The organism is Amnibacterium sp., from assembly GCF_025463795.1.
In the GTDB taxonomy this organism is placed as follows: Bacteria; Actinomycetota; Actinomycetes; order Actinomycetales; family Microbacteriaceae; genus Amnibacterium.
In genome coordinates, this window is record NZ_JAODBE010000120.1 from 1 (window position 1) to 50,104 (window position 50,104).

Sequence of the window (50,104 nt, forward strand, 5' to 3'; positions counted from 1 at the left end):
CGCGGCGCCCGGCAGCGCGACCAGGTCGTCGAGCGCCGCCCCTTCGAGCCCCTCGGCCGGCAGCGACCGGATGAGGCGCCCCGACGCCACCGCCCCGCCCGCGGCCTGATCGAGCACCGCCGCCGTCAGCGTCGCCGCGACCTCCTCCAGCGCTCCGGCACCTGGGGCACGACCGGTCGCGGACGCGAGTCCGGTGACCGCGGCCACCGCGTCCGTCACCCCCTGCCGCCGTGCCGCGCCGAGCTCCTTCAGCCGCCCGGCGTCCAGCTCCTCCTGCGCCCGGCGCAGCTCCGCGCCGGTCGCGAGCAGGCCGTGCACCACGTCGGGGCGCTCCCGCACGAGCCGGTTCAGGAGGGACGCGGCGACGGTCGGCTTCGGGAGCCGCCCGACGGCCGCCGCAGACGCGCGGTCGCCCGCCTTCCTCAGCGCGGTGACGCGGCCGGTGCGGGCGGCCGTGAACTCCTCCGCCGGGACCGCGTAGAGGTCCGCGGCCGCCGCAGCGACGGCGTCCTCCTGCCGGTCGTCCGCCACGCCTCCTCCTGCCCCGGTTCCCTGAGCATCCGCCGCCGGATGCTTGGCATTCGATAACAGATCGGGTTCGACGCGCCCGTCGGACACGGGACGGTCAGACCCACTTCGTACCATGCTGGGATGCCCGGCTCCGCTCCTCGTCGTATCGGAACCGCCTTCTCCGCATTCCTCGGGATGATCGCCGTCGCCGTGATCGCCGGTGTGATGGTGGCCGTGGCGGTCACGCCCGCCATCGCGCTCACCGGCACCACCGCCAAGAACGGCATCGGTCTGTTCGAGGACCTGCCCACCGACCTGAAGATCGCGCCGCTCGACCAGAAGACGAAGATCTACGCGAAGTCCGGTGGCAAGGAGGTGCTCCTCGCGTCCTTCTACACGCAGGACCGCGAGGTGATCCCCTGGAGCGACATCACCACCACGGTGAAGAACGCCACGCTGGCCGCCGAGGACGTGCGGTTCTACACGCACGGCGGTGTCGACCCGACCGGCATCATCCGCGCGACCGTCGCCGACCTCCTGGGCAAGAACGTGCAGGGCGCCTCCACGATCACGCAGCAGTACGTCAAGAACGTCTGCGTGCAGGAGGCCGAGCAGCTGCACACGACGGCCGCGGTGGACAAGGCCTACAACGTCTGCGTCGACCCGTCCGTCGGCCGCAAGCTGCGCGAGGCGCGCCTCGCGATCGCCCTGGAGAAGAAGTACTCGAAGAACCAGATCCTGCTCGGGTACCTGAACATCGCGCCGTTCGGCGGCCGCGTGTACGGCATCCAGTCGGCCGCGCAGTACTACTACGGCGTGAACGCGAACAAGCTCACCGCCGCGCAGGCCGCGAGCCTGCTCGCGATGGTGAACAACCCCAACGTGCTGCGGATCGACCAGAAGGCGAACATCGCCCCGAACAGCACCCGCCGCGACTACATCCTGGCCAACGAGCTGAGCCACAAGCTCATCACGCAGGCGCAGTACGACGCCGCCGTCAAGACGCCGGTGAAGCCGAACATCACGCAGCCGAAGACGGGCTGCCAGTCCGCCGGCGTCGCCGGGTACTTCTGCGACTACGTGGTCAACTCCGTGCTGAACGACACGGCGTTCGGCAAGGACTACAACACCCGCTACGCGAACCTGCAGTCGGCCGGCTGGAAGATCTACACGACGCTGAACCTGGACCTCGAGAAGAAGGCCCAGTCGGTGATGAACACGTACATCCCGAAGCACTCGACCGTGTTCAACGTCGGATCGTCGGCCATCTCGGTGGAGGTCGGCACGGGGCGGATCATCACGATGGTCCAGAACAAGAACTACGACAACAGCCAGGGCGTCGACAACACGGCGGTCAACTTCAACACCGACTACGCCTACGGCGGCTCCAGCGGGATCCAGCCCGGGTCGACGTACAAGCTCTTCACCCTCCTCGACTGGCTGAAGTCGGGTCACACCCTGAACGCCTCGGTGAACTCGGACCAGCGCACCATCCCGGCGTCCGACTTCACGCTCTGCGGCTCGCCGGACGACCAGGACGGCCCCTGGTCGGTCGGCAACGACGCAGGCGCCTCCGAGAACGGTCTCCACTCGGTCACCCAGGCCACCGCGCTCTCCATCAACGGGGCCTTCGCGACCATGGGGGAGCAGCTCGACCTCTGCGACATCCGCTCCATGGCGAAGTCCTTCGACGTGCACCCCGCGAAGGGCGGCACGCTCGAGGCGAACCCGTCGTCGATCATCGGCACCAACTACGTCGCGCCGCTCTCGATGGCGACGGCGTACGCGGGCATCGCGAACAACGGCACGACCTGCACGCCGGTGGCCATCGACAAGGTGGTGAAGGCGGACGGCAGCGTCCTGTCGGTGCCGAAGACGTCCTGCCGGCAGTCCGTGGACCCGCAGGTCGCCATCGCCGCCGCGTACGCGCTGCGCGCGGTGATGACCGGCGGCACCGCCGCCGGCGACAACACCCCCGACGGCATCTACGAGTTCGGCAAGACCGGCACCACCGACGGCAACGCGAACACCTGGATGATCGGCACGACGTCGAAGGTCACGACCGCGGTCTGGGTGGGCAACATCTCCGGCTCCCAGGACCTCCGGGCGACGAACCTCGGCTACTGCCCGGCCGGGTACTCCTCCCAGGCCGCCGTGCAGCGGCACTGCCTCTGGAAGGGCATCCAGACCGCCGTGAACAAGGTCTACGGCGGGGCCACGAGCTGGCCGCAGCCCGCGTCGCAGTACCTCTACGGCGGCACGGCGACGACCACGACGCCCTCCACCGCGACCGGCACCGTGCCGAACGTGCAGGGCATGTCGAAGTCGGCGGCGGAGGCGGCCCTCGTCTCGGCCGGCTACGCCTGGGCGATCGGCGCGCCCGTCTCCTCGAGCCTTCCCGCGGGCGAGATCGCCTCGACCTCGCCCGCCATCGGCTCCTCCGCGCCGCAGCACACCGAGGTGACGATCTTCCCCAGCTCCGGCTGACCTCGTTCACGGCATCCCCATCCTCGGGTTCTACGGTGGACGGGTGAGCTCCTCCCTGCCCTCCCGCCTCCTCGGCCGCACCGGCCGCTCCGTGTCGACCGTCGGACTCGGCACCTGGCAGCTCGGCGGCGACTGGGGCGACGTCTCCGAACCCGACGCGCGCGCCGTGCTCGACGCGAGCGTCGAGGCCGGCGTCACCCTCTTCGACACGGCCGACGTGTACGGGGACGGCCGCAGCGAGCGGATCATCGGCGCGTTCCGCGCCGCCGACCCGTCGGTGCCGCTCACGGTCGCGACCAAGACGGGCCGGCGCGTCGACCAGACCCCCGAGGCGTACACCCTCGAGCATCTCCGGGAGTGGACGGACCGGTCGAGGAGGAACCTCGGCCAGGACACCCTCGACCTCGTGCAGCTGCACTGCCCGCCGACCGCGGTCTACGAGGACGACCGGGTCTACGACGCCCTGGACACCCTCGTCGCCGACGGCGCGATCGCGGCGTACGGCGTGAGCGTCGAGGAGGCGGCCCAGGCCCTGACCGCGATCGCGCGTCCGCACGTCGCGAGCGTGCAGATCATCCTGAACGCGTTCCGGCTCAAGCCCCTCGACGAGGTGCTGCCGGCCGCGGAGGCGGCGGGGGTCGGCATCCTCGCCCGCGTGCCCCTCGCGTCGGGCCTGCTGTCCGGCAAGTACGACGAGCACACGACCTTCTCCGCCGACGACCACCGCAGCTACAACCGGCACGGTGAGGCCTTCGACCAGGGCGAGACCTTCTCCGGTGTCGACTACGAGGCCGGCGTGAAGGCGGCGGCGGCGTTCACCGCGCTCGTGCGGGAGCACGGCCCGGCGGACGCCACACCCGCCCAGGTCGCCATCGCCTGGGTCGCGCAGCTCCCCGGCGTCACGAGCGTGATCCCGGGCGCCAGGAACCCGGAGCAGGCGCGATCGAACGCGGCGGCGGCGACGCTGCCCCCGCTGTCCGACGCCTTCCGCGCCGGGGTGCGGGACCTCTACGACAGCCGCTTGCGCGCCGCGATCCACGGCCGCTGGTGACGGTCAGCTCCGCGGCTCGCGGAGCGTCACGCGGATCCCGTCCCGCAGCGGCTCGACGGCCACCGCCCTGAGGTCGGGCGCGACGAGGTCGGCGTCGAGGAGTGCGCGATCCACCGTCCCCTCCACCGCGAGCGTCGTCGCCCCCGCGGCACGTCCCGCCGCGACGCCCGCCGGTGCGTCCTCGACGACGAGGCAGTCGACCGGATCCACGCCGAGACGACGGGCCGCCTCGAGGAAAGGATCGGGCGCCGGCTTGCCGACGGCGGTGTCGCTCGCGGTGACCAGGACCGGCGGCTCGAGCCCCACGGCGGCGAGCCGCGCGTACGCCAGCGGGCGGCTGCACGAGGTCACGATCGCCCAGGCGTCCCGCGGGAGCGCGTCGAGCAGCTCCCGCGCGCCCGGCAGCACGACGATGCCCTCGGTGTCGGCCATCTCCAGCGCCTCGATCGACGCGAAGGCGGCGTCCACCTGGTCGGCCGGCACGTGGCCCGCGACGATCTCCCGCGCGGGGCGGCCGTGCTCGTGGCTGGCGAAGACGTCGCCGACGCCCCACTGCTCGCCCCACCGCGCCCAGGACCGGGCGACGGCGGGCGTCGAGCCGATCAGCGTCCCGTCCAGGTCGAAGAGCACGGCACGGACGATCGGCATCCTGGCAGCCTAGCCACGGGAATTCGGGCGCCGTCCCGACTGCTGTGCCTCGCATGACGACGATCGCCATCACCGGTGCCACCGGCCACGTCGGCGGCCGTGCCGCCCGCATCCTCGGCTCCCAGGTCACCCGCCTGCTCGTGCGGGACCCCGCCCGCGCCCCCCGCATCGACGGCGGACCCGAGGTCGCTCGCATCGACTACGACGACCGCGACGGCGCGCTCGCGGCCCTCGCCGGCATCGACGTGCTGCTCATGGTGTCCGGCGCCGAGTCGGAGCACCGCCGCGCGCAGCACCGGCGCTTCATCACGGCCGCCACGGACGCGGGCGTGCGCCACATCGTCTACACGAGCTTCGACGGCGCCGCGCCGAACGCCGTCTTCACCCTCGGCCGGGACCACTGGGACGCCGAGCAGGCCATCCGCGAGTCCGGCATGGCGTTCACGTTCCTGCGCGACAACTTCTACAGCGACTTCTTCCCGATGTTCGCCGACGAGCAGGGCGTGATCCGGGGACCGGCGGGCGACGGCGCGGCCGCGGCGGTCGCCCGCGCCGACGTCGGCGACGTGGCAGCGCTGGTCCTCGCGGACCCCGCCGCGCACGAGGGGGCCGCGTACACGCTGACCGGACCCGAGGCGTTCACGTTCGCCGAGGCGGCGGAGCGGATGACGCGGGCGCTCGGCCGGCCGTTCCGGTACGAGGAGCAGACCGTCGCGGAGGCGTACGAGAGCCGGCGGGCGTTCACCGATCTCGAGTGGCAGCTCGACGCGTGGGTGTCGACGTACACCGCGATCGCGGACGGCGCCATGGACGCGCTGAGCGACCACGTGGAGCGCCTGACCGGTCGTCCGGCCCGGACGCTCGAGGAGGCGCTCGCCTCCGCCTAGGCCGAGGCGTCCGGAAAGGCTCCGTCGGCCGACACGGTGGAGGGGCTCGCGCTGTCGGCGGACGCACCGTTCCCGCCCGAGCCCGGACCGCCGGAGTCGGTGTCGGTCGGCGTCGGTGAGGTCGAGCCCGGCGCGCTCGTGCTGCCGCTCGGAGCCGGATCCGACGACGGCGGCGCAGAGGGCGTCGCCGGCGCACTGCTGCTCGTCGTCGGGTCGGGGGAGCCGCTCGCCGAGCTGCTCGGTGTCGCGGTCGGCGTGGGACTGCTCGGCGTCGACGAGGACCGGCGCGGCGTCGGGCTGGGGCTCGCGTGCGGCGTGGTGGCGACCACCCCGCCGCCCGTCGCCACCCGGACGGGCGCGCTCGACGACGAGCTGCGGGCGGGGGCAGGTGAGCTCGCGGAGACCCCGTCCTTCGCGCCCGCGTCGCCGGCGGCCACGGCGCCGGACGGCGCGTTCAGCAGTCCCGCGCTCGAGGAGATCAGGATCCCCGCGACCGCGGCGGCCAAGGCGGACGCGCCGACCGCGAGCACGGTGGGGAAGCGCGACCGGGACCCGGGAGCCCGCTCGCCCACGGGCACGAGCTGCGGCCGCGGTCCCGTGTCGAGCGACGGGGCGCTGAGCGGGATCCCGGTCCCCGGGGTCCAGGACCGCTCATGCGGCAGCGTCTCGTCCTCGCCGCGCTCGAGCACCGACGGAAGGTCGGCTCGCGGCACCTCGACGGTGTGCGTGGCGTCGGGCACGGTGATGGCCCCGGCCAGCTGCTCGTGGAGCGCCTCAGCCACCTCGGCGGCCCGAGGCCGGTCACCGGGGTCGAGTGCGGTCATCCGCGACAGCAGGTCCGCGAGCCCGGGGGAGGCGTCCGCGGGAAGCGCGGGCGGGCGGGTCAGCCGCGCCACGGCCGCCTCGGCGGCGGGGCCGGGGAAGGCACGCCGGCCCGTCAGCGACTCGAGGAGCACGAGGCCGAGGGAGTAGATGTCGCTCGCGGGCCGGAGCCGCGTGCCGCGCACCTGCTCGGGGCTGAGGTAGGCGGCGGTGCCGAGGATCGAGTCCGGCGCGGTCAGCGCCGCGCCGTCGACCATCTGCGCGATGCCGAAGTCCGTGAGCTTCGCGGTGACGCCGGACATGCCGTGCTGGCCCGCGCCCGCGCTGACCAGGATGTTGCCCGGCTTCACGTCCCGGTGCACGACGCCCTTGCTGTGCAGCAGCTCGAGCGCGCTGGCGACGTCGGCGACGATGCGGCGGGCGAAGTCGGCCGACAGCGGCCCCCGTGCCCGTTTCAGCAGCGCGCCGAGGTCGTCGCCGACGACGAGCTCCATGACGAGGTAGGTGCCGAACCGCCCGTCGTCGTTCGACGCGTCGAGCACCGACACGATCGACGGGTGATCGACGCCGGCGAGCAGCCGCATCTCCTGCGCAGTGCGCCGGGGGTCCATCGCATCGGCGAAGCCGCCGCGGAAGACCTTGACGGCCACCTTGCGCGAGAGGCGCAGGTCCCGGCCCTTGTAGACGGTCGCCATGCCGCCGCGGCCGAGCTCCTCGAGGATCTCGTACCGGCCGCCGAGCACATCGCCGGGCGCGGGCTCGTCGTTCCCGCTCGTCGATCCCACCCGGCCATTCTTCCGTACCGCGCCTTCCCGCTGACCGGGAGCGGCGACCGGATCCGCCCGTTGACGGCGTGTCGGATCAGGTCGTGGGCTGCTGCTGGGTGATGCAGTGCAGGCCTCCGCCACGGGCGAAGACCGGGCGGGCGTCCACACCGACGACGCGGCGGCCGGGGTAGGCGTCCGCCAGGGTCGCGGCCGCTCGGGCGTCCGCCTCAGGCTCCCCGAAGCGGCAGGCGATCACGCCGCCGTTCACGACGACGTGGTTGACGTAGGACCAGTCGACCCAGCCGTCCCCGTCTGTCAGCGTGGCGGGCGCGGGCAGCGGCACGATCTCGAACGGCCGGCCGGCGGCGTCCACGGCGGATTCGAGGACGGCACGCAGCTCGGCGGAGACGGCGGCGTCCGGGTGGCCGGGATCCCGCTGGTCGTGGAGCAGCACCCGGCCGGGCGACGGGATCGTGGCGAGGATGTCGACGTGCCCTCGGGTGCCGAACCGCCCGTAGTCGCGCGTCAGGCCCCGCGGCAGCCACACCGCGGCGGTGCTGCCGATGGTGCGGGCGAGCTCGGCCTCCACGCGCGCCTCGTCGGCGTACGGGTTGCGGCGCGGATCGAGCTGCACCGTGCGGGTCAGCAGCACCGTGCCCTCGCCGTCGACGTGGATCGCGCCTCCCTCGTTCACGAGCAGGGACGGCACGAGCTCCGCGCCCGCCGCCTCGGCGACCCGGCGGCCGACGTGCCGCTCACGGTCCCAGCTCGTCCAGTCGTCGTTGGCGCCCCAGCCGTTGAAGATCCAGTCCACCGCGCCGAGCCGGCCGTCGTCGCCGAGCACGAAGGTCGGGCCGCTGTCGCGCAGCCAGTACTCGTCGAGCGGGACGTCGAGCACGTCGACGTCCGCGGAGAGGTGCCGTCGCGCGTCGTCGCGCGTCTCCGGATCCACGAGCATCGTCACCGGCTCGAACTCGAGCACCGCGTGGGCGACCGCCGCCCAGGCGCGCCGCGCCTCCTCGGCGTCCTCGCCGTCGCCGAGGGTCGCGTTCGGCCGCGGGAACGACATCCAGAGCCGCTCGTGCGGCGCCGTCTCCGCGGGCATCCGCCAGCTCACGCGACGGATCCGAACGTCGGGATCGTGTCGAAGCCGTGCCGTTCCGCGTCGACGGCCTCGCCGAGCGCGGCGTAGCTGTCGGGGCGCCGGGTGAGCAGGAACGGGAACAGCGCCAGCCACTCGCGCCGCTGTGCGAGGTCGACGTCGGCGACGAGCACCGCGGACGCGTCGCGCGGCGCCTCGGCGAGCACCCGCCCGAACGGATCCGAGATGAAGGACGAGCCGTAGAAGGTGATCGCCCCCTCGCTGCCGTACCGGTTCGGCACGACCATGAACAGGCCGCTCGTGATGCCGTTCGCGACGATCACCTGGCGCCAGAGCGGCTGCGTGTCGAAGGCCGGGAAGTCGGGCTCGGAGCCGATCGCGGTCGGGTAGGCGAGCACCTCGGCGCCGGCGAGCCCGTAGAGGCGGGCGACCTCGGGGAACCACTCGTCCCAGCACGTGGGCAGGCCGAGGCGGATGCCGAGCCCGGCCGGCTCGTGCACGGGGTAGGCGTCGGTCGCGTCGCCCGGCCGGAAGTAGGTGTCCTCGTAGTAGCCCGAGGTGATCGGGATGTGCGTCTTGCGGGTGCGCCCCGCGAGCGTGCCGTCGGGCGCGACGAGGATCGCGGTGTTGTAGCCGCGGGGGTCGTCGGGCCGGTCGTCGTCGGCGGGCCGCTCGAAGAGGGAGGCGTGCATGAAGACGCCGTGCCGGCGGGCCTGGTCGGCCGCGAACGCGAAGGTCGGCCCGGCGAGGAGCGGCTCGGCGGCCTCCTTCGCGATCCCGGCGGCCGGGGTGTCGGCCGGATAGCGGGAGAGCGTCAGTTCGGGCAGGAACACCGCCGTCGCCCCGGCCTCCGCCGCCGTGGCGACGCCGTCCGTCAGCTCGGCGAGCAGGGCGTCGCGGTCCTCCTGCCAGCGGTGCTGCACGAGCGCGACCCTGATCGGCGGGGGGACGTCCGTCGTGGTGCGGAGCGGGGATCCGAGAGCGGGCGCGACGACGAGCTGCACGGCTCCATCCTGGCGGACGGCCGGCAGCAGGGCGGATCGCCGAAACGCCCACGAGCGCCGTGCGGCGCGCCGAGCGGGTCTGCCACCGTGTCGCCATGGCGGGTCGACGGAGGCGGAAGGGCGGCGACCCCTCGGGGCTGCACGCGCTCCTGATCGCCGTCGGCCTCGCCGCGATCGCGATCGTGCTGCTCTCCCTGCCGTCCCAGGAGTCGGCGGCCCTCCCGCGAGCCGTCGCGCGACCGGCCGCGCCCGCGCCGGTCGTCGGCGGCGACGCCTCCTGGCCGAACTGCCGGCGCGCGGTGACGGCGCACGCGGTGCCGCACCCGGCCTTCGCCGTCGTGGGGGTGAACGACGGGGAGCCCGGCACGACGAGCGGCTGCCTCGCCAAGACGATGGCCTGGGCCGCGACGGCGACCGGCGGACCCGGGTCGCTCGGCTACTACGTCATGGCGGCCGACCCGTGGCAGCCCGCCGAGCGGCGCTGGACGAAGCCGCTCTGGCCGCACTCCGCCGTGGTCGCGGCGCGGCGGGTCCGCATCCCGGCCACGTTCGGCACCGGCTGCGCCGGAAGCCGGACCAGCCGCGCGTGCGCCTACGTGTTCGGCTGGGCGACCGCACGGCGGGATGCCGCCATCCCCGGTGTCACGGATCCGTCCGGGCACCGCTGGTGGATCGACGTCGAGACCGTCCGCGACTTCTCGGCCGACCGGCGATTCAACGAGGCGATCATCGAGGGGATGGCCGCCTACTTCACGGCGCCGGCCGCGGAGGGCGGCCTCGGCACGTCGACCGGCCTGTACTCGAACCTCTACTACTGGGGCGCCATCGTCGGGGACCTGCGACCCGGGAGTCCCCTCGACCGGCTGGACGAGTGGTACCCCATCGGCCCCGGGACCGCCGCCGATGCCGCCCGCGCCGGCCGCGACCTCGCGCCGTTCACCCCGGGCGGGCGGATCACGATCGTGCAGGCCGTCGCGGGCGGGGTCGACGTCGACGTCGCCGTGCGCTGACCGCCGGTCCGTAGCCTGTGGACCATGCAGGCACCGCCGTCCTTCGACCTCTCCGGCCGCACGGCCCTCGTGACCGGTGCCGGCGGTCCCACCGGCATCGGCTTCGCCACCGCCCGGCTGCTCGGGCTCCTCGGCGCCACCGTCGTGCTCACCGCCACCACGGACCGCGTCGAGGAGCGCGCCGCCGAGCTGGCGGCCGAGGGGATCTCCGCCACGGGCCTGATCGCCCGGCTCGAGCACGAGGCCGGCGTCGAGGCCCTGGTCGCCGCGCTCGGGTCCGTGCGTCCGACCGTGCTCGTGAACAACGCCGGCATGGTCGCGGTCGGGGAGGCGATGTCGTCCGGCGACGTGACCGGCGATCCGGCCGCCTGGAGCGCGGCGCTCGCGCAGAACCTGACGAGCGCGTTCCTCGTGACCCGGGCGCTCGTGCCCGGCATGCGGCGCGCGGGCTGGGGGCGGATCGTGAACATCTCGAGCGTCACCGGCCCGGTGATGGCGAGCCGCGCCGACGTCGGCTACGCCGCTGCGAAGGCCGGCATGGTCGGGCTCACCCGCGCGGTCGCCGTCGACGAGGCGGCGCGCGGCATCACCGCGAACGCGGTCGCGCCCGGCTGGATCGCCACCGGATCCCAGCTGCCGGAGGAGGCGGCGGAGGGGCACCGGGTGCCGGTGCGCCGCAGCGGGACGCCGGACGAGGTCGCCTCCGCCGTCGCCTGGCTCTGCACGCCCGGCGCCGCCTACACGACCGGCCAGGTGGTCGTCGTGGACGGCGGCAACAGCGTCGCCGAGCAACGCCTCGGCTGAGCGGCCGCCGAGTACCCGTTGACCGCCTCCGGCGCGGCGGCGGATGATGCGCACGGAGGCGTTTCATGGCAGAAGCAGCGGAGTCCCGGCAGCTCGTCGAACCGGTGATCGTGGTGGGGGTGCTGCCCGACCAGCCCCTGTGGGTGATGCAGGTCGCCGGGGAGTTCGCGCGCACCTTCCGGGCGCGGCTCGTCTGCGTCACCGTCGACGCGACTCGGTACGTGCTGCAGGACCTGCCGGACGGCACCCTCATCTCCGCGCCCATCGATCCGGAGGCCGGCGGCGACGAGCCGGTGTTCCCGCCGGAGCGGCTCGACGAGATCGAGGCGCTGCTCACGCCGATGGGCGTGCGCTGGTCGATGCGCGAGCTCGTCGGGGAGGCGGCGACGTCCCTCATGACGGTGGCCGACGAGGAGAACGCCCTCATGATCGTCGTCGGCACCCGCCAGAACGGCTTCGGCGGGGCCATGCGGCGCTTCTTCGGCGGCTCCGTCGCGGTGCGCCTCAGCCACCGCCAGTACCGGCCCGTCGTGGTCGTGCCGATCGAGCCGTCGCCGGACGACCGGCGGATGCCGTGGGACGCGGACGATGTGGTCGACCATCCCCGCGGCCGTCACGACGGAGGCGCACAGCCCCCGGCCCCGGTCGCCTAAACTGGGCGGCCGCCTCCCCGCACCGGGGATCGGCAGGGGACGGGGGCGGATCATCTACTCCGAGGCGGCCGTCCAGCACTTCGTGGGTCGCGCCGTCTTCGTCAGAGCCGACGCCTACCAGCGCCAGGGCCGCGTCGCCGACGCCCGCTGGAGCAACGACCGCACGATCCTCACCGGCCACGTCCGCGGTGCCGCCCGGCTGCCGTACTCGGCCAGGGTGCGCATGCGGATCGCCGAGCACGGCCCGGAGCCCATCACCGGGCTCTGCAACTGCCCGGTGGGGGAGCGGTGCAAGCACGTCGGTGCGCTCCTGCTCGAAGCGGTGCGGACGCCCGCGCAGACCGCGAGGCAGGGCGTCGGCGCCCCGTGGCGTCGGGCCCTCGACCCGATCCTCGAGGGGCTCGATCCGCGCGGCGGCACCGCGCCGCTCGGCCTCTGGTTCGAGCTGCAGCCCGGCAGGCCGAACGGCCCGCGCCGTCCCGTCGCCCCGGTCGTCGCCGTGCGCCCCGTGCAGCTCGGAGCCGGCGGGCGCTGGCGCCGCACCGGCATCTCCTGGCGCGACTTCGCTCAGGTGACGGCGCTGCACGATTACGACGACGACCAGGCGCGGCTCCTCCGCGAGCTCCACCTGCTGCTCACGGACGGCGCCGCGCCGCTCGCCACCGGCACCTGGCTCGGCCTCGACCGGGCGCGCAGCACCCGCCTCTGGACCCTCCTCGACGACGCGCAGCACCTCGGACTCGGGCTCGTCACGGGCGGCACGGCGCAGACGCCGCTGCTGCTCGCCGCCCAGCCGGCGGTCCCGGCGATCGACGTCGGCCGTGACGACGAGGGTCTCGTGCTGAAGCCGCTCGTCACCGACGGCGACCCCGCCTCCGCGCCGCCCGTGCCCCAGCCGTTCGTGCTCGTCGGCGAGCCGGCGACGGGGCTCGCGACCTGGCAGCAGGAACCCGGCACCGCGCTGCCCGAGGCCACGGTCGGGCTGGCGCGCTTCGCCGAGCCCGTCGCGCCGCAGGCGCGCGCCTTCCTCACCCTCGACGACCCGATCCGCGTGCCGCTCCAGGAGGAGGGCGCCTTCCTCACCGAGCACTACCGTCGCCTCGCCACCCTGCTGCCCGTCGTCTCCCGGGACGGCACGTTCGCGCCGCCCGCGCTGCCCGTGCCGCAGCTCGGGCTCACCCTGCGATTCGCCGCGACCAAGCCCGTCGAGGGCACCTGGTGGTGGCGCTACCGGGTGCCGGGCGAGGACGTGCAGGTCGAGCGCTCGCCGTTCGATCCGGACGGCGGCCACACGTTCCGCGACGCCTCCGCGGAACGCCGTCTGCTCGAGCACGTCGCTGCGGCCGGCGTCACGCCGGAGTCGGCGCCGGAGCTCTTCGTACCGGGCTCCTCACGGCTGAAGGCCGGGTTCGGCTTCGCCGGCACGGCGGCGATCGACTTCGCGCGCGACGTGCTGCCGCGCATCCGGGCGATCGACGCCCTGCTGCTCGAGGAGAAGGGTGCCCCCGTCGACTACCGGCCGGCGGAGCAGGCGCCCGTCGTCACCATCGAGACGCGCGAACGGGCCGGCGATCGCGACTGGTTCGACCTCGACATCGCGGTGCGGGTCGGCGACGACTCGGTCCCGATCGCCGACGTCATCCGCGCGCTCGCCCGCGGCGACGACTACATGGTGCTGCCGGGCGGCGTGTACTTCCCCCTCGACTCCGACGCGTTCGCCCGGCTCCGCGACCTGCTCGCCGAGGCGCGCGAGCTCGCCGACGACGGGGGCGGGGGGATGCGCATCTCCCGCTTCCAGGGCTCCCTGTGGGAGGAGCTCGCCGAGCTCGGGATCGTGCAGCGGCAGGCGGAGTCGTGGCGTCGCGCGGTCGCGGGCCTCGCGGGCAGCGCGGAAGGCCGGCTGCCGCCGCAGGCGCTGCCGGAGCACTTCCCGGCCGTGCTGCGCCCCTACCAGCAGACCGGCTACGACTGGCTCTCGTTCCTCTACGACAGCGCGCTCGGCGGCGTGCTCGCCGACGACATGGGCCTCGGCAAGACGGTGCAGTCGCTCGCCCTCGTCGCGCGGGCCGTCGCCGACCGGCGGCTTCCCGGCGGTGAGACCGGCCGGCCGCGATTCCTCGTGATCGCCCCGACGAGCGTGGTCCCGAACTGGACGGCCGAGGCGGCGCGCTTCGTGCCCGACGTCCGCGTCGCCGCCGTCTCGGAGACGACGCGGCGCAGCGGCCGCACCATCGTCGAGACCGTCGGCGACGCCGACCTCGTGGTCACCTCGTACGCGCTCTTCCGCCTCGAGGCCGAGGCGTACCGGAGCGTGGCCTGGGCGGGGATGCTCCTCGACGAGGCGCAGTTCGTGAAGAACCGGAACGCGGCCACCCACGCGGCGGTGCGCAGCCTCGACGTGCCGTTCAAGCTGGCGATCACGGGCACGCCGATGGAGAACTCCCTGATGGACCTGTGGAGCATCTTCTCGATCGTCGCCCCCGGTCTGTTCCCCTCGCCGACGGGGTTCGCGGACGCCTACCAGAAGCCGATCGAGCGCGAGGGCGACCCGGAGCGGCTCGCGCAGCTGCGGCGACGCATCCGTCCCCTCATGCTGCGGCGCACGAAGAAGGCCGTGGCGGCCGACCTGCCCGAGAAGGTCGAGCAGGTGCTCGAGGTCGAGCTGCATCCGGAGCAGCGGGCCGTCTACGACCGCCTGCTCGCCCGGGAGCGGCAGCGGGTCCTCGGGCTCATCGACGAGTTCGGCCGCAACCGGTTCGCGATCTTCCGGGCGCTCACCACGCTCCGGCAGGCGGCGCTCGACGCCGCCCTCGTCGACCCGGAGCTCGACGACGTGCCGTCCACCAAGCTCGACCTGCTCGAGGAGCTGCTCGGCGATGCGCTCGACGAGGGCCACCGGGTGCTCGTCTTCAGCCAGTTCACCCGGCTGCTCGGCCGGGTGCGGAGACGGCTCGACGCGGCCGACATCGGGTACGCCTACCTCGACGGATCCACGGTGCGCCGCGACGAGGCGATCCAGCGGTTCCGGGGCGGTGACGCCGACGTGTTCCTCGTGTCGCTGAAGGCCGGCGGGTTCGGGCTCAACCTCGCGGAAGCGGACTACTGCATCCTGCTCGATCCGTGGTGGAACCCCGCCGCCGAGGAGCAAGCGATCGACCGCGCCCACCGCATCGGCCAGACCAGGTCCGTGCACGTCTACCGGCTCGTCGCGAAGGACACGATCGAGCAGAAGGTCATGGCGCTGAAGGCGGCGAAGGCCGAGCTGTTCGACGCCGTGATGGAGGACGCGGAGGGCCCGGCCGGCGCCGCGATCACCGCGGAGGACGTACGGGAGCTGCTCGGCTGACGCGCTTCTCCGAACGGAGTCGCCGCCTCCGTCGACCGCCCCCCGGCGGTCGGTGGGGCCCGCTGTACCCTCCACGGAAGGAGGTCCAGTGCCGATCGCAGTGCCGAGCGCCGTCGCCCCGTGGGACGCGTCCCTCACCGGCGCCGAGCACTCGCTCGTGCTGTACGGCATCCTCGTCGCGGGACTCGCCCTCGGTGCGGCGCTCGTTCGGATGGGGGCGACCTGGCGGGACGTGACGCCTCGCTATCGAGCGGCGACCCTCGCCGGTACCCAGGTGATCGGGGTCGCGTTCGCGTCGTACGTCGTCATCGCCGTGCTCTTCCTGCTCGGCTACGACCGTGCCGGCGGGATGTGGCGGCCGAACGACGGCGCGGCGGCCGCCTGGTCCGTCCGGTTCATGGACTGGTCGGTCAGCGTGCCGCTGCTCGTCGTCGAGCTGATCGCGGTGAGCGCACTCGCCGGGCCCGTCGCCCGCCGGCTCCGCTTCCTCGGGGCCGGCGCCGCGTTCCTCATGATCCTGCTCGGCTACCTCGGGGGCGTGGTGATCGACGGCGGCACGAACACGACCGCCCTCGCGATCTGGGGTTCGATCGCGTCCGTGTTCTTCGCGGCGCTCTACGTGGTGCTGATCTTCACCGCGGTGCGCACGGTGCCGTCGCTCACGCCGTCGGCGCGCAGCCCGTACCGGTCGGCGATGCTCGTGCTGCTGCTCGTCCTGTTCGTCTATCCGATCGTCTTCGGCCTGCAGGGCCAGGTGTGGGGCGGTGGTTGGACGACGATCGAGCAGCTGGCGTTCTGCGCCGCGGATCTCGTCGCCAAGGTCGGCTTCGGCACGCTCCTGAACCGTGTCGCCCGGATCCGCAGCGCGGCCGACGTCGCCGCGGGGGACGACACCCACCCGGAGTCGATCTGGGTCGATCAGCGGAAGCTGTCGGACGGTGTCGCGCCGGCGGTCCGTCTCGCGGAGTACGGCGAGCGGTTCGACCGCTGACCGGCACTCGGCCGGCGCACCGCTGCGGGCGCGTGTGCACGAGGCACGGGCTGCGCCGCGACCCCCACGGAGCGCATCCGCACCTCGGCCTCATCATCGATCCCACGGAGTGCCTCGGCGATCTGCCGCTCGAGCCGGAGGACACGGGAATGGAGCGTCTCATCGTCCGGCAGCCGGAGGAGGAAGTACTCCGCCACGGTGCCGCGGCGGCCGCGCCGGAGCCGGATCTCGCCGTGGAAGCCGCGGCCGATCTCCGAGCGGGAGGCGAGCTCGATGACGTCGTCGGCCGACGAGACCACGTAGATCTCGCCGTACCCGACCTGGTCCCTCCCCACCGCGATGGTGAGTGAACGGGTGAGGCGGATCATCACCTGCTCCTCACCGGTGCGCACGTCGGCACTGATGCGCGGTGACAGGGGATCCGCCTCGAGGGCGGACGCGTTCTTCAGCCGGGGACGCAGGAGAAGCACCACCCCGACGAGCACGGCCGCGGCGAGCAGGAGTGTCGGCAGCACCAGCAAACCCATCACCTCCGCGCGATCCCGGCCCCTCGGGGCCGTCCTGCATCCGCTTCAGCGCACCATCCTGGCGCGCTCGCCTGATGATGCGCCGATTGCGCACCGACGTACCGTTCCCGTGTCACGGCCGGGACGTCGCCGGTCAGCGGATGTGCTTGCGCTGCAGGAAGTAGGAGCGGTTGTCCCGCTGCACCTGGGCGAGGGGCACCCCGGGGCGGGGCTTCGTGTGCTCGCTCCAGGCGGTGCCGTTCCACCACCGCAGGCGGCGGGGCTCGTCGGAATCGGGGTACCAGCCGGGCTGCTGGGCGACGTCGGACGTCATGGGGGTCTCCGTGGGGGCGGAAGGGGCGGCGCGATCGCCGGGGAGCGGTCGTGCCTCGGGTGAGGCCATGCTGACCGGCCGGCCACGCCCCGCGCGATCCCCAGTCCGGGGGCCTAGCGTTGACGCGGACGACGCGTCGTGAGGGGGATCGGGTGGAGCGACACGGGCGGGGCACGGCGCTGCTCGTGGCCGGCACGTTCTTCATGGAGAACCTGGACGGCACGATCCTCACCACCGCCGTGCCGAGCATCGCCCGCTCGTTCGGGGACAGCGCGGCTGCGATCGGCACCGCGATCACCGCCTACCTCGTGACCCTCGCCGTGCTCATCCCGCTGTCCGGCTGGCTGACGGAGCGGTTCGGCGCCCGGCGGGTGCTGCTCACCGCGATCGTCGTCTTCACGCTCGCGTCCGCCTTGTGCGCCGCCGCCCCCGGCCTGCCGGCGCTCATCGGCGCGCGCGTGCTGCAGGGCGTCGGCGGGGCGCTGATGGTGCCGGTGGGGCGGCTCGTCGTGCTGCGGGAGACGGCGAAGGCGGATCTCGTCCGCGTCGTCGCCCTGCTCACCTGGCCGGCGCTCGCCGCCCCGGTGATCGCGCCGCTGCTCGGCGGCCTGCTCGCCTCGACCCTCGGCTGGCGGTGGATCTTCCTCGTGAACCTGCCGCTCGGGGTCGTCGCCGTGCTCGCCGCCCGCCGGCTCGTGCGGGGTGGGCCCGCGGAGTCGGTGCCGCGCCTCGACGTGTCGGGGCTGCTGCTCGTCTGCGTCTCCGTCGCGGCGGTGACCGCGCTCGGTTCGGTGCTGTCCGCGCCCGACGTCCTCTGGCCGCTCGCCGCGGTCCTCGGGGTCGTCGGGTTCGGCACGGGAGCGATCGCCGTGCGGCACCTGACCTCGTCGTCGCGGCCGCTGCTCGCCCTGTCGGCGCTGCGCATCGGGTCGTTCCGGATCGCGCATGCGGGCGGATCCGCGTTCCGCCTCGCGGTCAACGCGGTGCCGTTCCTGCTGCCGCTGCTCTTCCAGGTCGGCTTCGGCTGGTCGCCCGTCGAGGCCGGCGCGCTCGTGCTGCTGCTCTTCGCCGGCAACCTCGGCATCAAGCCGGTCACCACCCCGCTGCTCACGAGGTTCGGGTTCCGGCCGGTGCTGGTGCTCGCCACGGTGTGCTCGGTCGCGGCCGCGGTGATGAATGCGTTCCTCACGGCGTCGACGCCGCTCGTGCTGATCGGCCTCGTGCTGCTGTTCGGCGGCGCCGCCCGGTCCGTCGGCTTCACGGCATACAACACCGTCGCCTTCGCCGACGTGCCGTCGGCCGGCATGACGGACGCGAACACCCTCGCCTCGACGGTGCAGCAGATCGCGGCGGGTCTGGGCGTCGCGGTCGGGGCCGTCGCCCTCCGGGCCGGCACCGCGGTCGCCGGACCCGGCGGCGGGCTCCTGCCGTACCGGATCGCGTTCCTCGTGATCGCCGCGATCCTGGCGATCGCCGCGGTCGAGTCGCTGGTCGCGCCGGGAGCGCTGGGGGAGCGGATCCGCCCCCGGCGGGCCGTCCAGGCGCCGGGGAGAGGATGAGCACGTGCGCGTGCTGGTGATCGGCGCCACCGGCCATGTCGGCGGCTACCTGGTGCCCCGGCTCGTCGACGCCGGCCACGACGTGGTCGCCGTCAGCCGCGGACGGCAGCGGCTCTACCGCGAGCATCCGGCATGGTCGTCCGTCGAGCGGGTGACAGCGGACCGCGAGGCGGAGGACGCGGCCGGGACCTTCGGCGCCCGGGTGGCCGGACTCGCCCCCGACGCGGTCATCGACATGGCGTGCTTCACCGCGGCGTCGGCGGCGCAGCTGCTGGACGCGCTCCGCGGGACGGCGGCGCTGCTGCTGATGTGCGGCACCATCTGGGTGCACGGGCGCCTCACCGCCGTGCCGGCCCGGGAGACGGATCCGCGGTGCCCGTGGGGCACCTACGGCATGCAGAAGGCGGCCATCGAGCGGCTCGTGCTCGACGCGGCGGCGGCGGGCGAGGTGCGCGGCAGCGTGCTGCACCCCGGCCACATCAGCGGGCCCGGGTGGCCGGTCATCAACCCCGTCGGCAACCTCGACCTCACGGTCTGGGAGCGGCTGGCCACCGGAGCCCGCGTGACGCTGCCGGACCTCGGCCTGGAGACGCTGCACCATGTGCACGCCGACGACGTCGCGCAGGCGTTCCAGCTCGCGCTCGAACGGCCGGAGGCCGCCGTCGGGCAGGCCTTCCACGTGGTCGCCGAGCGGGCGCTCGCCCTCGCGGGGTTCGCCGAGGCGGTCGCCGGCTGGTTCGGCGCCGAGGCCGACCTCGCGTTCCTGCCGTTCGACGAGTGGCGGTCGACGACGACCCCGGAGCACGCCGACACCTCCTACGAGCACGTCGCCCGCAGCCACGTGATGAGCATCGAGAACGCGAGGACGCGGCTCGGCTACGCGCCCGCCTTCACCGCCCTGGAGACGGTGCGGGAGGCCGTCGAGGCGCTCGCCGCGGCCGGGCGCATCCGCGTCCCGGCCTTCGTCTGAGCCGTCCGGCGATCAGCCGCCGATGTGCGCGAGCAGCGCCGCCGTGAAGGCCGCCGGCTCCTCGAGGTGCGGGGAGTGGCCGCAGTCCGGCACGAGCAGCTCCGTGACCCGGCCGCCCGCGTCGCGGTAGCGGTCCAGGACCGCGCGGGTCTGGCTCACCATCGGCTGCGGCGGCGCGACGTCGGCGCCGGGCCAGCCGGGTATCGCCCCGATCGAACCGAGCAGGTTGAGGTCGAAGAACGAGCCGTCCGAGACGATCACGTCGTCCGCTCCGTGCACCCAGAGGATCGGCGGCTTCTGCCGCGCGTCCACGACGGCGGTGAGCTCGAGGTGATCGGGCGTCATGGTGTTCAGCACCCCGCGCGAGCCGGGTCCGAAGCCGGGCCACGCGTCGGCGGCGGTGGCGTCGCCCGGGTAGTGGTCCTCGCCCGTCGCGGTGGTGAGCATCGACTCGACCCACAGGTCCTCGTTCGGGATGCGCTCCGGATGCTTCACGTACGTGGTGCGGTACACCGTCCGCGGCGAGGTCGGCTCGGCGTCGGTCCGATCCCCGGCCGAGAGGGCCGCGACGAACGCCGGGTTCGCTCCGCCGCCGCCGGTGCCGGCGCCGCCGTTCAGGATCCGGCCGTCCGCCGTCGTGCCGCCGAAGCCGTACGGCGACACCGGCGACTCGAGGGTGAGGGAGGCGACCAGGTCGGGTCGGTCGAGCAGCACCTGCAGCACCACGCCGCCGCCCATGCTCCAGCCGAGGAGGTGCACGGGGCCGGTGCCCAGCGTGTCGAGCACGGAGGCCACGTCGTCGGCGTAGTCGCGGAGGCCGCGGGTCGCGTCCACGGGCAGGCGCTCGCTGTCGCCGAAGCCGCGCAGGTCGACGGCGAGGGCGCGCAGCCCGGCCGGCAGGCCGAGCATCAGCGGCTGGAAGAACAGGGAGGAGGACACGTTGCCGTGCACGAGCACGACGGTCGGGCCGTCGCCGCGGCGTTCCACGACATGGGCGGTGAGTCGCGGCGTGCGCACCTCGGATGCGGTGAGGCCGTCGAGCAGGGTCTGCATGGGGGAGCTCCTTCGTTCCGTCAGGGGCGGGTGCAGGCGCGGACGACGTCGGCCACCCGGCCGGCTCCGGGATCGGTCATCAGCACCGTGTAGTGGTTCACGTCCGGCACCTCCACGACCTCGAGCTGCGGGACGAGCTCGAGCAGCTCAGGGAGGCGTTCGGGAGCGTAGAGCCCCGGCGGCTCGTCCTGCAGTCCGCGCGGCGCGCGCACGAAGGTGACCGGCTGCTGCAGCGACCGGAGCGCCTCGAGGTGGAACGCCGAGCCGTAGAGCTGCGCCTGATCGACGGCGACCGCGTCGGCGTTCGCCGACGAGCGGAACCCGGTGTCCGCCGGGTCGAGGTCGTACTGCACGTACGCCTCCACCTCGTCCGTCCAGTCGCGCTCACGGGCGAACGCGGGTGCCCGCCGCCAGTGCTCGCGGTAGGCGTCGCGGGACGGGAAGACCCTCGAGAGGCGGTCGAACACCGGCCCGAGCATCGGACGAGGGTCGCTCGTGTCCACGCCGGGAGGAGCGGCGAGCGGGAAGCCGCCGTCGACGAGGACGAGCGAGGCGACCCGCTCCGGCTCGGCGGCGGCGACGAGCGTCGCGACGAACGCCCCCATCGAGTGCCCGACGAGGGTGACGCGGTCGGCGCCCACCACCTCGAGCAGCCGTCGCAGGTCCGTCGCGTGCTGCTCGAGCCCCGAGCCCGGCAGGCCGTTGCTGCGGGCCCGGCCGCGGAGGTCGGGCGCGACGATCCGCATCCCGGGCAGCTCGCGGGCGAGCGCGAGGAACGACCGGCTCGAGGCCGTGATGCCGTGCACCGCGAGCACGACCGGAGCGGACGGCTCCGCGGGCCAGACGGCGACCGCGAGGGCTCCGCCGTCGACCTCGACGACCCCGTCGACAGGCTTCCTCATTTCGACGTCCAGCCGCCGTCCATCGTGTACGACGCGCCGTTCACCATCCCGGCGGTGTCGCCCACGAGCCAGACGACGAGGTCGGCCACCTCGTCGGGCTCCACGAGCCGCTTCACCGCGCTCTCGGTGAGCATGATCCGCTCGACGACCTCGTCCTCGCCGATGCCGTGCACACGGGCCTGGTCGGCGATCTGCTTCTCGACGAGCGGGGTGCGCACGTAGGACGGGTTGATGCAGTTGCTCGTCACGCCCCGGCCGCCGCCCTCCTGAGCGATCGTCTTCGACAGGCCCTCGAGCCCGTGCTTCGCCGCCACGTAGGCCGACTTGAAGGCGCTCGCGCGGAGGCCGTGCACCGAGCTGATGTTGACGACGCGGCCCCAGCCGCGCTCGTACATCGTGGGCAGCGCCGCCCGGACCAGCGAGAACGGTGCGACGAGCATCAGGTCGACGATGAACCGCCAGCGCACGGGGTCGAACTGCTCGATCGGGCTCACGGTCTGCACGCCGGCGTTGTTCACGAGCACGTCGGCGTCGAGCACGAGGCCGTCGAGCTCGGCCGGCTTCGACAGGTCGACCTGCCAGGCCTCGCCGCCGATCTGCGCCGCGACCCGGCCCGCGGCCTCCCCGTCGACGTCCGCGACGACCACATGCGCGCCGGTCGCCGCCAGCGCCCTGGCCGTGGCGGCACCGATGCCGCTCGCGCCGCCGGTGACGACCGCGCGCTTGCCGGTGAGGTCCGTGTGCATCCGTCCGCCGCCGTTCAGATCGCCTCGAGCAGCACCGCTGAGCCCTGCCCGCCGCCGCCGCAGATCCCCGCGGCGCCGAACGAGCCGCTGCCCGCGGCGGCCAGCCGCCGGGCGAGGTGGCCGACGATGCGGGCGCCGGACGCGCCGATCGGATGCCCGAGCGCGATCGCGCCGCCGTACGCGTTGACGATGGCGGGATCGACGCCGAGCTCGCGGGTGGAGACGACGGCGACGGCCGCGAACGCCTCGTTGATCTCCACGGCCGCCAGGTCGTCCGTCGTGCGGCCCGTGCCGGCGAGCGCCCGGCGGATGGCGTTCGACGGCTGCGAGTGCAGGGACACGTCGGGCCCGGCGACCATGGCCGAGCCGACCACCCGCGCGCTCGCGGTGAGGCCGAGCTCGCGGGCGACGTGCTCGTCGGCGAGGATCACGGCCGCCGCGCCGTCGGTGATCTGCGAGGCGTTGCCGGCCGTGATGCCGCCGCCCCTGCCGAACGCCGGCGCGAGGCTCGAGAGCCTGTCGACGGTCGTGCCCCTGCGCAGCCCGTCGTCGACGGCGAGCACCGTGTCGCCCTTGCGTCCGGGAATCGTGTACGGCGCGATCTCGGCCTCGAGGAACCCGGCGCCGGTCTCGAGGCGGCGGTGGGACTCGGCCGCCCAGGCGTCCTGGTCCTCGCGGGTGACGGCGTGCTCCGCGTTGTGCTGCTCGGTCGAGGCGCCCATGGCGATGTGCTCGAACGCGTCCCAGAGCCCGTCGTGATCCATCGTGTCGAGGAACTCGACGGCGCCGTAGCGGTGCCCGAGCCGGCTGCCCGGCCACGCGTGCGGCGCGAGCGTCATCGACTCCATGCCGCCCGCGACCACGATGCGCGCCCGCCCGGTCTCGATGAGCATCGCGCCCTGCGCGACGGCTTCCGTGCCGGAGAGGCACACCGCGTTGATGGTCGCGGCCGGCACCGTGAGCGGCACGCCACCCCCGACCGCCGCCTGGCGCGCCGGGCCCTGCCCGGCGCCGCCCTGCAGCACCTGGCCCATGAGCACCCGGTCGACCTGGTCGCCGCCGACGCCCGCGCGCTCGAGCGCCGCACGGATCGCGTGGGCACCGAGCGCGGTCGCCGGGACCGTGGCGAACGCTCCCATGTACTTCGCGAACGGGGTCCTCGCGAATCCCACGATCACCGCACCCATGCCTGCGCCGCCTTCCGGGACGTCGTCGATCCCGCAGTCAAACCTATGCCCGGGATGGGACGCTGAAGGGTGCCGACCACCCGCCGCAACCCGCTCCGCGAGCTGGGCGCCGGGGTCGCCGACCTCGGCCGCGGCTTCGCCGTCTGGGGCACGTCGCCTCGGCTGATGCTGCTCGGCGCGGTGCCCGCCGCGATCGTGGGCGCGCTGTTCGCCGTGGTGCTCGTCGGCCTGGTCCTGGCGCTGCCCGCGCTCGCGGCGGCGGTCACGCCGTTCGCCGACGGCTGGGACGCGGCGCTCCGCGACGCGGTGCGGGTGCTCGCCGGGATCGCCGTGCTGCTGCTCACCGGCATCCTGCTCGTGCTCGTCTTCACCGCCGTCGTCCTGACCGTCGGCGACCCGTTCTACGAGCGCATCAGCCGGGCGGTGGAGGTGCGCCTCGGGGCACCTCCGCGGGAGATCGAGGAGCCCGTCGTCGCCGGCATGCTGCGTGCGGCGGGGGAGGGACTCCGCCTCGCGGCCTCCGGACTGCTCGTCGCGCTGCTCGCGTTCGCGGTCGGCTTCGTCCCGGTGGCCGGCGCAGCGCTCGCCGTCCTGGTCGGTCTCGTGCTCGGCGGCCGGCTGCTCGTCCTGGAGCTCACCGGCACGCCCTTCGCCGCCCGCGGGCTGCGGCTCCGGGACCGCCGCCGAGCGGTCCGGCGGCACCGGATGCGCACCCTCGGCTTCGGTGCGGCGGTCTCGGCCCTCTTCCTCGTGCCGTTCGCACCGGTCGTGCTGATGCCGGCCGCGGTGGCCGGCGCCACCGTGCTGTCCCGCACCCTGCTCGCCCCGGAGCCGCCTCCCGAGCCGACGTCGTGAACGGGTCCGGCTACGCCCCGGACAGGCCCGGCTCGCCGGGCAGCGAGCCGCGGGGCACGAGCCGGGGCAGGCCGATCAGCGCGAACACGCCGACGGCGGCCGCGGCGACGGCCGGCACGAGGAAGCCGGCCCCCGGTCCGGCCCGGTCGATGACCGCGCCCGCGATCCCGGCCGAGAGCGCATAGGTGAGGCTGAGGGCCGTGTTGGTCCAGGCGAGCCCCTCCGTCAGCCGGGCCCGGGGCACGAGGGTCTCGACCAGGGTCGAGCCGGTCGCGATCACCGGCGCGATCGCGATGCCCGCGAACAGGAACACGACCGCGAGCAGCGGGATCGGCGGCACGAGGGCCATCGGCGCGGTGAGCACGGCGAGCACGACCGCGACCGCGGCGAAGCGGCGGTGCATCCGGCCGCGCCAGTGCACGGATCCGTAGACGAGGCCGCCGAGCATGCTGCCCGTCGCCCACAGCGCGAGCACGACGCCCGCGGCGGCCGGCACGCCCGCCGCCTTCGCGACGGCGGCGACCGCCACCTCGGCCGAGCCGAACACGCCGCCGGCGGCGAAGAACACGGCGACGAGCACGAGCATCCCGCGCATCCGCAGCACGGGTCCGCGGTCGTGCTCGGGATGCGGCGAGCCGTCGCCGATGGGGGGCTGCGTGCGCCCCTGCCGCGCGAGCAGCATGGCACCCGCCACCGCGGTGACGGCGGCGAGCAGCAGGCCGACGGCCGGATGCACGAGCGCGGCGAGGAGGGTCACGAGAATCGGCCCGACGACGAAGACGACCTCGTCCAGCACCGACTCGAACGCGAACGCGACCTGCAGGTCGCGGCCGTCCACGATCAGCGCCCACCGCGCGCGGACGAGCGACCCGACGCTCACCTGCGACGCCCCGGCGAGCGCCGTCGCGACCAGCACGACCGCGATCGGGGCGCGGAGCACGGCGGTGAGCACGATCGCGAGAAGCAGCAGCCCGTGGACCGGCGCCGCCGCACGGAGCAGCCGCGACTGCCCCAGCCGGTCCGCGAGCCGCGCGATCATCGGCGACGCGAGCGCCGAGGCGAGCCCGAAGGTGCCGGCCGCCGCGCCGCCGAGCGCGTACGACCCCGTGGTGCGCTGGACGAGCAGCACCGAACCGAGTCCGACCATCGCGATCTCCGCGCGTGCGAACAGCCCGAGCGCGGAGAAGGCGAGGGCGCCGGGGTGGGCGAGGATCCGTCGGTAGGGCGCGAGCACGACGGACGACGCTATCGGCCCGCGGGGGACTGCTCAGCCCTTCAGCCCCGAGAAGGTCATCGTGGCGATGAACTGCTTCTGCGCGACGAGGAAGAACAGGATCAGCGGCAGCGTCGCGACGACGTTCGCCGCCATGAGCAGCGACCACTCCGTCCGGCGGGCGCCCTGGAAGGTCGTGATGCCGAGCTGCAGCGTGAACGCCTGGTCGTTGTTGATCGCGATGAGCGGCCAGACGAGGTCGTTCCACGAGCCGAGCAGCGTGAAGATCGCGAGGGTCGCGAGCGCCGGCTTCGCGAGCGGCAGCACGATGCGGAAGAACACCTGGCGCCGCGTGCAGCCGTCGAGCAGCCCCGCCTCCTCGAGCTCGAGCGGGAGGGACAGGAAGAACTGCCGCATCAGGAAGATCCCGAACGCGCTCGCGAGCCAGGGCACGATCGCCGCGCCGAGGCTGTCGAGCAGCCCGATCCGCGAGAAGAGCACGTACGTCGGGATCATCAGCACCTGGGTCGGGATCATGATCGTCGCGACGATGCCGAAGAAGCCGAGGTTGCGTCCCCGGAAGCGCAGCCGGGCGAACCCGTAGCCGGCGAGCGAGCAGAGCACCAGGTGGCTGACGATCGCGCTTCCGGCGACGATCACGGTGTTGCCGAGCCAGAGCAGCACGGGCGACGTCGTGAAGAGGCTCGCGTACCCCGAGAGCGTCAGCGTGCTCGGGATGAACGGGGTCGGCACCTTCACGAGATCCGACGCGGGGGTCAGGGACGCGAGGAACATCTCGACGAACGGGATCGCGAACACGATCGCGGTCGGCGCGAGCAGCAGGTGCCAGGGGCTGAACGGCAGGCCCGGGCGGCGGCGGCGTGGTGGGGTCGCGGGGACCCCGGACGCAGCGGGCGCCGGTGCGGGCGCCTCGAGCAGGTCGGTCATGGTCAGAAGGCCTCGATCCTCGCGCGCCGCGAGTAGAGGATCACGCCGACGGTGATGAGCATCGTGATCGCGAACAGCCCCCACGCGACGGCGGATCCGTAGCCGAACTCCGTCTGCTTGAACGCCGCGTTCCACAGGTAGTACACGACGGTCTGCGTCGCGTTCAACGGCCCGCCGCGGGTCGTCGTGTACACGAGGTCGAACAGCTGCAGCGCCTCCACGGTCTGCCAGATCGTCGCGAACGCGATCACGGGGGTGAGCTGCGGCACGACGACGTGCCGGAACGCCTGCCGCTTCGTCGCCCCGTCGATCAGGGCCGCCTCGACGAGCTCCGCGGGGATGTCCTGCAGCGCCGCGAGGAAGATCACGGTCGTGAAGGCGGCCGAGCCCCAGAGCGACATGAGGGCGATGACGACCATCGCCTGCTTCGGGTCCTCGAGCCAGCCCTGCGGCGGCAGGCCGAGGTCGCGGAGGATCGTGTTCAGCAGCCCGAACTGCGGGCTGAACAGATAGGTCGAGAGGATGCCCGTCGCGGCGGCCGACGCGACGAACGGCACGAAGATCGCGGTGCGGTAGAGGCCGACGAAGCGGATGCGGCGGTTCAGCGCGACGGCGAGGAGCAGGCCGAGCAGCACCGACGACGGCACGAACAGGAGCGTGTAGAGCCCCGTGTGCCCGACGGCGGCCCAGAGGTCGGCGTCGCTGACGGCGTAGGCGTAGTTGCCGAGCCCCACGGCCACGGGATCGCTGAAGCCGTCCCAGCGCTGCAGCGAGAGGAGGAACGACCAGGCGGCGGGGAAGATCGACAGCCCGAGCACGAGCACGGTCGCCGGCCCGACGAACGCCCACCCCTCGAGCGCGCGGGCGACGCCACGCCGGCGGATCGCGCGGCGGCGGTCCGCAGGCACCGTCGGGGCCGTCGTCACGGACCGTTCCCCGCGAGCGCCGCGTCGGCCTGCTTCGCGGCGGCCTTCAGCGCCGTCGCCGGGTCGCCCTGACCCTGCAGCACCGCCGAGATCTGCTTGCCGATCGCCTCGGACAGCTTGTTGTAGGCCGGGACGGTCGGTCGCGCGTGCTTCGAGTTCACGAGGTTGGCGGCCAGGGTGTCGAGGCCCGGCAGGGCCTTCACCTGCGCCTGGAACTCCGGTGACGACGTCTCGCTCGGGCGCAGCGGCAGGTTGCCGTACTCGACGTTCCAGGTGATGTCCTGCTTCGGATCCGTCAGCCACTTCGTGAACTGGTACGCCCAGTACGCACGGTTCGCGTCCTTGTGGTCGAAGAGGGTCCAGACGTCCGGGCCGGAGACCGTCTCGTGGTCGCCGTTCGTGCCGGGCATCGCCGTCACGCCGTACTTCGTCTTGCCCGTCTTCAGGTCGTAGAGCTCCCACGGCCCGGAGGTGATCATGCCGATGTGGTTCGCGACGAAGAGGTCGCCGAACTTCGTGTCGGTCTGGTCGAGGTAGACGCTCTTGTCGGTCTGCGCCATGTCGCGCAGCAGCGTGAGCGCCTTGACGCCCGCCGCGGAGTCGAAGGTCGCCTTCGTGCCGTCGGGCGTGAGGATCTCGCCACCGTTCTGCCAGAGGTGCGGCCAGAACTGCCAGGTCGTCTCCTCGCTGCCGGACACCGAGTAGCCGTAGCCGTACGTGCTCGTCGCCGGGTTCGTGAGCTTCTTCGCGGCGGCGCGGAAGTCGTCCCAGGTCCAGTCCGCCGTCGGGTAGGGCACATGGGCCTGGTCGAACACCGTCTTGTTGTAGAGCAGCGCGAGGTTGTCGACCACGGCGGGGAACCCGATCGTCTTCTTCCCGGTCGGCCGTGCGGTCTGCCGGGCGGCGGCGCTGAAGTCCTTCCAGTCGACCTTCGGATCCGACACCTGCTTGGTGATGTCGAGGGTGCGGTTCGAGGCCTCGAGCTGGCTCGTCCAGGAGCCGAAGGCGTAGGAGACGTCGGGGTAGTCGCCGCCGGCGAAGCTCGCCGAGAGCTTCTGCAGCAGGTCCTCGGTCGAGGGGGCGCCCGAGGAGACCTTCACGGTCACGTTCGGGTGCTGCTTCTCGAAGTCGGCCGCGAGCCCGACGAGGATCTTCTCGGCCTGGTCGGCCTGGCCGGTCCACCAGACGATGGTGGTCTTCGCCTTCGGGTCGGCCGTGCTCGAGCCCGACCCGCCGCTGCAGCCGGTGAGGGCCACCGCGAGGGCGGTGACGAGGCCGGCGGCGAGGAGCCGGGACGGACGGATCGACTGCACCTGAGGACTCCTTCGTGGAGGGACCGCTGGCTGCGCCCGGACTCTCCCGTCCTTCGGCGCGCTGTGTCATAGTGCGCGACGGACTGCGCGGTCGGAAAGCACGCCGCGCCGAACGCGCAACGGAAGTGAGCGATGGCGACACGAACGAGCGGAACGCCCGATCTGGAGCGTCTCCGGCGCCTGCCGGCGATCGAGTGGCGTCCCGTCCAGCAGCTCCTCGTGCACGCCTCGGACGTGCGCCGGCCGGCCGTGCCGGCGATCGACGTGCACAACCATCTCGGCCGGTGGCTCAGCCGGGACTCCTCCTGGGTGGTCCCCGACGTCGGCGCGCTGATCGCGCTGCTCGACGACTGCGGCGTCCGCACGGTCGTGAACCTCGACGGGCTGTGGGGGGACGAGCTCACCGCGAACGTCGAGCGCTACGACCGGGCGCATCCGGGCCGCTTCGTCACGTTCTGCCAGCTCGACTGGCCGATGCTCGCGGAGCCGGACGGTGAGCGCCGGCTGCTCGCGTCGCTCGAGGACAGCGCGCGGCGCGGTGCCGGGGGCGTGAAGGTGTGGAAGCACCTCGGACTGCAGGTGCGGGACGGCGACGGCGAGCTGGTGCTGCCCGACGATGCGCGCGTGGCGGCCGTGCTCGAGCGGGCGGGGGAGCTCGGCCTGCCGGTGCTGATCCACGTGGCGGATCCGCTGGCGTTCTTCGAGCCGCTCGACGAGCGCAACGAGCGCCTCGACGAGCTGCTCGAGGAGCCGGAGTGGTGGTTCGGCGACCGCAGCCGCTACCCGGCGTTCGACACGATCCTCACCGCGCTCGAGCGGCTCGTCGTCGCGACGCCCGGCACGACGTACATCGGCGCGCACGTGGGCTGCGTCGCCGAGGACCTCGACCGCGTGTCGGCGCTGATGGACCGCGCACCGAACTGGCACGTCGACCTCGGCGGCCGCCTCGCGGAGATCGGGAGGCAGCCGCGCCGCTTCCGGCGGCTCGTCGAGGCGCATCCGGACCGCGTGCTGTTCGGCACGGACGTCTACCCGCCGACAGCGGAGGACTACCGCGTGCTGTTCCGCTTCCTCGAGACGGACGACGAGAGCTTCCCCTACGCGCCCGGCGCCGAGGTGCCGCCGCAGGGACGCTGGACGGTCTCGGGCGCCGCCCTGCCGCCGGAGCTCCTGCCGGCGCTCTACGCGGGCAACGCCGCCCGCATCCTCGGCCTCTGAGCGTCAGCGCAGCGGCTCGGGGATGCGGTTGCCGTGCGCGGCCGTGAGCTCGTCGCAGAGCGCCCAGATCCGGTCCGGGGTGAGCGTCGAGCTCGCGTTGCCGTCGGCGAGCACCGCCTGGCGCACCAGGTCCTTCGAGCCGGTGCGCATCGCCGCGACGGTGAGCTCCGCGACCGACAGGTAGGTGCGGTTCAGCGCGGCGCACTGCGGGGGCAGGGCGCCCATGGGCACCGCGTGCAGGCCGTCGCCGTCCACGAGGTGCGGCACCTCGACGACCGCACCCTGCGGCAGGTTGTCGATCAGGCCCCGGTTCGGGACGTTCGCGTGGATCTCCCGTGGCGTCCCGGTGACGACCGAGTGGATGATGAGCGGCGCGTACTCGGCGGCGCCCTCCTCGAGCGCGAGCGGACGTCCCTCGGCGAGCGCGGCCTTCGCCTCCTCGAACTCGGTGACGTTGTCCTCGCTGATCCCGAGGTACTGCACCGGCTCGATGCGGAACCGCTCCACCTGCTCCGGCGATCGGAGGAACCACGACAGGTACTCGCTGGAGTGCTCGCTCGTCTCGGTGGGGAAGTACCCGATGCGCTTCAGGATCTCGACCCGCACCCGCCGCTCGAGCTGCGGATCCGCGGCGATGCGGTCCCACAGCTTCGGGTAGAGCGACTCCCCGTCGCGGCTCCACTCGAGCAGCCACGCCTGGTGGTTCACGCCCGCGGCGCGGAAGCGGGTGCCGTCGAGCGGCACGCCGACGAGCTCGCAGAGGTCGTGGACGGTCCAGTACACGCTGTGGCAGAGCCCGACGGTGCGGATCCCGGGGGCGACGACGGACGCCCACCAGACGTTCATCGCCATCGGGTTCGTGTAGTTGAGGAACAGCGCGTCGGGGCAGAGCTCCTGCATGTCCGCGAGCAGGGCCGAGAGCAGCGGGAAGGTGCGGAGCGCACGGAAGACCCCGCCGACGCCGGTCGTGTCGCCGATGGTCTGCAGCAGGCCGTACTTCGCGGGGATCTCGAGGTCGAGCCGGGTGGCCGCGATGCCGCCGACCTGCACCATGTTGATCACGAAGTCGGCGCCCGCGAGCGCGGTGCGGCGATCGAGCGTCGCGGTCAGGGTGATCGCGGCGCCGAACCGCTCGGCGACCTGCTTCGCGGTGCCCTCGGCGACGGCGAGGCGCTCCCGGTCGATGTCGTGCAGGCGCAGATCGAGATCGCGGAGCTCGGGGAAGCGGAGGAGGTCGGCGAGCAGCTGGCGGGTGAACACGACGCTCCCGGCGCCGATGAACGCGACGGAGGGCATGCCTGCGATCCTGACCGGCGCGAGCGCCCCCGGTCGACGCCCGTTGCCCATCCTGCGCGAAGTGCGCAATCCTTCTGAGCGGACCGGCCCCGTGCGGGCGGCCGTTGATCAGGAGGACGGGCGATGCCGACGACCACGAACGGGCTGCGTCTGCCGGCGACGAGCGCCAAGCGGTCGGACCGGATGCTCGCCGTCCTGAGGTCCGTCAACTCCCGCGGGACCGTCTCGCTCGCCGACCTCGCGACGGAGCTGCGGGTCTCGGCCGCGACCCTCCGCCGCGATCTCGCGAGCATGGAGGACCAGGGCCTGCTCGTCCGCACGCACGGCGGCGCCCGCTCGCAGCCGGTGCACGAGGAGGTGCCGGTGCACCTGCGGGACCTCGAGGCGCGGGACGCGAAGCGCCGGATCGCGTTGCGGGCCGCTGAGCACATCCCGGCCGGCCCCTACGCGGTGGCCCTCTCCGGCGGGACGACCGCTGCCGAGGTCGCCCGTGCGCTGTCGCGGCGCCCCCAGCTCACGATCGTGACGAACGCCCTGCCGGTGGCGATGGAGCTCGCCGCGCGGCCGACCACGAAGGTCATCCTGACCGGCGGCATGGTGCGGTCCACCTCGTTCGAGGCGGTCGGCGTGCTCGCCGAGAACACGTTCAACGCGGTCAACGTCGGCACCGCGATCCTCGGCACGGACGGCATCAGCGCGACGGGCGGAGCGACCACCCACGACGAGGTCGAGGCCCGCACCAACCACGCCATGGTCGCGCACGCGCAGCGCGTCATCGTGGTCGCCGACGGGTCGAAGGTGGGCCGAACGACGCTCGCGCGGATGGCGGAGTGCGGCGAGATCGACGTGGTCATCACGGACGCATCGGCCGATCCGGGCGAGCTCGAGCGGCTCCGCGCGGCCGGCGTCGCGGTCGAGGTCGTCAGCGCCGGGCGCTGACTGCACGGATCGCGCAGTTTTCCTTCGCACTTCCCGGTCGCCGTTGCGAGCGGCCGCGCGTGCCGCGGACCATGGGCCGGAGCACCATGAGCACCGATGCCGACCCGATCGCGACGACGATCCGCCGCCACCGCGCGGGCGAGGGCGGCGGCCTGCCCTCGATCTGCTCCGCCCACCCGACCGTGCTCACCGCCGCGGCCCGGCAGGCGGTCGCCGACGGCTCGGTGCTGCTCGTCGAGGCGACGAGCAACCAGGTCGACCAGTTCGGCGGCTACACCGGCATGGTGCCGGCGGACTTCCGCGACCTCGTCGCCCGCATCGCGGCCGGTGAGGGGCTTCCGGCCGACCGGCTGGTGCTCGGCGGCGACCACCTCGGCCCGAACCGCTGGCAGCGGGACGACCCCGCCACGGCGATGACGAACGCCGTCGACCTCGTCACCGCCTACGTCGAGGCCGGCTACGCCAAGATCCACCTCGACTGCAGCATGCCGCTCGCCGGCGAGCCCACGCCCCTCGACGACACGACCGTCGCCGCGCGGGCGGCTCGGCTGCTCGACGCCGCCGAGCGGGCGGCGACCGGCACCGCGCTCGAGGGCCGCATCCGATACGTGATCGGCACCGAGGTGCCGGTGCCGGGCGGTGCCTCGCACGCCATCGACACCCTGGCGCCGACGCCGCCCGACGCGGCGCGCGCGACCCTCGCCGCCCATCGCGAGGCGTTCGCGGCCGCCGGGCACGCCGACGTGTGGCCGCGCGTGATGGCGCTCGTCGTGCAGCCCGGCGTCGAGTTCGACGCCCTCCGCGTCGTCGACTACGACCCCGCCGGAACGACGGCGCTGCAGCGCGTGCTCGACGACGAGCCCGACCTCGTGTTCGAGGCGCACTCCACCGACTACCAGCTGCCCGAGAGCCTCGCGGCGCTCGTCCGGAACGGCTGGGCCGTGCTCAAGGTCGGCCCGGGCCTCACCTTCGCCCTCCGCGAGGCGCTGTTCGCCCTCTCCGTCGTCGAGCGGGAGCTCGTGCCGGAGGCGGAGCGGGCCGACCTGCCCGGCGTGATCGAGCGGCGGATGCTCGCCGAGCCCGGCTACTGGGAGCGGTACTACCCGGGCACGCCCGACGAGCAGCGGATCGCCCGCCGCTACAGCTGGAGCGACCGCCTGCGCTACTACTGGCCCGACCCGGCGATCGCGGCCGCCGAGGAGCGCCTGCTGACGAACCTCGAGCGCACCGGCGTGCCGCTGCCGCTGCTCAGCCAGGTGCTGCCCGACCAGTACCGGCGCGTGCGCCGCGGCGAGCTCGCCGCCGACCCGCGCGAGCTCGTGATCGACAAGGTGCGGGACGCCCTCCGCCCCTACGCCGCGGCCTGCCGGCCCCACCCGAACGGAGCCCCCTCGTGACCGACACCCTGCCGCGCGCCGGCTCCGCCACCGAGCGGGAGATCCTGCAGCAGCCGGCGGTCTGGCGGGAGGCCGCGAGCCGGATCACGGCACGTCGCGGCGAGCTCGACGCGTTCCTGGCCCCTCTGCTCGCCCGGCCCGACCTCCGCATCGTGCTGACCGGCGCCGGCACGTCCGCGTTCATCGGCGAGGTCGCCGCGCCGTTCCTCACGGGGCGGCTCCGGCGACGGATCGACGCGATCGCCACGACCGACCTCGTCGCGGATCCGGTCGAGCTGCTCGCCGAGGACCTGCCGACGCTGCTCGTCTCGTTCGCCCGCTCCGGCGACAGCCCGGAGAGCACGGCCGCGACCGCACTCGCCGACCGGCTGCTCGCCGACGTGCACCACCTCGTGCTCACCTGCGACCCGCGGGGCGCGCTGCACCGGGCGCACAGCGGGCGGGACGACTCCTTCGTGCTCGAGATGCCCGAGCAGGCGAACGACGAGGGCTTCGCGATGACCTCGAGCTTCAGCTCGATGCTGCTGTCGGCGCTGCTGGCGCTCGGCGGCGAGGCCGACGTCGAACCCCTCGCGGCGGCCGCGGAGCGGGTGATCGGGCAGCGGGACCGGATCGAGTCGCTCGCCGTCCGCGAGCCGCACCGCATCGTCTACCTCGGCAGCGGCGCGCTCACCGGGCTCGCCCGCGAGTCCGCGTTGAAGCTGCTCGAGACGGCGGCCGGCCGCATCGTGGCGGTGCACGACTCGTCGCTCGGCTTCCGGCACGGTCCGAAGGCGCTCGTGGACGGGAGGACCTTCGTGGTCGTCTACGGCTCCGGCGATCCGTACACGCGGGCGTACGACCTCGACATCGCGGCCGAGCTGCGCACCGCGATCGGCGACGACGCGGTGCTCACCGTGACCGCCGAGCCGGCAGACGGCCAGGCCCTCGTGCTGCCGGGGCTCGAGGGCGTGCCCGACGCGCTGCTCGCCCTCCCGTACGCGGTCTTCGCGCAGCTGTTCGCCCTGCACACGTCGCAGCACTACGGCGTCCCGACCGACGACCCGTTCCCCGGCGGCACGGTGAACCGGGTGGTGCAGGGTGTGACGATCCATCCGCTGCCCTGATGGGCCTCTACCTCGGCGTCGACGGCGGCGGCACGAAGACCGCCTTCGTGCTGGCGGACGGGACCGGCGAGGTGCTGGCGGAGTCGACGGGAGCGAGCGCCTACTACTTCGCCGCCGGCATCGACCTCGTCGGCCGCGTGCTCGAGGAGGGCGTGGCGTCGGTGACCCGGGCGGCCGGCGTCGAGCGGTCGGCGGTCGACCGCGCCTTCGTGGCGCTGCCGGGGCACGGCGAGGCGAGCGGGGACCTCGCGGAGCTCGATGCGATCACGGGCCGTGTGCTCGGCCACGACCGCTACGACGTGGGCAACGACGCCGTGGCCGGCTGGGCCGGATCGCTCGGCGGCGAGGACGGCGTGAACATCGTCGCGGGGACGGGCTCGATCGCCTACGGGGAGTGGCGTGGCGCCGCCCATCGCGCCGGAGGCTGGAGCGAGGTGTTCGGCGACGAGGGCTCCGCCTACTGGGTCGCCGTGCGCGGCCTCAACGCCTTCTCGCGGATGAGCGACGGCCGCCTGCCGCGGGGACCGCTGCACGCCGCGATCCGCGACCGCGTCGGGGCGGCGACCGACCTCGACGTGATCGGCGTGGTCGTCGACGCGTGGGGTGCGAAGCGCGACCGGATCGCCGGGCTCGCCCCCGCCGTCACCGAGGCGGCCGAAGCCGGCGACGCGACGGCGCAGACGATCGTCGCCGATGCCGGCGCCGAGCTCGCGGCGCTGGTCGGCGCGGTGCGAGCGGGCCTCGGCGTCGCGGCGGGGGAGACCGTCCCGGTCTCGTTCTCGGGTGGGGTGTTCCGGGCCCCCGGCATCCGGGCCGCCTTCGAGGCAGCGCTGCCCGCCGGCTCGGACCTGCGCGAACCGGTCGCCGGCCCCGCGCTCGGCGCGGCGCTCTACGCCCGGCGCCGCGCCCGCCTCGCGGGCCCGTCCTCCTGAGCGGCGCCCTCATCCGGATGCGCTATCCCTGAACCCGTGACGGGCACGCGAGGGGACGCGACGGTCGTCGCGACCCGGAGCGGACTCGTCCGGGGACGTCGCCGGCAGGGCCTGATCTTCTGGCGCGGCATCCCGTACATCGCGCCGCCCGTGGGGGAGAAGCGCTACCGGGCGCCGCAGCCGGTCGAGCCGTGGAACGGCGTGGTCGACGCGGCCGAGTACGGGCCGGTGCCGCCGCAGCCGCGCACGTCGCCGGCCGCGGGTGCCGGACGCCGCACGGCCATGGCCGAGGACGCGATCACGATCTCGGTGCTGCGTCGTGCCAGGTCCTCGGGCCGCCGGCCGGTGATGGTGTTCGTCCACGGCGGCGGATTCGGGATCGGCGGCGCGAGCGCGACCGCCTACTCGGGGGAGCAGCTCGTCGCGCACGGCGACGTCGTCTTCGTCGCCTTCAACTACCGGCTCGGCGCGCTCGGCTGGGTCGACCTCTCGCGGTTCGGCCGCCCCGACGCCCCGATCGACGGCAACCTCGGCCTGCGCGATCAGGTCGCCGCCCTCCGGTGGGTCCGCGACAACATCGCCGCGTTCGGCGGCGACCCCGACGACGTCACCGTGTTCGGCGAGTCCGCCGGCGCGACCGCCGTGCTGACCCTCCTCTGCGTGCCCGCGGCGCGCGGCCTCGTCACCCGCGCGATCGCGCAGAGCCCGGTCATCGGCGCCATCCCGGATGCGGAGCATGCGGCGGCGTGGGCGGACGAGTTCCGGGTGCTGCTCGACGCGACCCCGGCCGACATGCCGGACCGGCTCCGCACCGCCGGCGTCGACGAGCTCATGGCCGTCACGAAACGGCTCGGTGACCGGATCAGCGAGGAGCAGCCCGGCGTGCTGCTCCTCGCGCCCGTGGTCGACGGCGACGTGCTGCCGCTCCACCCCCTCGACGCGTTCGCCGCGGGCGCCTCGGCGCCGGTGCCGCTCCTGATCGGCACGAACGCCGACGAGGGGACGCTGTTCCAGCTGCTGGTGCGGGACCTCGCCGTGACGCCGGGCCACATCGACCGGCTCTTCGAGCAGACGCTGCCGAGCGCGAGGCAGGCCGTCCTCGGCGGCTATCCGGCGTATCCGCGGGGCCGGTCCATCGCCGGCCTCGTCACGGACCTCATGTTCTGGGCTCCCGCTGTCGCGGCGGCCGCCGGCCACGCGGCCGTCGCACCCACCTGGATGTACCGCTTCGACTTCTCGACGCCGCTGATGGACCGGGTCGGCCTCGGGGCCACCCACGCCGCCGAGCTCGACTTCGTGTTCGGGCGGCCCGACTCGGGGTTCCAGCGGCTCTTCGGCCTGCTCGGCGGCCGCCGAGCCGCCCGGGCGGTCGTCGCCCGGATGCACGCCCGCTGGTTGCGGTTCGCCGTCGACGGCGATCCCGGCACGGACTGGCCGCGCTACGAGCCCGAGGGGCGCAGGACGTTGATCATCGACGCCGTCGACCGTGTCGAGTCGGATCCGCGTGCCGGCACCCGAAGGGCCTGGGAGCCGCTCACGGCCCGGCGCTGACGAGCGCCCGCACCGCGTCGAGGTCGAGGTCGTACGGGCCGACGCGGGTCAGCACCCAGTCGGCGCCCGCATCGCCCCACGGCGCGGGATCGACGCCGGGCTGCAGGTCGACGACGAGGTCGCCCGGCACCTCGGGCCGCAACGCCGTGAGCTGCTCCGGCGACTCGACCTGGATCGGGAAGTAGCCGTCGAACCGGGTCGCCCGCACGAGCGGCGCCCGGTTCGGGTGCCGGCCGGCGATCCAGATCGGGATCGGCGTCGCCGGCGCCGGCAGGAAGCGCACCTCCCGCGCCGTGTAGTGGGCGCCCCCGTGGTCGACGGGCTCGCCCGACAGCAGGCCCGTGAGCACCTCCAGCCCCTCGTCGAGCATCCGGCCCCGCGTCCGCGGGTCGGGCTCGTCGCCGAAGCCGCTGAACTCGCCCGCCCAGTCGTCGCCGATCCCGAACCCGAGCACCAGCCGGCCGCCGGAGAGCCGCGCGAGGCTCGCGGCCTGCCGCGCCAGCACCTGCGGGCGTCGCCGGGGGAGCGGCGTCACCATGGGCCCGAACCGCAGCCGGGTCGTCCGCATCGCGATCGCCGCGCAGGAGATCCAGGGATCCGCGATCGCCTCCACCGGCTCGCTGTACCGGAGGTGGTCCCAGACGAAGAGGGCGTCCCAGCCCGCCGCCTCCGCCTCGGCGGCGAGCTCGCCGATCAGGCCGGGGTCGGCGAGCCCGTCGAAGGGGGCGACGAAGAGTCCGCGGCGCATCCCCTCATCCTCGGGCACCCGCGACGGCGTCAGCGGCTGATGACCCGCCAGCCGGTGAAGGTCGCACCGCCCGCGCGCCAGGCGGCTTCGCTCATCCGCTCGGTGAGCTGGTGCGCCATCGGCACGGTGAGCGGCGCCTCGGGCGTGATGGCGCCGACCGTCCAGCGCGGATCCGTCGACGTCGGTCCCGACATCGCCGCGGTGAAGCGGGTGGCGTCGCTCAGCAGAGCCGTGAGGCGCTCCGCCGCCGCACGATCGCTGGTCGTGAAGACGACGCCGAGGCGCTGATCGGTCCCGACGGCGACGCCGCTCGCGCGGAGCACCGCGGCATCGCCGGCCTCCCGGTCGAGCGCGGCCTGGAGCACGGCGCCGGGGGCCAGGTCGAGCTCCCGGGTGCCGGCCGCCGTGACGCCGAGGGCGTCGTCGAGCTGGGCGACGGTCAGAGTGGAGTCGTCGTCCGCGACCGCCGCGGTGCGCAGCGCGGCGCCGCCGAAGACGAGCACGCCGGCGGTCAGAGCACCCACCGCGATCCGCGTTCCCGTGCGCCGGCTCCGGCCGATGGTCGGACGCGGCAGGGGAAGAGCGGCCTGGGCAGTCACGCGGGCAGTCTGCGCCGCGGCCGAACCGTCCCCGCCTCCCCACGCCATGATCCTTCGATCCTTCCCGCGAACGGGGGCCACGACCTCGGGAACGGCTGGCACTCGGACGGGAGCACCCTGCATCGCGCGTTCCCGCCCCCCACGCGGGCGCCGCGTGGCATCGTGCTGCCATGGACGAGGTCGTCGCCACGCGCGGCCGCTCGCTACGAGCCGCGACGTGGATCGCCGCCGCCGTCGCCGGCGCGGCGGTCGTCGCGGTGGTCGTGCTCGCGATCGTCTGGGCGACGAGCGGCGTTCCCCTGTCCGGCCCGTTCGCCGTGCTCGAACGCGCGCTCACCGTGATCGTGCTCGCGGGATGGGCGGCCGCCGTCGCGGGCGTCGCGCTCGGGATCGCCGCCTCCGTGCGCTCGGCCGCGCCCGCGCGACGGATGCTCGTCACCGCGATCGTGCTCGCCCCGGTCGCGCTGCTCGGCTGCGCCGCCGTGACGCTCTTCGGCGTGCTCTGGCTGACGGTCGCGCACCCGTTCGCGCACAACCCCGCGGCGGACAGCGGGTCCCGGGTCTCCGCGGCGCTGCGGGCCCACGGCGGACCCGAGGTCTGCACGCAGGCCGATCCGGGTCTCGGGCCCGACAACGTGCAGCCCTGGTACACCGCCTGGCTCGAGGTGCCCGACTCCTCCGCAGGGCCCGACGGCGTGCGGTCCGCGCTCGAGCAGGCCGGGTTCTCCGCGGCGACGTGGAGCTATCCGACCACGACGGCCGTGTCCGGGAACCGCACCGCGACGGTCTCGGTCCTCGGCGCGCAGGACGTGGGAATCGACTGCGCCATCGGCCTCGGGCAGTGGGGCGACACGCACGACGCGGCGAAGGGGGATCAGTTCGTCGAGGTGCAGGTGCAGCTGCCGATGCCGAAGTGACCGTCAGGCCCGGTCGATCTTGTCCTGCTCCAGGGCGTGCACGTGCTCGACCGCCTCGCCCGCGAGGGCGAACCAGTCGACCTCCTCGGTGAGCGGCACCGAGAACCAGCCGCGCATCGGCTTCCGGCCGCCGAGCGCCATCGGCTCGGCGAGACCCACGCGGGTCAGCCGCTCCGACGTCTCCTCCGGCAGCTTCGCCACGAGTCGCCCGGATCCGTTCACGAAGCAGGCGATCTTCCCGTCGACGCAGAGGGCGTCGGACCCGAACATCCGCTTCACCTCGATCGCCGGCGACCCCGCATAGCCGGCCACGACGTCGCGGAACACCGCGTCGGACTCCGGCACCCTGTTCGCCATGCGGCGATCCTGCCGCGCCACGGAGCCGGTGCCTAGAGGGGCTCCGCCGGGTACCGTCGCCTCGTGCCCGCCACACTCGAGCAACGCGCGGCCGCCCGCGGCGCGGACCTCGTCCTCGAGGGCGGCGGTGTGCGCGGCATCGCGCTCGCCGGCGCGGTGGTCGGCCTCGCGGAGCGCGGCGTCGTGTTCCCGCGGATCGGCGGCACGTCCGCCGGGGCCATCGTCGGGGCGCTGGCCGCGGCGTACCAGGTCGCCGGGATCCCGTTGACCCGCATCCACGACGACCTCGACGCCCTCGACCTGCCGACGCTCGAGTCGAAGGGGCCGGTCGAGCGGGTGACGGGACCGTTCGGCAAGGCGGGCGCGCTCCTCACCCGGTCCGGCCTCTACCGGACCGACCGGCTGCGGGACTGGCTCGTGGCGCGGCTGGAGGAGGCCGGCGTCCGCACCTTCCGCGATCTGAAGATCACCGCGGATCCGGGCAGCGACCTGCTGCCGCAGCAGCGCTACCGGCTGGTGACCCACGTCACGGACCTCACACGGCGCTGCCTCGTGCGCGTGCCGTGGGACCTGCCGCACTACCTGCTGCCCGAGGGCGCTGCGGCCCCGCTGTCGGCGCAGATCGCCGCGATCGACGCCTATCCCGTCGCCGACGCGGTGGTCGCCTCGGCCTCGTTGCCGTTCTTCTTCCAGCCGTTCGCGCAGGCGACGCCCGAGGGCACCTGCACGTGGGTCGACGGCGGCCTGCTCCAGTACTTCCCGGTCACGGTCTTCGACCGCACCGACGGGCGCCGGGCGCGCTGGCCGACCTGGGGCGTGCGGCTCACGAGCGCTCCGCCGGCGGTCGTACCCGACCGGGCGATCAGCGGACCGCTGTCCGAGGCGATCGGCCTGCTCGAGACCGCCGTCGGCCAGTGGAACCGCTATGCGCTCGAGGACGAGGGCGTCGACGCCCGCACGGTGCTCGTCGACACCAGCGGGGTGAGCCCCACGGACTTCGACATCGATCCGGCCACTCGGAACCGTCTGTACAGCAACGGCGACCGCGCGGCCGTCGCCTTCGCCGCCGCTGCGCTTCGCTGACCGCGCACGCGGCGCGAGGCGGCTCATCCGCGACTCGCCGGCGAATGGGGGGAAACGCGTATGGTTCGCCGCCGGACCTCGCCGTACCGTTCGCTGACGGCCCCGCCGCGGAGCCGGGACGGGAGACCCCGGCATGGAGCAAGGCGACCTGACGCTGCTCGAGGAGCCGACGGCGAAGCAGCTGCTGCGGTCCTCGAACCCGGCGCGGCTCGGCTACACATGGCGGGACGGATCGCCTCGGGTCGTCGCGATGTGGTTCGAGTGGAGCGGCGGCAAGGTGGTGATGGGCACACCGACGCGGGCCCCCAAGCTCAAGGTGCTCGAGGAGCGGCCGCAGGTCGCGCTCACGATCGACGACGCCGGAGCCTTCCCGTACCGGGAGCTGATGATCCGGGGGCGTGCCGAGGTGGAGCTGCTCGACGACGTGTCGCCCGAGTACGCCCGCTCCGCGGTCCGCTACTTCGGGCAGGAGCAGGGCGACGCGTGGGTGGCGGACCTCCGGGGCAAGCCGATGGCGCGCATCTCGGTCACGCCGGAATGGGTGGGCCTGCTCGACTTCGAGACCCGCTTCCCGAGCGCGCTCACCTGACCGGCCCGCGCATGCCGTCAGCGCGCGGCGACCACCTGGATCTCGAGCAGCCAGGCGGGCTGCGCGAGGTGCGGCACGGTGACGAGCGTGCTCGCCGCCCGGCGGCCGCCGAGGAAGGCGTCCCGGGCGGCCATCGCCTGGGCGAGGCCGTCGGCCGTCGCGGCGGCGACGACGTAGGTGGTCACACTGACCACGTCCTCCGGGCCCATGCCGGCTTCGGCCAGGATCGCGCCGATGTTCCGCCAGATCCGGTCCGCCTGCGCCGGCACCCCCTCGGGCACGCGGCCGTCGCGATCGGTCGGCACGACGCCTGCGGTGTGGAGCCAGCGCGTCGGGTTCGTCACGAGGATCGCGTGGGCGTAGTTCGCGGCGGGGGCGCCGATCTCGGCGGGGACGACCTCCTGATGCACCCGCCGAGGCTATCGGCGGTCAGTGGCGGGCGAGCAGGGGGCCGGATGCGGCTCCGGCCGTGATCGGCTGCGGTGGTGGCATCGGTACGACGCCCATCCGAGGATGCGGAAACGGTGCAGGCGCCTTGACCGCGACGGGGACGGGCGCGTGCGCCAGCTCGACGGCCGCGAGGGTGACAGAGCCGCAGGCGAGGCAGGCGACGAGCACCGTCGTCAGCCCGTGGGGCATCCGGGGTCCCGCATGCATCCCGGCGACGGCGGGGTGCGCGTGCAGCGCGTGCATGGGACGAGGCTAGAACCCGTCCTGCGAGCACGCGATACGCGGAATCCCGTATCTCGAGGACCCCGATGGGGTCAGTGGCCGAGGACGAGGCTCAGCAGGATCGTCGTGAGCAGGCGGGAGAGCTCGACCGCGCCGGGAAGACCGACGACGAGCGCCGCACCGAGCACGGCGAACCGTGTGATCTCGCTCCGCGGGCGCGGGGCCTCGACGGGGGCCGCCTCGGGGGAGGCGTCCTCGATGAGGGCGGTCGTGGTCATTGGCGGGCTTTCTCGAGCGGAACGGATCGAGGTCAACGCTATTCGCATATCGCATTCCGGAATCGACCCAGAACAGGGCACGAACCGCCTCCGACCAGCGGAATCACCGTGATGTCATTCGTCGGCTCCTGATGTCCGACGCCCCTGTCATCCTCGGCTCCGGCGGCCCCCATCCCGCCGGAAGAGGCGGCATCGACATGAATGGAATTCCCGACTCCGCCGACCCGGGATATGTGATCGGAACCGTTCTCGCATTCCTGATCGTGTCGGTGGTGCTCGCGGTGGTGCTCGGCGCCGGGGTGCTCGTGCTGATGGTGTCGTGGCGTCTGGCCTTCGGACCCCGTCGTCCTCCTCCGCCGCCGCGGCCGCCCGCACCTCCGGACGACTGGGACGACGAGGAGTACAGCGCCCGCCACCACCATTGAGCGCTGAACCCGTCGCCCCCTGCACCGGCGGCACCCGGATTCCGGGGGAAGATCCTCCGATGACCGTCGAGCCGCCGCCGCATCTCCGGCGGGGCCGCAGTCGGGTTGCGCACGGCGTGCTCGCAGCGACCCTCGTCGTGCTCGCCGTGCTCGCTACCGTGCTCGGCGCGGCGACGCCGGCCGCGGCGGCGCAACCGCCCGTCCGGTCGTTCTTCGTCCCGGTGGCCGACTCGCCCGGAAGCGCGTCGCGGATCCGCCTCGACGTCGATCTCTACACGCCGGCCGCGACGCCCGCGCCCGCGGTGCTGCTCGCCCACGGCTTCGGTCAGGACAAGACCGCGCTCGCCCCCGAGGCGAGGCGGCTGCAGCGCGAAGGCTTCGTCGTGCTGGCGTACTCGGCGCGCGGCTTCGGGCGGTCCGGTGGCCGGATCGGCCTCGACTCCCTCGACGGCGAGGTGCCCGATGCCCGGGCGCTCGTCGACGTGCTGGCCCGCACGCCCTCGGTGCGCAGGGTCGGCCTCGATCCCGTGGTCGGTGTCGTGGGCGGCTCCTACGGCGGTGCGCTCGCCCTGATGCTCGGCGCCACCGATCGGCGGATCGACACCGTCGTCGCGGCGATCACCTGGAACGACCTCGCCCAGGCCCTCATCCCGGCCTCGGCCGGTCGCGTGGTCGGGGCGAGCGCAGCCGCACCGCTGCGGGACGTCAAGTCGGGCTGGGCGTCCCGGCTCTTCGCCGACGGTCTCGGCGGCTCCGCGGATCCGTGCGGCCGCTTCACGCCCGCGTTCTGCTCGGTGTACCAGCGCCTCATCACCGGCGGCGCGCCGACGCCCGCCGACCTCGCGCTGCTGGCCCGATCGTCGCCGAGCACCGTGCTGTCCGGGATGCGGGCCCCGACCCTGCTGCTGCAGGGGCTGCAGGACAGCCTCTTCGGTCTCGACCAGGCGGACGCGAACGCCCGGCAGATCGCCGCCGCCGGCGCGCCCGTGCAGGTGCGATGGTTCGACGGCGGCCACGACGGCAGCGGCATCGCCGGCACCGACGCCGTCGTCGACGCCTGGCTCGCCGCCCGTCTGACAGGGCGGCAGCGCGTGCCGTCGACCTTCTCGTACGACGTGCCGGCATCCGCGACCTCGTTCCCGGAGAGGGTGACGGCCTCCGGCTACCGAGGGCTGACCGGCGACGTGGGGAAGGCGCTGTCCGTTCCGCTGAACGGTGGCGGGACGCTCGTGAACCCGCCCGGCGGGCTGCCGTCGTCCTTCACCTCGCTGCCGGGCCTCGGCGGCGGCACCGCGATCGGCCGGGCCGCGGGCGGCCTGCTCGCCCGCGCGAACCCACCGGCGGAGGCCGTGCGCTTCGAATCCGCCCCGCTGCAGCAGCCGGCCGTGCTCGCAGGCGCGGCGACGGTGCGGATCCGGCTCACTCCCGTCGGCGGAACGGCGACCGACGCGATGGTCTACGCCCAGCTGTCCGCGCGAACCGGGGACGCCGAACGCGCCCTTCCGGGCGGTGTCGCCCCGGTGCGGGTCCACCTGCCCGCCTCCGGCGCGGTCGTCGCCGTCACGCTGCCCGGCACCGCCTGGTCGTTCGCGCCGGGCGACCGGGTGGCGCTGACCGTCCGCACCTCCGACGCGCAGTTCGGCGGATCCGCGGCGCCCGCCGCCGATCGGGTCGCGCTCAACAGTCCGCTCGTCCTGCCGGAGATCGCGCCCGCGGCCACGGCACGCACCGCCGGCCTCCCGGATCCGGCAGTGGTCATCGGGATCGGTGCCGCGCTCGCCGTGGCCGTGGTCCTGCTGGTGCTCGCCGCCGTGCTCGGGCGCCGGCGCCGCTCGGTCGCCGCCCTCCCGGGGCCCGACGGACCGCCGCTCGCGATCCGTGGACTCACCAAGCGGTTCCGATCTGGCTTCCTCGCGGTCGACGACGTGTCGTTCACCGTCGAGCGGGGCCAGGTGCTGGGGCTGCTCGGGGAGAACGGCGCGGGCAAGACGACGACGCTCCGGATGGTGGCGGGCCTCATCCGGCCGGACCGCGGCGCGGTCGAGGCCTTCGGTGCGCCCGTCGGCCCCGGCTCGCCCGTGCTCACCCGCTTCGGCTGCTTCATCGAGGGGCCCGGCTTCCTGCCGCACCTCTCCGGCCGCCGCAACCTCGACCTGTACTGGGCCGCGACGGGCCGGCCGCGCCGCGAGGCGCACCTCGACGAGGCCCTCGCGGTCGCCGACCTCGGGGGCGCCATCGACAAGCGCGTGCGCGGCTACAGCCAGGGGATGCGGCAGCGGCTCGCGATTGCGCAGGCCATGCTCGGCCTGCCGGACCTCCTCGTGCTCGACGAGCCGACGAACGGCCTCGATCCGCCGCAGATCACCGCGCTCCGCGGTGTCCTCCGCCGGTACGCCGAGGGCGGCCGCACCGTCATCGTCTCGTCCCACCTGCTCGCCGAGGTGGAGCGCACCTGCACCCACGTGGTCGTGATGTCGCACGGACGCCTCGTCGCGGCGGGGCCGGTGGGCGAGGTGGCCGGTGAGGCGTCCGAGCTCGTGCTCGACGTGACCGACCAGGCCGGCGCCCTGCGCGCGGTTCGCGATCTGGGCGTCGCGCGCGCCGAGCCGCACGGCGGGACGGGCATCCGCGTGGATCCGGGGGCCCTCGGGGTGGAGGACGTGATCGCCGCGGTCGTCCACGCCGGCATCGGGATCCGGGACGTGCAGCGCGGGCGCCATCTCGAGGAGGCCTTCCTCGAGCTCATCGGCGCCACGGAGCCGTCCGCATGAGCGCCGCGGCGACGCGGCCGGATGCGCGGGAGCGGCGCCGTCGCGTGCTGCCGTTCCGGGTGGAGCTGGCCCGGCAGCTCAGCCAGTGGCGGGTGCGGATCGTGCTGCTCGTGCTCGCGGTGCTCCCGATCGTCGTGCGCGTCGCGCTGCTGATCGGCGGCCCGCCGTCCTCCGGCGGCACCGACCTCGCCGCACTCGCCCAGGCGAGCGGCGCGACGTTCGCGGGCTTCGTGCTGGTGCTCGCCGGCGGCTTCCTCGTGACGCTCGTCGCCGCACTGCTCTTCGGCGACCTCATCGCGGGGGAGGCCTCCCGGTCGACGCTGAAGTACCTGCTCACCATCCCGGTTCCGCGGATGCGGCTGCTCGCCGTGAAGGTCCTGGTGGCGACCGTCATCCTGGCCGTCGGCATCGTCGCGCTCACCGCGATCGCCCTGCTCGTCGGCGTGCTCTCCTACGGGGCAGGGGGCCTGCAGGTGCCCGGAGGCCCGCGCCTCGGCTTCGGCGACTCCGTCGGCCGCCTCGCCCTCACCGCTGCCGCGAGCGTCGTGGGCCTGCTGTGGGCGGCCGCGCTCGGCACGCTGCTCACCGTCGTGGCGGACTCGCCGCTCGCGGCGGCGGGGGGCGTGGTGCTCGCGTCGATCCTGTCGCGGATCCTCGACCAGATCCCCGACCTCGGCGACCTCCGCGTGCTGCTGCCGACCCACTACTCGAGCGCCTTCCGGCGGTTCCTCACCGCGCCCGTCGACCTCGCGCCGGTGGCCGACGCGCTCCTGTCCGGCCTGATCTGGGCGATCCTGTTCGGCACGGTCGCCGCCTGGTGGTTCGGCCGCAAGGACGTCTCCGGCTGACCGCCGCTAGCGGGTCTGGCGCCGCCGGCGCTGCGGGCTCGGCCGCTTCGGGCGCGGCTTCTGGTCCTTCGGCGCGCGCTTCGCCTTCGGCTCCGGGGGTGCCGGTTCCGCGGATCCGCGGGAGCTGTTCACCGTCCGGCCCCGCACGATGCCGATGAACTCGTCGACGAGCGGCCCCTCGGTCGTCCGCCGCCACACGAGGCCGACCCGTGTCGGCTCGGCGTCGGTGATCGGCCGGCCGACGACGTCCCTCCGGCCCGTGGCCCGCAGCACGGCCTGCGGCATCCGCGCGATCCCGTGCCCGGCGGCGACGATGTCGAGCGTGGCGTCGTCCCATCCGGGGTAGAGCTCCTCGTCCGCCAGATCGGCGAGCGTCACCGTGTCGAGCACCTTGATCGGATGGTCCTTCGCCGCCACGACCACGGGCGTCTCGTCCCAGAGCGGGATGACGTGCAGCTCGGCCGGATCGACGCCCGCGATGGGCAGGCGCGCGAGCACCATGTCGAGCGCGTCGCCGAGGGCCGCCTGCACCTGCTCGTCCGCGACGGGTTCGACGCGCAGCCGTGCGTCCGGCATCCGGTCGCGCCAGGTGCGCACCCATGTGTCGGGCGTCACGCCGGCCACGACGCCGATCACGAGCCCGGTGGTGGTCATCCGGACGACGGTAGCGTGGCGGGGTGGCGCAGGAGCAGACGATGAAGGCCGAGACCGCGGCGAAGAAGCTCGGCGTGCTGCTCGATGCGACGCCGGAGGACTTCCGCACCGGCCCCGTGAGCCGGTCGCAGCTGAACGCGCTGCTCGAGTCGCCGGCGGAATGGCTGGCCGAGCTGCGGCGGAACGGCCCACATCCCCGGCCCGTCGTCGCCGCGAAGCTCGGTGTCTCGATCGCCGGCCTTCGGCGCGCCGGGATCGAGGATCCGCTGACGTCGGAGCAGATCCAGGACCTGCTCAAGGAGAAGCCCGAGTGGCTCGTCCGCGAGCGCGCGACGCACGCCGAGGTGATGGCGGAGAACGCGCGCGCGAAGCGCGGACGCGCCGCGAAGCCGGGTCAGCAGCCGTAGTCGAGGTCGTTCAGCGTGCCGGGCCCGATCCACTGGACGATCCGCACCGCGGACGCGGTGAAGCTCTTCGTGCAGAAGTGCGCGAGCTGGGTGGTCGTCTGCTTCGTCAGCCCGGTCGCGAACCAGACCGGCCAGTGGCGGGCCGCGAGCCCGCCGCCGGTGATCGTCGACCACTCGCCGGCCCTCGCGTAGACGCCGATGACCGCGCGCGGCCGGGTGGCGGTCGCCGGAGTCCTGTCGGCGATCGCCTGGTGCTCGCCGAGGATGCTGCGGTCGTTCAGCGCGGTGCTCGTGTTCCAGTCGTTCATCATCTCGACGTCGAGCCACCAGGTGGCCGCACCGGCCAGTCCCTGAGCCTTGGCGTACCGGTACGCCTCGACGCCGGCCAGGTAGCCGTACCAGTACGCGCCGCAGCTGCGATCCTTGGCGGCGCATCCTCCGTAGGCCATGGCCTTCGCGAAGGCGCTGCCGCCGGTGTACAGGCCGGTGTTGACGTAGAGGCTGACGTTCGTGAACGCGTGCGCCTCGGCCGCCGCGCAGGAGTTGTCCGTGTACGGCCGGCCGCCGTTCACGCCGACGATGCCGAACGGCACACCCGGGGCGATGATGCGGCTGCAGCTCGGGTAGCTGATGTCGATCCCGGTGCGGCCGGTGGGGTACTGGCCGCTCGCTTCGGCGGCGACGGGCAGGAGGGCGGTCACGACGACCGCGGACAGCACCGCCGCGACCGCGAGCAGCCGGCGTTTCGGAGTCGACATCGATTCCCCCTGGATCTCGAGCCGGCGCGATGTGGCCGGCACTGAGGCGATGGTGGGGTACGGCCGCAGGTCGCGCCGCACTCCACGCCGCGCGATCCCGATCCCGCTCGAGGTGGGGCGGGCGGTTTCGGGTGTTCCGGGCGTCCGATGACGCCCGGAACCGCCCGAAGTGGCCCCGCGCCCGAAGCCGCGGCACGACGGCTAGCCTCGACCCCATGCTGCAGGCACGTCGCTGGGGCCGGCCGACGCTCGCCTGGGCGATCGATGCCGGCGTGGTCGTGCTCGCCCTCGCGCTGCTGATCCTCGGCGACCCGACCCTGCAGCTGCTCGGCGTGCTGCTCCTCGTCTGGCGCGCGGTGACCGTCGCCCTCGCCGTCCTCGTGTGGCGCCGCACCGCCGAGGGCCGCTCCAAGCCCTGAGCAGCAGGCTCGGTCCGCGCGACGGCGTCACGAGAGGCGAGGGATGGAGCACGTCCCCGAGCTGATCGTCGCGACCACGTCAGGCCGTGTGCACGGGACGCGCGAGCACGGCCTCACCGCCTGGCGCGGCATCCCGTACGCCGCTCCGCCGCTCGGCGAGCTGCGCTTCCGCGCTCCCGCGCCGCCGGAGCCGTGGACCGGGATCCGGGACGCCACCCGACGTGGTCCCGTCCCGCCGCAGCGCCGCACGACCGCCGCCGCCGGCGCCGGGCGCCGGACGCCCATGTCCGAGGACTGCCTCACCGTCTCCGTCCTCCGACGCGCCCGACCGGCCGCGCCCCGGCCGGTGATGGTCTACCTGCACGGCGGAGCGTTCGCCATCGGCGCGGGTGATGCGCCGGTCTACGACGGCAGCACCTTCGTGGCGCACGGCGACGTCGTCTACGTCACCGTGAACTACCGGCTCGGCGCACTCGGATGGATGGACTTCTCGCGGTACTCCACCCCGGCGCGACCGCTCGACAGCAATCCCGGCCTCCGCGACCAGATCGCCGCGCTCACCTGGGTGCGGGACAACATCGCCGCGTTCGGCGGGGATCCGAACGAGGTCACCGTCTTCGGGGAGTCGGCGGGCGGCACCGCGATCGCGGCGCTGCTCTGCAGTCCCGCCGCCCGCGGCCTCTTCGCGCGCGCCATCATCGAGAGCGGCGTCATCGGCGCGATCTACGGACCCGAGCGCCCGGCAGCGTGGGCGGCCGAGTTCGTCGAGCTGCTCGGCGCCACCGAGGAGACCGCGGTGGAGGCGCTGACGACGGCGACCGCCGACGAGCTCGTCGCCGTGACCGCACGGCTCGACGACGACGCCTTCGCCGCGCAGCCGGGCACGCGCCTGCTCGCTCCGGTCGTCGACGGCGAGCTGCTGCCGAAGCATCCGCTCGACGCGTTCCGTGACGGGGACTCGAACCCGGTGCCCCTGATCATCGGCACGAACGCGGACGAGGGCACCCTCTTCCAGCTGGTCGTGCGCAACCTCGCGGCGACGCCGCCGCGGATCGACAGGCTGTTCGCGCTGACGGCGCCGGAGGCGAAGGAGGCGGTGCTCGCGGGATACCCCGCCTTTCCGCGCAGACGGTCGATCGCCCAGATGGTCACCGACTTCATGTTCTGGAACCCGGCTGTCGCCGCCGCCTCCGGTCACGCGCAGGTGGCACCCACATGGCTCTACCGGTTCGACTTCGCGACGCCGCTGCTCAAGCTCACAGGACTCGGCGCGACACATGCCGCGGAGCTCGACTTCGTCTTCGGCCGGCCGGACTCCCTGCTGCAGGGCGTGTTCGGGCTGCTCGGGGGCCGTCGCGCCGCACGCGCCGTCGCCGGGCGGATGCACCGGCGATGGCTGCGGTTCGCGAGCACCGGCACCGTGGGGAACGACTGGCCCCGCTACGACGTCGAGCAGCGCCTGACGCTGCTCATCGACGAGCAGGACCGTGTCGAACCGGATCCCCGGTCCGCCATGCGCCGCGCATGGGAGTCGTGGCGCCCCTAC

General features: G+C 74.0%; 49 protein-coding genes and 1 pseudogene. 26 read left to right on the forward strand and 24 right to left on the reverse strand.

Features of this window, described 5'->3' with window-relative positions:
* Window positions 1–531: pseudogene (locus JWQ92_RS10455) on the reverse strand (hypothetical protein); the annotation flags it as partial.
* 120 nt (window positions 532–651) lie between these two features.
* Between JWQ92_RS10455 and JWQ92_RS10460 the strand changes: the two are divergent.
* Both JWQ92_RS10460 and JWQ92_RS10465 read left to right on the forward strand, forming a co-directional pair.
* Entirely contained in the window at window positions 652–2,997 is a 2,346-nt protein-coding gene (locus tag JWQ92_RS10460) for a penicillin-binding protein (RefSeq protein WP_297344398.1), read from the forward strand.
* A gap of 55 nt (window positions 2,998–3,052) precedes the next feature.
* The gene (locus JWQ92_RS10465) at window positions 3,053–4,048 is read left to right on the forward strand and encodes an aldo/keto reductase (RefSeq protein WP_297344445.1); all 996 of its coding nucleotides are present in this window, start codon (window positions 3,053–3,055) and stop codon (window positions 4,046–4,048) included.
* 3 nt (window positions 4,049–4,051) lie between these two features.
* Here the strand turns inward: JWQ92_RS10465 and JWQ92_RS10470 are convergent, their stop codons facing one another.
* On the reverse strand, window positions 4,052–4,696 hold the full coding sequence (locus JWQ92_RS10470; RefSeq protein WP_297344399.1) for an HAD-IA family hydrolase: 645 nt from the start codon (window positions 4,694–4,696) through the stop codon (window positions 4,052–4,054).
* 53 nt (window positions 4,697–4,749) lie between these two features.
* Between JWQ92_RS10470 and JWQ92_RS10475 the strand changes: the two genes are divergently transcribed.
* Window positions 4,750–5,583 carry an SDR family oxidoreductase gene (locus JWQ92_RS10475; protein ID WP_297344400.1) on the forward strand — a complete coding sequence of 278 codons (834 nt, stop codon included), beginning with the start codon at window positions 4,750–4,752 and terminating at the stop codon, window positions 5,581–5,583.
* On the opposite strand, the gene JWQ92_RS10480 is transcribed toward JWQ92_RS10475, so the two are convergent.
* From JWQ92_RS10480 to JWQ92_RS10490, 3 genes are all read right to left on the reverse strand, one after another.
* A complete protein-coding gene (locus JWQ92_RS10480) occupies window positions 5,580–7,190 on the reverse strand; it encodes a serine/threonine-protein kinase (RefSeq protein WP_297344401.1) in 1,611 nt (536 codons plus the stop codon). The genes JWQ92_RS10475 and JWQ92_RS10480 overlap by 4 nt on opposite strands.
* 76 nt (window positions 7,191–7,266) lie before the next feature.
* A complete protein-coding gene (locus JWQ92_RS10485) occupies window positions 7,267–8,289 on the reverse strand; it encodes an agmatine/peptidylarginine deiminase (protein WP_297344402.1) in 1,023 nt (340 codons plus the stop codon).
* Window positions 8,286–9,278, reverse strand: coding sequence for a nitrilase-related carbon-nitrogen hydrolase (locus JWQ92_RS10490; RefSeq protein ID WP_297344403.1), 993 nt, complete (start codon window positions 9,276–9,278; stop codon window positions 8,286–8,288). Before JWQ92_RS10490 ends, JWQ92_RS10485 begins: the two co-directional genes overlap by 4 nt.
* Before the next feature lie 95 nt (window positions 9,279–9,373).
* Here JWQ92_RS10490 and JWQ92_RS10495 point away from each other — a divergent pair, with 95 nt between their 5' ends.
* From JWQ92_RS10495 to JWQ92_RS10515, 5 genes are all read left to right on the forward strand, one after another.
* Window positions 9,374–10,288, forward strand: coding sequence for a hypothetical protein (locus tag JWQ92_RS10495; protein WP_297344404.1), 915 nt, complete (start codon window positions 9,374–9,376; stop codon window positions 10,286–10,288).
* Window positions 10,289–10,312: 24 nt separating this feature from the next.
* Entirely contained in the window at window positions 10,313–11,092 is a 780-nt protein-coding gene (locus JWQ92_RS10500; RefSeq protein ID WP_297344405.1) for an SDR family NAD(P)-dependent oxidoreductase, read from the forward strand.
* A gap of 65 nt (window positions 11,093–11,157) precedes the next feature.
* On the forward strand, window positions 11,158–11,745 hold the full coding sequence (locus JWQ92_RS10505; protein WP_297344406.1) for a universal stress protein: 588 nt from the start codon (window positions 11,158–11,160) through the stop codon (window positions 11,743–11,745).
* Window positions 11,681–15,091, forward strand: a complete 3,411-nt coding sequence (locus JWQ92_RS10510) for a DEAD/DEAH box helicase (RefSeq protein WP_297344407.1) — start codon at window positions 11,681–11,683, stop codon at window positions 15,089–15,091. Before JWQ92_RS10505 ends, JWQ92_RS10510 begins: the two co-directional genes overlap by 65 nt.
* Window positions 15,092–15,179: 88 nt before the next feature.
* Window positions 15,180–16,082 (forward strand): bacteriorhodopsin, encoded by a 903-nt coding sequence (locus JWQ92_RS10515; protein WP_297344408.1) that lies wholly within the window; start codon window positions 15,180–15,182, stop codon window positions 16,080–16,082.
* On the opposite strand, the gene JWQ92_RS10520 is transcribed toward JWQ92_RS10515, so the two are convergent.
* Window positions 16,010–16,597 (reverse strand): hypothetical protein, encoded by a 588-nt coding sequence (locus JWQ92_RS10520; protein WP_297344409.1) that lies wholly within the window; start codon window positions 16,595–16,597, stop codon window positions 16,010–16,012. The genes JWQ92_RS10515 and JWQ92_RS10520 overlap by 73 nt on opposite strands.
* Before the next feature lie 145 nt (window positions 16,598–16,742).
* Window positions 16,743–16,922 carry a DUF2510 domain-containing protein gene (locus tag JWQ92_RS10525; protein WP_297344410.1) on the reverse strand — a complete coding sequence of 60 codons (180 nt, stop codon included), beginning with the start codon at window positions 16,920–16,922 and terminating at the stop codon, window positions 16,743–16,745.
* 152 nt (window positions 16,923–17,074) lie between these two features.
* Between JWQ92_RS10525 and JWQ92_RS10530 the strand changes: the two genes are divergently transcribed.
* Window positions 17,075–18,481, forward strand: a complete 1,407-nt coding sequence (locus tag JWQ92_RS10530; protein WP_297344411.1) for an MFS transporter — start codon at window positions 17,075–17,077, stop codon at window positions 18,479–18,481.
* A 4-nt stretch (window positions 18,482–18,485) separates the two neighbouring features.
* Window positions 18,486–19,451, forward strand: a complete 966-nt coding sequence (locus JWQ92_RS10535) for an NAD(P)-dependent oxidoreductase (RefSeq protein WP_297344412.1) — start codon at window positions 18,486–18,488, stop codon at window positions 19,449–19,451.
* Between the two features lie 12 nt (window positions 19,452–19,463).
* On the opposite strand, the gene JWQ92_RS10540 is transcribed toward JWQ92_RS10535, so the two are convergent.
* The 4 genes from JWQ92_RS10540 to JWQ92_RS10555 are packed head-to-tail and all read right to left on the reverse strand — an operon-like array spanning window position 19,464 to window position 23,339.
* On the reverse strand, window positions 19,464–20,504 hold the full coding sequence (locus tag JWQ92_RS10540) for an alpha/beta hydrolase (protein WP_297344413.1): 1,041 nt from the start codon (window positions 20,502–20,504) through the stop codon (window positions 19,464–19,466).
* A 20-nt stretch (window positions 20,505–20,524) separates the two neighbouring features.
* Window positions 20,525–21,406, reverse strand: coding sequence for an alpha/beta fold hydrolase (locus JWQ92_RS10545; protein ID WP_297344414.1), 882 nt, complete (start codon window positions 21,404–21,406; stop codon window positions 20,525–20,527).
* Window positions 21,403–22,152, reverse strand: coding sequence for a 3-hydroxybutyrate dehydrogenase (locus JWQ92_RS10550; RefSeq protein ID WP_297344415.1), 750 nt, complete (start codon window positions 22,150–22,152; stop codon window positions 21,403–21,405). The genes JWQ92_RS10545 and JWQ92_RS10550 overlap by 4 nt, the downstream gene beginning before the upstream one ends.
* A gap of 14 nt (window positions 22,153–22,166) precedes the next feature.
* Window positions 22,167–23,339: an acetyl-CoA C-acyltransferase gene (locus tag JWQ92_RS10555; RefSeq protein WP_297344416.1), complete on the reverse strand. Its 1,173-nt coding sequence runs from the start codon at window positions 23,337–23,339 to the stop codon at window positions 22,167–22,169.
* Window positions 23,340–23,408: 69 nt separating this feature from the next.
* Here JWQ92_RS10555 and JWQ92_RS10560 point away from each other — a divergent pair, with 69 nt between their 5' ends.
* Entirely contained in the window at window positions 23,409–24,194 is a 786-nt protein-coding gene (locus JWQ92_RS10560; protein WP_297344417.1) for an EI24 domain-containing protein, read from the forward strand.
* A gap of 10 nt (window positions 24,195–24,204) precedes the next feature.
* Here JWQ92_RS10560 and JWQ92_RS10565 read toward each other — a convergent pair whose 3' ends face one another.
* Genes JWQ92_RS10565 through JWQ92_RS10580 form a run of 4 tightly spaced genes read right to left on the reverse strand, consistent with a single transcriptional unit; the run spans window position 24,205 to window position 28,594 of the window.
* The gene (locus tag JWQ92_RS10565; protein ID WP_297344418.1) at window positions 24,205–25,428 is read right to left on the reverse strand and encodes an MFS transporter; all 1,224 of its coding nucleotides are present in this window, start codon (window positions 25,426–25,428) and stop codon (window positions 24,205–24,207) included.
* A gap of 33 nt (window positions 25,429–25,461) precedes the next feature.
* Window positions 25,462–26,355, reverse strand: a complete 894-nt coding sequence (locus JWQ92_RS10570) for a carbohydrate ABC transporter permease (RefSeq protein WP_297344419.1) — start codon at window positions 26,353–26,355, stop codon at window positions 25,462–25,464.
* A 2-nt stretch (window positions 26,356–26,357) separates the two neighbouring features.
* Complete coding sequence (locus JWQ92_RS10575) at window positions 26,358–27,281, reverse strand: carbohydrate ABC transporter permease (RefSeq protein ID WP_297344420.1); 924 nt, start codon at window positions 27,279–27,281, stop codon at window positions 26,358–26,360.
* Complete coding sequence (locus JWQ92_RS10580) at window positions 27,278–28,594, reverse strand: ABC transporter substrate-binding protein (RefSeq protein WP_297344421.1); 1,317 nt, start codon at window positions 28,592–28,594, stop codon at window positions 27,278–27,280. Before JWQ92_RS10580 ends, JWQ92_RS10575 begins: the two co-directional genes overlap by 4 nt.
* A gap of 132 nt (window positions 28,595–28,726) precedes the next feature.
* Between JWQ92_RS10580 and JWQ92_RS10585 the strand changes: the two genes are divergently transcribed.
* The gene (locus JWQ92_RS10585) at window positions 28,727–29,812 is read left to right on the forward strand and encodes an amidohydrolase family protein (protein ID WP_297344422.1); all 1,086 of its coding nucleotides are present in this window, start codon (window positions 28,727–28,729) and stop codon (window positions 29,810–29,812) included.
* Between the two features lie 3 nt (window positions 29,813–29,815).
* On the opposite strand, the gene JWQ92_RS10590 is transcribed toward JWQ92_RS10585, so the two are convergent.
* Entirely contained in the window at window positions 29,816–31,108 is a 1,293-nt protein-coding gene (locus JWQ92_RS10590) for an alpha-glucosidase/alpha-galactosidase (RefSeq protein ID WP_297344423.1), read from the reverse strand.
* Between the two features lie 123 nt (window positions 31,109–31,231).
* Here JWQ92_RS10590 and JWQ92_RS10595 point away from each other — a divergent pair, with 123 nt between their 5' ends.
* The 5 genes from JWQ92_RS10595 (at window position 31,232) to JWQ92_RS10615 (ending at window position 37,033) form a co-directional block, all read left to right on the forward strand.
* On the forward strand, window positions 31,232–32,047 hold the full coding sequence (locus tag JWQ92_RS10595; RefSeq protein ID WP_297344424.1) for a DeoR/GlpR family DNA-binding transcription regulator: 816 nt from the start codon (window positions 31,232–31,234) through the stop codon (window positions 32,045–32,047).
* 86 nt (window positions 32,048–32,133) lie between these two features.
* A complete protein-coding gene (locus tag JWQ92_RS10600) occupies window positions 32,134–33,444 on the forward strand; it encodes a D-tagatose-bisphosphate aldolase, class II, non-catalytic subunit (protein WP_297344425.1) in 1,311 nt (436 codons plus the stop codon).
* A complete protein-coding gene (locus JWQ92_RS10605; RefSeq protein ID WP_297344426.1) occupies window positions 33,441–34,550 on the forward strand; it encodes an SIS domain-containing protein in 1,110 nt (369 codons plus the stop codon). The genes JWQ92_RS10600 and JWQ92_RS10605 overlap by 4 nt, the downstream gene beginning before the upstream one ends.
* Window positions 34,550–35,482, forward strand: a complete 933-nt coding sequence (locus JWQ92_RS10610; RefSeq protein WP_297344427.1) for an N-acetylglucosamine kinase — start codon at window positions 34,550–34,552, stop codon at window positions 35,480–35,482. Before JWQ92_RS10605 ends, JWQ92_RS10610 begins: the two co-directional genes overlap by 1 nt.
* A 36-nt stretch (window positions 35,483–35,518) precedes the next feature.
* Window positions 35,519–37,033, forward strand: coding sequence for a carboxylesterase family protein (locus tag JWQ92_RS10615; RefSeq protein WP_297344428.1), 1,515 nt, complete (start codon window positions 35,519–35,521; stop codon window positions 37,031–37,033).
* Here the strand turns inward: JWQ92_RS10615 and JWQ92_RS10620 are convergent.
* Together JWQ92_RS10620 and JWQ92_RS10625 are read right to left on the reverse strand one after the other, a co-directional pair.
* The gene (locus JWQ92_RS10620) at window positions 37,017–37,781 is read right to left on the reverse strand and encodes an LLM class flavin-dependent oxidoreductase (RefSeq protein WP_297344429.1); all 765 of its coding nucleotides are present in this window, start codon (window positions 37,779–37,781) and stop codon (window positions 37,017–37,019) included. The genes JWQ92_RS10615 and JWQ92_RS10620 overlap by 17 nt on opposite strands.
* 29 nt (window positions 37,782–37,810) lie before the next feature.
* Window positions 37,811–38,305 (reverse strand): hypothetical protein, encoded by a 495-nt coding sequence (locus JWQ92_RS10625; protein WP_297344430.1) that lies wholly within the window; start codon window positions 38,303–38,305, stop codon window positions 37,811–37,813.
* Window positions 38,306–38,550: 245 nt separating this feature from the next.
* On the opposite strand from JWQ92_RS10625, the gene JWQ92_RS10630 reads away from it, so the two are divergent.
* Window positions 38,551–39,297, forward strand: a complete 747-nt coding sequence (locus JWQ92_RS10630; protein WP_297344431.1) for a hypothetical protein — start codon at window positions 38,551–38,553, stop codon at window positions 39,295–39,297.
* A 3-nt stretch (window positions 39,298–39,300) separates the two neighbouring features.
* Here the strand turns inward: JWQ92_RS10630 and JWQ92_RS10635 are convergent, their stop codons facing one another.
* A complete protein-coding gene (locus tag JWQ92_RS10635) occupies window positions 39,301–39,654 on the reverse strand; it encodes a TfoX/Sxy family protein (protein WP_297344432.1) in 354 nt (117 codons plus the stop codon).
* Window positions 39,655–39,717: 63 nt separating this feature from the next.
* Between JWQ92_RS10635 and JWQ92_RS10640 the strand changes: the two genes are divergently transcribed.
* Both JWQ92_RS10640 and JWQ92_RS10645 read left to right on the forward strand, forming a co-directional pair.
* Window positions 39,718–40,737 (forward strand): patatin-like phospholipase family protein, encoded by a 1,020-nt coding sequence (locus JWQ92_RS10640; RefSeq protein ID WP_297344433.1) that lies wholly within the window; start codon window positions 39,718–39,720, stop codon window positions 40,735–40,737.
* A 133-nt stretch (window positions 40,738–40,870) separates the two neighbouring features.
* Window positions 40,871–41,326: a pyridoxamine 5'-phosphate oxidase family protein gene (locus JWQ92_RS10645; RefSeq protein ID WP_297344434.1), complete on the forward strand. Its 456-nt coding sequence runs from the start codon at window positions 40,871–40,873 to the stop codon at window positions 41,324–41,326.
* Window positions 41,327–41,343: 17 nt separating this feature from the next.
* Here JWQ92_RS10645 and JWQ92_RS10650 read toward each other — a convergent pair whose 3' ends face one another.
* The 3 genes from JWQ92_RS10650 to JWQ92_RS10660 form a co-directional block, all read right to left on the reverse strand.
* Complete coding sequence (locus JWQ92_RS10650; protein WP_297344435.1) at window positions 41,344–41,736, reverse strand: Rid family hydrolase; 393 nt, start codon at window positions 41,734–41,736, stop codon at window positions 41,344–41,346.
* 19 nt (window positions 41,737–41,755) lie between these two features.
* A complete protein-coding gene (locus JWQ92_RS10655) occupies window positions 41,756–42,019 on the reverse strand; it encodes a hypothetical protein (RefSeq protein ID WP_297344436.1) in 264 nt (87 codons plus the stop codon).
* Window positions 42,020–42,090: 71 nt separating this feature from the next.
* Entirely contained in the window at window positions 42,091–42,276 is a 186-nt protein-coding gene (locus JWQ92_RS10660; protein ID WP_297344437.1) for a hypothetical protein, read from the reverse strand.
* A 197-nt stretch (window positions 42,277–42,473) separates the two neighbouring features.
* On the opposite strand from JWQ92_RS10660, the gene JWQ92_RS10665 reads away from it, so the two are divergent.
* The 3 genes from JWQ92_RS10665 to JWQ92_RS10675 are packed head-to-tail and all read left to right on the forward strand — an operon-like array spanning window position 42,474 to window position 46,320.
* A complete protein-coding gene (locus JWQ92_RS10665) occupies window positions 42,474–42,701 on the forward strand; it encodes a hypothetical protein (RefSeq protein WP_297344438.1) in 228 nt (75 codons plus the stop codon).
* Between the two features lie 59 nt (window positions 42,702–42,760).
* Window positions 42,761–45,472: an alpha/beta fold hydrolase gene (locus tag JWQ92_RS10670; protein ID WP_297344439.1), complete on the forward strand. Its 2,712-nt coding sequence runs from the start codon at window positions 42,761–42,763 to the stop codon at window positions 45,470–45,472.
* The gene (locus JWQ92_RS10675; protein ID WP_297344440.1) at window positions 45,469–46,320 is read left to right on the forward strand and encodes an ABC transporter permease; all 852 of its coding nucleotides are present in this window, start codon (window positions 45,469–45,471) and stop codon (window positions 46,318–46,320) included. The genes JWQ92_RS10670 and JWQ92_RS10675 overlap by 4 nt, the downstream gene beginning before the upstream one ends.
* A 6-nt stretch (window positions 46,321–46,326) precedes the next feature.
* On the opposite strand, the gene JWQ92_RS10680 is transcribed toward JWQ92_RS10675, so the two are convergent.
* Window positions 46,327–46,974 carry a LysR family substrate-binding domain-containing protein gene (locus JWQ92_RS10680; protein ID WP_297344441.1) on the reverse strand — a complete coding sequence of 216 codons (648 nt, stop codon included), beginning with the start codon at window positions 46,972–46,974 and terminating at the stop codon, window positions 46,327–46,329.
* Window positions 46,975–47,015: 41 nt separating this feature from the next.
* On the opposite strand from JWQ92_RS10680, the gene JWQ92_RS10685 reads away from it, so the two are divergent.
* On the forward strand, window positions 47,016–47,381 hold the full coding sequence (locus JWQ92_RS10685) for a DUF5997 family protein (protein ID WP_297344446.1): 366 nt from the start codon (window positions 47,016–47,018) through the stop codon (window positions 47,379–47,381).
* Here JWQ92_RS10685 and JWQ92_RS10690 read toward each other — a convergent pair.
* Window positions 47,369–48,139 carry a hypothetical protein gene (locus JWQ92_RS10690; protein WP_297344442.1) on the reverse strand — a complete coding sequence of 257 codons (771 nt, stop codon included), beginning with the start codon at window positions 48,137–48,139 and terminating at the stop codon, window positions 47,369–47,371. The genes JWQ92_RS10685 and JWQ92_RS10690 overlap by 13 nt on opposite strands.
* Window positions 48,140–48,354: 215 nt before the next feature.
* On the opposite strand from JWQ92_RS10690, the gene JWQ92_RS10695 reads away from it, so the two are divergent.
* Both JWQ92_RS10695 and JWQ92_RS10700 read left to right on the forward strand, forming a co-directional pair.
* A complete protein-coding gene (locus tag JWQ92_RS10695; RefSeq protein ID WP_297344443.1) occupies window positions 48,355–48,558 on the forward strand; it encodes a hypothetical protein in 204 nt (67 codons plus the stop codon).
* Window positions 48,559–48,601: 43 nt separating this feature from the next.
* The coding region (locus tag JWQ92_RS10700) for a carboxylesterase/lipase family protein (RefSeq protein WP_297344444.1) at window positions 48,602–50,104 on the forward strand (1,503 nt) is incomplete at its 3' end.

Coding starts and splice junctions, on each gene's coding strand:
- JWQ92_RS10540 (WP_297344413.1), bottom strand. CDS start 20,504: ATGCAGACCCTGCTCGACGGCCTCACCGCATCCGAGGTGCGCACGCCG.
- JWQ92_RS10655 (WP_297344436.1), bottom strand. CDS start 42,019: ATGCACGCGCTGCACGCGCACCCCGCCGTCGCCGGGATGCATGCGGGA.
- JWQ92_RS10690 (WP_297344442.1), bottom strand. CDS start 48,139: ATGTCGACTCCGAAACGCCGGCTGCTCGCGGTCGCGGCGGTGCTGTCC.
- JWQ92_RS10630 (WP_297344431.1), top strand. CDS start 38,551: ATGGACGAGGTCGTCGCCACGCGCGGCCGCTCGCTACGAGCCGCGACG.
- JWQ92_RS10500 (WP_297344405.1), top strand. CDS start 10,313: ATGCAGGCACCGCCGTCCTTCGACCTCTCCGGCCGCACGGCCCTCGTG.
- JWQ92_RS10545 (WP_297344414.1), bottom strand. CDS start 21,406: ATGAGGAAGCCTGTCGACGGGGTCGTCGAGGTCGACGGCGGAGCCCTC.
- JWQ92_RS10610 (WP_297344427.1), top strand. CDS start 34,550: ATGGGCCTCTACCTCGGCGTCGACGGCGGCGGCACGAAGACCGCCTTC.
- JWQ92_RS10620 (WP_297344429.1), bottom strand. CDS start 37,781: ATGCGCCGCGGACTCTTCGTCGCCCCCTTCGACGGGCTCGCCGACCCC.
- JWQ92_RS10495 (WP_297344404.1), top strand. CDS start 9,374: ATGGCGGGTCGACGGAGGCGGAAGGGCGGCGACCCCTCGGGGCTGCAC.
- JWQ92_RS10635 (WP_297344432.1), bottom strand. CDS start 39,654: ATGGCGAACAGGGTGCCGGAGTCCGACGCGGTGTTCCGCGACGTCGTG.
- JWQ92_RS10505 (WP_297344406.1), top strand. CDS start 11,158: ATGGCAGAAGCAGCGGAGTCCCGGCAGCTCGTCGAACCGGTGATCGTG.
- JWQ92_RS10525 (WP_297344410.1), bottom strand. CDS start 16,922: ATGACGTCCGACGTCGCCCAGCAGCCCGGCTGGTACCCCGATTCCGAC.
- JWQ92_RS10675 (WP_297344440.1), top strand. CDS start 45,469: ATGAGCGCCGCGGCGACGCGGCCGGATGCGCGGGAGCGGCGCCGTCGC.
- JWQ92_RS10680 (WP_297344441.1), bottom strand. CDS start 46,974: ATGACCACCACCGGGCTCGTGATCGGCGTCGTGGCCGGCGTGACGCCC.
- JWQ92_RS10645 (WP_297344434.1), top strand. CDS start 40,871: ATGGAGCAAGGCGACCTGACGCTGCTCGAGGAGCCGACGGCGAAGCAG.
- JWQ92_RS10670 (WP_297344439.1), top strand. CDS start 42,761: ATGACCGTCGAGCCGCCGCCGCATCTCCGGCGGGGCCGCAGTCGGGTT.
- JWQ92_RS10595 (WP_297344424.1), top strand. CDS start 31,232: ATGCCGACGACCACGAACGGGCTGCGTCTGCCGGCGACGAGCGCCAAG.
- JWQ92_RS10570 (WP_297344419.1), bottom strand. CDS start 26,355: ATGACCGACCTGCTCGAGGCGCCCGCACCGGCGCCCGCTGCGTCCGGG.
- JWQ92_RS10475 (WP_297344400.1), top strand. CDS start 4,750: ATGACGACGATCGCCATCACCGGTGCCACCGGCCACGTCGGCGGCCGT.
- JWQ92_RS10470 (WP_297344399.1), bottom strand. CDS start 4,696: ATGCCGATCGTCCGTGCCGTGCTCTTCGACCTGGACGGGACGCTGATC.
- JWQ92_RS10660 (WP_297344437.1), bottom strand. CDS start 42,276: ATGACCACGACCGCCCTCATCGAGGACGCCTCCCCCGAGGCGGCCCCC.
- JWQ92_RS10585 (WP_297344422.1), top strand. CDS start 28,727: ATGGCGACACGAACGAGCGGAACGCCCGATCTGGAGCGTCTCCGGCGC.
- JWQ92_RS10685 (WP_297344446.1), top strand. CDS start 47,016: ATGAAGGCCGAGACCGCGGCGAAGAAGCTCGGCGTGCTGCTCGATGCG.
- JWQ92_RS10695 (WP_297344443.1), top strand. CDS start 48,355: ATGCTGCAGGCACGTCGCTGGGGCCGGCCGACGCTCGCCTGGGCGATC.
- JWQ92_RS10665 (WP_297344438.1), top strand. CDS start 42,474: ATGAATGGAATTCCCGACTCCGCCGACCCGGGATATGTGATCGGAACC.
- JWQ92_RS10510 (WP_297344407.1), top strand. CDS start 11,681: ATGTGGTCGACCATCCCCGCGGCCGTCACGACGGAGGCGCACAGCCCC.
- JWQ92_RS10555 (WP_297344416.1), bottom strand. CDS start 23,339: ATGGGTGCGGTGATCGTGGGATTCGCGAGGACCCCGTTCGCGAAGTAC.
- JWQ92_RS10460 (WP_297344398.1), top strand. CDS start 652: ATGCCCGGCTCCGCTCCTCGTCGTATCGGAACCGCCTTCTCCGCATTC.
- JWQ92_RS10600 (WP_297344425.1), top strand. CDS start 32,134: ATGAGCACCGATGCCGACCCGATCGCGACGACGATCCGCCGCCACCGC.
- JWQ92_RS10550 (WP_297344415.1), bottom strand. CDS start 22,152: ATGCACACGGACCTCACCGGCAAGCGCGCGGTCGTCACCGGCGGCGCG.
- JWQ92_RS10590 (WP_297344423.1), bottom strand. CDS start 31,108: ATGCCCTCCGTCGCGTTCATCGGCGCCGGGAGCGTCGTGTTCACCCGC.